The organism is Methylobacillus draconifructus, assembly GCF_045984355.1.
Taxonomy (GTDB): domain Bacteria; phylum Pseudomonadota; class Gammaproteobacteria; order Burkholderiales; family Methylophilaceae; genus Methylobacillus; species Methylobacillus flagellatus_A.
In genome coordinates this window covers 170,900-221,129 of the sequence record NZ_JBJQII010000006.1, presented here as the reverse complement: position 1 = coordinate 221,129, position 50,230 = coordinate 170,900, and the positions used below count along the sequence as shown (strand labels likewise).

47 protein-coding genes and 2 pseudogenes (1 of these 49 only partly in view) are annotated in these 50,230 nt (G+C 56.7%); 30 read left to right on the top strand and 19 right to left on the bottom strand.

The window, feature by feature from the left end:
* Positions 1–223 precede the first annotated feature (223 nt).
* Positions 224–886, top strand: a complete 663-nt coding sequence (locus ACJSDX_RS13780; protein ID WP_407995178.1) for a hypothetical protein — start codon at positions 224–226, stop codon at positions 884–886.
* Between the two features lie 39 nt (positions 887–925).
* Positions 926–1,507: a hypothetical protein gene (locus tag ACJSDX_RS13775; protein ID WP_407995177.1), complete on the top strand. Its 582-nt coding sequence runs from the start codon at positions 926–928 to the stop codon at positions 1,505–1,507.
* 194 nt (positions 1,508–1,701) lie between these two features.
* Here the strand turns inward: ACJSDX_RS13775 and ACJSDX_RS13770 are convergent, their stop codons facing one another.
* The 6 genes from ACJSDX_RS13770 to ACJSDX_RS13745 form a co-directional block, all read right to left on the bottom strand.
* Positions 1,702–4,701: a type III restriction-modification system endonuclease gene (locus ACJSDX_RS13770; protein WP_407995176.1), complete on the bottom strand. Its 3,000-nt coding sequence runs from the start codon at positions 4,699–4,701 to the stop codon at positions 1,702–1,704.
* A gap of 187 nt (positions 4,702–4,888) precedes the next feature.
* Entirely contained in the window at positions 4,889–6,007 is a 1,119-nt protein-coding gene (locus ACJSDX_RS13765) for a Fic family protein (protein WP_407995175.1), read from the bottom strand.
* Between the two features lie 5 nt (positions 6,008–6,012).
* Positions 6,013–7,968 (bottom strand): site-specific DNA-methyltransferase, encoded by a 1,956-nt coding sequence (locus tag ACJSDX_RS13760; protein ID WP_407995174.1) that lies wholly within the window; start codon positions 7,966–7,968, stop codon positions 6,013–6,015.
* A gap of 41 nt (positions 7,969–8,009) precedes the next feature.
* Entirely contained in the window at positions 8,010–8,804 is a 795-nt protein-coding gene (locus ACJSDX_RS13755) for a DUF4391 domain-containing protein (RefSeq protein WP_407995173.1), read from the bottom strand.
* Positions 8,801–10,588: a GmrSD restriction endonuclease domain-containing protein gene (locus ACJSDX_RS13750; RefSeq protein WP_407995172.1), complete on the bottom strand. Its 1,788-nt coding sequence runs from the start codon at positions 10,586–10,588 to the stop codon at positions 8,801–8,803. The genes ACJSDX_RS13755 and ACJSDX_RS13750 overlap by 4 nt, the downstream gene beginning before the upstream one ends.
* 14 nt (positions 10,589–10,602) lie before the next feature.
* Complete coding sequence (locus tag ACJSDX_RS13745; protein WP_407995171.1) at positions 10,603–13,836, bottom strand: DEAD/DEAH box helicase; 3,234 nt, start codon at positions 13,834–13,836, stop codon at positions 10,603–10,605.
* Between the two features lie 907 nt (positions 13,837–14,743).
* Between ACJSDX_RS13745 and ACJSDX_RS13740 the strand changes: the two genes are divergently transcribed.
* The 10 genes and pseudogenes from ACJSDX_RS13740 (at position 14,744) to ACJSDX_RS13695 (ending at position 23,084) form a co-directional block, all read left to right on the top strand.
* On the top strand, positions 14,744–14,935 hold the full coding sequence (locus ACJSDX_RS13740; protein ID WP_407995181.1) for an Arm DNA-binding domain-containing protein: 192 nt from the start codon (positions 14,744–14,746) through the stop codon (positions 14,933–14,935).
* Between the two features lie 158 nt (positions 14,936–15,093).
* Positions 15,094–15,400 (top strand): annotated as a pseudogene (locus ACJSDX_RS13735) (IS3 family transposase); the annotation flags it as partial.
* Positions 15,397–15,598, top strand: a pseudogene (locus tag ACJSDX_RS13730) (IS3 family transposase); the annotation flags it as partial. The pseudogenes ACJSDX_RS13735 and ACJSDX_RS13730, both read left to right, overlap by 4 nt.
* Positions 15,599–15,975: 377 nt before the next feature.
* A complete protein-coding gene (locus ACJSDX_RS13725) occupies positions 15,976–16,857 on the top strand; it encodes a manganese catalase family protein (RefSeq protein WP_309564559.1) in 882 nt (293 codons plus the stop codon).
* A 94-nt stretch (positions 16,858–16,951) separates the two neighbouring features.
* Positions 16,952–17,212, top strand: a complete 261-nt coding sequence (locus ACJSDX_RS13720; RefSeq protein WP_407995170.1) for a hypothetical protein — start codon at positions 16,952–16,954, stop codon at positions 17,210–17,212.
* 106 nt (positions 17,213–17,318) lie between these two features.
* Positions 17,319–18,062 (top strand): GAF domain-containing protein, encoded by a 744-nt coding sequence (locus ACJSDX_RS13715; protein WP_407995169.1) that lies wholly within the window; start codon positions 17,319–17,321, stop codon positions 18,060–18,062.
* 43 nt (positions 18,063–18,105) lie between these two features.
* The gene (locus ACJSDX_RS13710; RefSeq protein ID WP_407995168.1) at positions 18,106–19,359 is read left to right on the top strand and encodes a hybrid sensor histidine kinase/response regulator; all 1,254 of its coding nucleotides are present in this window, start codon (positions 18,106–18,108) and stop codon (positions 19,357–19,359) included.
* A gap of 147 nt (positions 19,360–19,506) precedes the next feature.
* The gene (locus ACJSDX_RS13705; protein WP_309564556.1) at positions 19,507–19,761 is read left to right on the top strand and encodes a BssS family protein; all 255 of its coding nucleotides are present in this window, start codon (positions 19,507–19,509) and stop codon (positions 19,759–19,761) included.
* Between the two features lie 276 nt (positions 19,762–20,037).
* Positions 20,038–22,221 carry a putative bifunctional diguanylate cyclase/phosphodiesterase gene (locus tag ACJSDX_RS13700; protein ID WP_407995167.1) on the top strand — a complete coding sequence of 728 codons (2,184 nt, stop codon included), beginning with the start codon at positions 20,038–20,040 and terminating at the stop codon, positions 22,219–22,221.
* A gap of 626 nt (positions 22,222–22,847) precedes the next feature.
* A complete protein-coding gene (locus ACJSDX_RS13695) occupies positions 22,848–23,084 on the top strand; it encodes a hypothetical protein (RefSeq protein WP_309564554.1) in 237 nt (78 codons plus the stop codon).
* Between the two features lie 65 nt (positions 23,085–23,149).
* On the opposite strand, the gene ACJSDX_RS13690 is transcribed toward ACJSDX_RS13695, so the two are convergent.
* A complete protein-coding gene (locus ACJSDX_RS13690; protein WP_407995166.1) occupies positions 23,150–24,757 on the bottom strand; it encodes a phospholipase D family protein in 1,608 nt (535 codons plus the stop codon).
* Positions 24,758–24,965: 208 nt separating this feature from the next.
* Here ACJSDX_RS13690 and ACJSDX_RS13685 point away from each other — a divergent pair, with 208 nt between their 5' ends.
* Together ACJSDX_RS13685 and ACJSDX_RS13680 are read left to right on the top strand one after the other, a co-directional pair.
* Entirely contained in the window at positions 24,966–25,232 is a 267-nt protein-coding gene (locus tag ACJSDX_RS13685; protein WP_407995165.1) for a hypothetical protein, read from the top strand.
* Positions 25,233–25,624: 392 nt separating this feature from the next.
* Positions 25,625–25,846 (top strand): hypothetical protein, encoded by a 222-nt coding sequence (locus tag ACJSDX_RS13680; RefSeq protein WP_309564551.1) that lies wholly within the window; start codon positions 25,625–25,627, stop codon positions 25,844–25,846.
* 21 nt (positions 25,847–25,867) lie between these two features.
* On the opposite strand, the gene ACJSDX_RS13675 is transcribed toward ACJSDX_RS13680, so the two are convergent.
* From ACJSDX_RS13675 to ACJSDX_RS13665, 3 genes are read right to left on the bottom strand one after another with little or no spacing between them, the layout of a single operon-like run.
* Positions 25,868–26,116, bottom strand: a complete 249-nt coding sequence (locus tag ACJSDX_RS13675; RefSeq protein ID WP_407995164.1) for a hypothetical protein — start codon at positions 26,114–26,116, stop codon at positions 25,868–25,870.
* Positions 26,117–26,126: 10 nt separating this feature from the next.
* Entirely contained in the window at positions 26,127–26,321 is a 195-nt protein-coding gene (locus ACJSDX_RS13670; protein WP_407995163.1) for a hypothetical protein, read from the bottom strand.
* A gap of 17 nt (positions 26,322–26,338) precedes the next feature.
* Positions 26,339–26,815, bottom strand: a complete 477-nt coding sequence (locus ACJSDX_RS13665; RefSeq protein ID WP_407995162.1) for an SRPBCC family protein — start codon at positions 26,813–26,815, stop codon at positions 26,339–26,341.
* Between the two features lie 278 nt (positions 26,816–27,093).
* Here ACJSDX_RS13665 and ybaL point away from each other — a divergent pair, with 278 nt between their 5' ends.
* On the top strand, positions 27,094–28,761 hold the full coding sequence (gene ybaL / locus ACJSDX_RS13660) for a YbaL family putative K(+) efflux transporter (RefSeq protein WP_407995161.1): 1,668 nt from the start codon (positions 27,094–27,096) through the stop codon (positions 28,759–28,761).
* Between the two features lie 15 nt (positions 28,762–28,776).
* Here the strand turns inward: ybaL and ACJSDX_RS13655 are convergent, their stop codons facing one another.
* The 3 genes from ACJSDX_RS13655 to ACJSDX_RS13645 all read right to left on the bottom strand — a co-directional run bounded on the left by ACJSDX_RS13655 (position 28,777) and on the right by ACJSDX_RS13645 (position 31,276).
* Complete coding sequence (locus ACJSDX_RS13655; RefSeq protein WP_407995160.1) at positions 28,777–29,904, bottom strand: GNAT family N-acetyltransferase; 1,128 nt, start codon at positions 29,902–29,904, stop codon at positions 28,777–28,779.
* Between the two features lie 262 nt (positions 29,905–30,166).
* Positions 30,167–30,379 carry a YMGG-like glycine zipper-containing protein gene (locus tag ACJSDX_RS13650; protein WP_407995159.1) on the bottom strand — a complete coding sequence of 71 codons (213 nt, stop codon included), beginning with the start codon at positions 30,377–30,379 and terminating at the stop codon, positions 30,167–30,169.
* Between the two features lie 225 nt (positions 30,380–30,604).
* Complete coding sequence (locus ACJSDX_RS13645; RefSeq protein WP_407995158.1) at positions 30,605–31,276, bottom strand: EF-hand domain-containing protein; 672 nt, start codon at positions 31,274–31,276, stop codon at positions 30,605–30,607.
* A gap of 238 nt (positions 31,277–31,514) precedes the next feature.
* On the opposite strand from ACJSDX_RS13645, the gene ompR reads away from it, so the two are divergent.
* Positions 31,515–32,249 carry an osmolarity response regulator transcription factor OmpR gene (gene ompR, locus ACJSDX_RS13640; RefSeq protein ID WP_407995157.1) on the top strand — a complete coding sequence of 245 codons (735 nt, stop codon included), beginning with the start codon at positions 31,515–31,517 and terminating at the stop codon, positions 32,247–32,249.
* A 12-nt stretch (positions 32,250–32,261) separates the two neighbouring features.
* On the top strand, positions 32,262–33,626 hold the full coding sequence (locus ACJSDX_RS13635) for an ATP-binding protein (protein ID WP_407995156.1): 1,365 nt from the start codon (positions 32,262–32,264) through the stop codon (positions 33,624–33,626).
* On the opposite strand, the gene cysG is transcribed toward ACJSDX_RS13635, so the two are convergent.
* Positions 33,547–34,950, bottom strand: coding sequence for a siroheme synthase CysG (gene cysG, locus ACJSDX_RS13630; RefSeq protein ID WP_407995155.1), 1,404 nt, complete (start codon positions 34,948–34,950; stop codon positions 33,547–33,549). The genes ACJSDX_RS13635 and cysG overlap by 80 nt on opposite strands.
* Before the next feature lie 248 nt (positions 34,951–35,198).
* Between cysG and miaB the strand changes: the two genes are divergently transcribed.
* The 5 genes from miaB (at position 35,199) to ACJSDX_RS13605 (ending at position 39,349) form a co-directional block, all read left to right on the top strand.
* Positions 35,199–36,527 (top strand): tRNA (N6-isopentenyl adenosine(37)-C2)-methylthiotransferase MiaB, encoded by a 1,329-nt coding sequence (gene miaB / locus ACJSDX_RS13625; RefSeq protein ID WP_407995154.1) that lies wholly within the window; start codon positions 35,199–35,201, stop codon positions 36,525–36,527.
* A gap of 4 nt (positions 36,528–36,531) precedes the next feature.
* On the top strand, positions 36,532–37,536 hold the full coding sequence (locus ACJSDX_RS13620; protein ID WP_309564539.1) for a PhoH family protein: 1,005 nt from the start codon (positions 36,532–36,534) through the stop codon (positions 37,534–37,536).
* A gap of 5 nt (positions 37,537–37,541) precedes the next feature.
* Positions 37,542–37,991, top strand: a complete 450-nt coding sequence (ybeY, locus tag ACJSDX_RS13615; RefSeq protein WP_407995153.1) for an rRNA maturation RNase YbeY — start codon at positions 37,542–37,544, stop codon at positions 37,989–37,991.
* A gap of 9 nt (positions 37,992–38,000) precedes the next feature.
* Complete coding sequence (locus tag ACJSDX_RS13610; RefSeq protein ID WP_407995152.1) at positions 38,001–38,861, top strand: CorC family transporter; 861 nt, start codon at positions 38,001–38,003, stop codon at positions 38,859–38,861.
* 107 nt (positions 38,862–38,968) lie between these two features.
* Positions 38,969–39,349: a hypothetical protein gene (locus ACJSDX_RS13605; RefSeq protein ID WP_407995151.1), complete on the top strand. Its 381-nt coding sequence runs from the start codon at positions 38,969–38,971 to the stop codon at positions 39,347–39,349.
* Between the two features lie 103 nt (positions 39,350–39,452).
* Here ACJSDX_RS13605 and mscL read toward each other — a convergent pair whose 3' ends face one another.
* Positions 39,453–39,872, bottom strand: a complete 420-nt coding sequence (gene mscL, locus ACJSDX_RS13600; protein WP_268866864.1) for a large conductance mechanosensitive channel protein MscL — start codon at positions 39,870–39,872, stop codon at positions 39,453–39,455.
* Positions 39,873–39,997: 125 nt separating this feature from the next.
* On the opposite strand from mscL, the gene lnt reads away from it, so the two are divergent.
* From lnt to hmpA, 8 genes are all read left to right on the top strand, one after another.
* Complete coding sequence (gene lnt, locus ACJSDX_RS13595; protein ID WP_407995150.1) at positions 39,998–41,491, top strand: apolipoprotein N-acyltransferase; 1,494 nt, start codon at positions 39,998–40,000, stop codon at positions 41,489–41,491.
* A 114-nt stretch (positions 41,492–41,605) separates the two neighbouring features.
* On the top strand, positions 41,606–42,544 hold the full coding sequence (gene glyQ, locus ACJSDX_RS13590) for a glycine--tRNA ligase subunit alpha (RefSeq protein ID WP_309564533.1): 939 nt from the start codon (positions 41,606–41,608) through the stop codon (positions 42,542–42,544).
* On the top strand, positions 42,541–44,655 hold the full coding sequence (gene glyS / locus ACJSDX_RS13585) for a glycine--tRNA ligase subunit beta (protein WP_407995149.1): 2,115 nt from the start codon (positions 42,541–42,543) through the stop codon (positions 44,653–44,655). The genes glyQ and glyS overlap by 4 nt, the downstream gene beginning before the upstream one ends.
* A 29-nt stretch (positions 44,656–44,684) precedes the next feature.
* On the top strand, positions 44,685–45,227 hold the full coding sequence (gmhB, locus tag ACJSDX_RS13580) for a D-glycero-beta-D-manno-heptose 1,7-bisphosphate 7-phosphatase (protein ID WP_407995148.1): 543 nt from the start codon (positions 44,685–44,687) through the stop codon (positions 45,225–45,227).
* 30 nt (positions 45,228–45,257) lie between these two features.
* Complete coding sequence (locus ACJSDX_RS13575; RefSeq protein ID WP_407995147.1) at positions 45,258–45,968, top strand: lysophospholipid acyltransferase family protein; 711 nt, start codon at positions 45,258–45,260, stop codon at positions 45,966–45,968.
* The gene (locus tag ACJSDX_RS13570; RefSeq protein WP_407995146.1) at positions 45,968–46,678 is read left to right on the top strand and encodes a M48 family metallopeptidase; all 711 of its coding nucleotides are present in this window, start codon (positions 45,968–45,970) and stop codon (positions 46,676–46,678) included. The genes ACJSDX_RS13575 and ACJSDX_RS13570 overlap by 1 nt, the downstream gene beginning before the upstream one ends.
* Positions 46,679–46,748: 70 nt before the next feature.
* The gene (locus ACJSDX_RS13565; protein WP_407995145.1) at positions 46,749–47,198 is read left to right on the top strand and encodes an RrF2 family transcriptional regulator; all 450 of its coding nucleotides are present in this window, start codon (positions 46,749–46,751) and stop codon (positions 47,196–47,198) included.
* Positions 47,199–47,272: 74 nt separating this feature from the next.
* The gene (gene hmpA, locus ACJSDX_RS13560) at positions 47,273–48,481 is read left to right on the top strand and encodes an NO-inducible flavohemoprotein (RefSeq protein WP_407995144.1); all 1,209 of its coding nucleotides are present in this window, start codon (positions 47,273–47,275) and stop codon (positions 48,479–48,481) included.
* Between the two features lie 65 nt (positions 48,482–48,546).
* Here the strand turns inward: hmpA and ACJSDX_RS13555 are convergent, their stop codons facing one another.
* The 4 genes from ACJSDX_RS13555 to ACJSDX_RS13540 form a co-directional block, all read right to left on the bottom strand.
* The gene (locus ACJSDX_RS13555; protein ID WP_407995143.1) at positions 48,547–48,744 is read right to left on the bottom strand and encodes a (2Fe-2S)-binding protein; all 198 of its coding nucleotides are present in this window, start codon (positions 48,742–48,744) and stop codon (positions 48,547–48,549) included.
* 155 nt (positions 48,745–48,899) lie between these two features.
* On the bottom strand, positions 48,900–49,379 hold the full coding sequence (gene bfr, locus ACJSDX_RS13550) for a bacterioferritin (protein WP_309565114.1): 480 nt from the start codon (positions 49,377–49,379) through the stop codon (positions 48,900–48,902).
* A gap of 13 nt (positions 49,380–49,392) precedes the next feature.
* Positions 49,393–49,878, bottom strand: a complete 486-nt coding sequence (gene bfr, locus ACJSDX_RS13545; RefSeq protein ID WP_407995142.1) for a bacterioferritin — start codon at positions 49,876–49,878, stop codon at positions 49,393–49,395.
* 200 nt (positions 49,879–50,078) lie between these two features.
* On the bottom strand, positions 50,079–50,230 hold the 3' end of the coding sequence (locus ACJSDX_RS13540) for a heavy metal translocating P-type ATPase (RefSeq protein ID WP_407995141.1). 2,269 nt of this gene lie beyond the right edge of the window; the window shows 152 of its 2,421 coding nt (coding positions 2,270–2,421); its start codon lies beyond the right edge, outside the window — the gene reads right to left on this strand; it ends in the stop codon at positions 50,079–50,081.

Sequence of the window (50,230 nt, the reverse complement as noted above, 5' to 3'; positions counted from 1 at the left end):
CAGTGACTTGCTTGACGGCGGCCTGTTTGAATTCTTCGGTGTAACGTTGTTGCTTGCTCATGATGTCTCCTCAACTTCCATAGTTTGAGGCTCTTGAGCTGTCTAGGAAAGTGGGGGCGATTCAAACGGAAAACTTGCTATTTATCCAGCAAGCAACAAACCTGTTCCCACATCTTGGTTAGCAAAACATAAAGACGCTATTATCCGATCAATCTTAGATGTCATGGATATTGAGGCATATTCATACCAAAGCTTCACTACGGGGAGGTATGGCAATCAAAAGTTCGCAGGCCTCACACTTCAATTTGACGCAATAAAAAGTCAAGGTTCTCCATACACGATTTTTAATGTAATTCTTACTCGTGCTAGAAACTCAAAGTCTCACAAAGCTGGCACACCACTACCTCACAATCAATTTCGAGTAACAAAGAGATGCTCCTTCTATAAATTCTGGGGCAGTGCAGGATTGAAAGCTCCTAGCCGCCTTGGATCATTTCATGACTATATGGGCAATCTTAAGGGAAGACTCTTTATTGCAAAGCTCAATAATGAGCGCATCAAGTCTGATTCTTTAAAACCATTATGTATATCAGCATCTAGTATTCGTGAGGCAGTGGGTTTAGCGAACAAAACGCAAACATCCCCCAAACAAATGCCAGACAATTGCCACACAACAATGCCAAACAAGGATTTACCTGAAAGCCAGCATTCGCGGGCAATTCAGCAGCATTCAGCTACGGGAGAAAATAACTACGGTAATACAGTAATCAGGAAGCGCGGGGCTAAGGGTAGATTACATTCTTATTACACTAAGCCCGAAGAACAACCTAATGCCGAATGGCTAAAGGATTACAACTTCTATGATCAACAACCCAATCTACATTGATGAGTTAATAAGGGCTGAAAAATGACACGAGAGCATGGAATGCAGCAAAAGCAGCCAACAGCGAGCAACAACTCAAGCATACAAGTTTCTACATCACCAGAGTGCCTTAGTGCAGTAGTACTAACAATTTGTAATAAAACTGAAGCATCACAGATTAACGAAATGATTGATGAGCTGTTGCGTCAATCATCTGCTGTCCACAATGGAGATATGACACGCGCAGAAAGCATGTTGGTGGCTCAAGCGCATACGCTGGATGGTATTTTCGCAAAACTAGCCAGTCTAGCTTTATCAACTAAGGATTTAGACAGATTGGATCAATATATGAAGCTTGCATTCCGTGCTCAAAATCAATCACGTGCAACCTTGGAAACGCTCTCAGCGATTAAAACTCCCAAACAAGTCGCATTTGTTCGCCAAGCCAACATCGGTAATCAGGTTCAAGTGAATAATCAATCACCTAAATCTTCCTCACGCACACAAGAAAAAAATAAATCGCCAAACGAACTATTGGAGAATGATCATGGCAAACGGATGGACACCAGAACGTCGAGCAAAGCAAGCAGAACGGATTCGGCAATGGCAACCTTGGAAAAAAAGCACCGGTCCAAAAACACCTAAAGGTAAGGCAGCTTCAGCAAAAAACTCCAACAAAGGAAGACTAAGACCATTAATACGTGAACTGTCTAGGGCACTTAGATGCAAACCAAGCATTGGTTAAACATTCTAAGGCTAGAGACTCTACGACAACCCAAGATTACCAGAAAGATTTGTCGTAGGTCATTAAAGCATTACGCACAAGCTTGCATCTACTTCTACTGAATCTCGGTCAAAAGATCACTAACCGAGCGCGCCACCACATATCGGGCTGGGTTCTCACCAACCCCCAGCGCAGTAAAATGCACCTTGCCGCATTCTATCTTGGCGCTTTCCTTGTCGCGCAGGTCGTCGGTAAACAGGCTGCTTTTGGTTTCCACCACAAAGTACAGGTGCTGGCTGCCGTCCTCTTCCACCAACACGGCCCAGTCGGGGTTGTAGGTGCCCAGCGGCGTGGGCACTTTGAACCAGCCTGGCAGCTTGGCGTAGAGCTTGATGGCGTCGTTCTTCTCCAGCCCATGGGCGAAGTCCCGCTCGGTGGTCGAGTCGTACACCACGTGCTCGTAGATCGACTTCTGGGTATCCAGCAGCATGTTCTTGAGATAGCCGGTGAGCTCTTCCTGCTCGAACAATTCCTGCGCATAGACATGCTGGTCGCCGAGCTTCTGGTACTTGATGCCATCGACCAGGGCCAGGCGCTTGCAGCGGTTGATGGTCTCGGCAGCCAATTCAATGAACTGCTGGGGATTGCGTTTGAAGTCGTCTAGGCGACCGCTTCCCGTCAGGATACTGACGATGGTGCGCCGGGTGAGCTGGGTGCGGTCCTGCAGATCGGTCAGCAAATCCGGCAGCTCGATATCCGCCTCGTCCAGCACCACGGTCGCCGCGCCCGCTTTCTCTGTCGCGGCGACACCTGCCTTGCCGATAGAGATGTCGGCCTTGCGCCATTGCAGCCGTGCCTTGGCAATCACCGGGGCCTTTTGCAACGCTGCGATGCAATCCGTCACCAGCTTGGCGTTATCGAACTGCACGCGGTACGTTGTCTGGTGCTTGATGCGGTCCCACAGCGCCTTGAATTCGTCGCTCAGATAAACTGCCTTGCCATCTTTGCCCTTGCGCAGCGGCACTTGCCTGCGCTCATCGGCATTCTTGATGTCGAGCCGGCCCGATACCTTGCGCAGCACTTCGGCAATCTGGGCTTTCTGTGCATCAAACTCGGCTGGCAGCTCCAAGGTGCCGTTCTTCAGCGCCGTTTTCAGTGAATCCTGCACCTTGCCCTTGGCATCGATATGGCCTGCAGCTTTCAAGTGCTCCCACAGTGCCTTTGATTGCTCCATGCCCAGCGGTGCGGCATGCCCATCAGCGCCGGTCACGCCAATGGCGGCAAATTGGTGCTGCTCCACGATGCCAAAGCGGATGCCTGTGTCTTTCTCGATTTCCTTCTGCAGGTTCTCGGCAAACTGTTCATAGTTTTCCGTGGCCACCACAGTCAGGGTGTTGACCTCGAAGCCGCGTACCCGCTCGCCATCCTGGTTGACGCACAAGCGCAGGCCGCGGCCAATGGTCTGGCGACGCTCGCGCTCGGTCTGAATGTCGCGCAAGGTGCAAATCTGGAACACGTTGGGGTTGTCCCAGCCTTCCTTGAGCGCGGAGTGGGAGAAGATGAACTTCAGCGGCGTGCTGAAGGACAGCAGCTTCTCCTTCTCCTTCATGATCAGGTTGTAGGCCCGCTCGGCGTTCTCCCGGTTACCCGCATTGTTCTCGGCGGTGTCGGTCCAGCCGCCCTTCTTGTCGATGGAGAAATAGCCGTTGTGCACCTCCTCAGCGGCAGACGCCAGGTCGATCTCGGCAAACAAGCTCTGGTAGGCCGGCAACTTGGCGGCACGGCGATATTCCTCTTCGAACATCTGCGCATACACGCCCTTGACCGGCTGGCCGTCCGCATCGTACTGACGGTATTTGTCCACCGTGTCGATGAAGAACAGGCTCAACACCTTGATCCCCAATGGACGCAGGTGCTTTTCCTTGTCCAGGTGTTCCTTGATCGTGCGGCGGATCATCTCGCGTTGCACGGCCAGCGCATCCACATCACCGTGAGCTTGGCCAGGCTGCAAGAACACTTCGCCGCCGGGGTAGCGCAGTTCCATGAACTCTTCGCCCTTGGCCGTATTGATCTCGCCCACCCGAAAATCGGCGTAGATCGCGCGGCCATCGGCGCTCTGCTGAAGGTCGTCGCCATCGCTGACCGTCACCTCCACCCGCTGCACGCCAGTGGCGGCTTGTTTATCCAGCTCGACCTTGGCGCTGATGCGGCCGCGCTTGTTTTCCACCTTCACCAGGCGCACGAAAGGCTTGTTGTGCGCATCCTCTACCGTGGCCGATGCCACTTCGATCTGTTTGACCAGCTTGCGCTCATAGGCATCCACGGCATCCAGGCGGAACACCATGTGGTGCTTGTCCACATGGGTAGCGGAGTAGCGCAGCGTGCAGAGCGGGTTCATGGCGTCAAGTGCTTCCTTGCCACGGCCTTCCAGGCCGCCGTCCACGCTTTGCGGCTCATCCACGATGATGATCGGCCGGGTTGCCTTGATCAGGTCGATGGGCTTCTCGCCGCCGGTCTTCTCGCTCTCTTTGTAGAGGTTGTTCACATCCTTCTTGTTGATGGCACCCACTGTCACCACCATGATCTGGATGTTGGCGCTGGTGGCGAAGTTGCGCACCGGCCCAGGCTTGGCCGAGTCGTAAAGGAAGTAATCGAAAGGCACGCCCGCGTAGAGCCCCTTGAAGTGCTCCTCGGTGATCTGCAGGGTTTTGTAAACGCCTTCCTTGATCGCTACCGACGGCACCACGATCACGAACTTGGTAAAGCCATAGCGCTTGTTCAGCTCGAAAATCGAGCGCAGGTACACATAGGTCTTGCCGGTGCCGGTCTCCATTTCCACGGTGAAGTCGCCCGAAGTCAGCGAGCCGGAAGGCGGTAGGCCACCGCGCAACTGGATGTCTGACAGGTTCTTGAGCAGCTCGTCGTCGAGCAACGTCAAGCGGTTGCCAACGCCAAGGTCGGACTGCGCCACGCCCAGTGACATCTGCACTTCATCAGGCAGTTTCATGGTCACCGTGAACTCGGTGCGGCATACCTCCTGACCACGGAACAGATCGCACACGGCCTCTATGGCCTGCATCTGGTAGTCGAGGTTGGGCTCGAAGTGGAGTTTCATACGCTTCCCCCATTTTTGTGGAGTCTGCAACCGACGCTAGCAGTCTTGCGGAGTCCAATATTAAAAATAGACTCCACAAAGAGGCTTGTGGAGTCTGCAACTGACACAAACAGGATTGCGGAGTCCAAAACTAAATCCAGACTCCACAAGGAGGTTTGTGACGTCGAGCCGCTACGCAAAATCTCCGTCATAGGACCTCCTTGCCTTCGGCGAGGTTGATGAGGCGCGGGAAGCACAGCGTGGCGGCGCGGCGGCCGCTGCCGGCCTGCAGCTCTCGCAAAATGCCCGCATCGCGCAATTGCCGTAGCAACGCAGGAGCGGTTTTTTCGTGAATCCCAAAGTCCGCCGTCAGTTGCCCAGCCAAATCAGAAAGGCGGAAAATCGGTTTGCTAAAAATGGCATCCAGCAAGTGCACCGAATACTGGGAGCGCGTAGCTTCCTGAATAGCCACCTTCATCTCGTCGTACAAGGTTTTAATGGTTTCGACGCGCCGAATATTCTGTGCCGCCTGTTCAATCGTAGCCCGTAAAAAGAAGGCGATCCAGCCATTCCAATCCTTGTCTGCCGAAATCCCCTTGAGCCGCTGGTAATACTCTTCGCGGTGATTCTCCAGATACTCGGACAAGTAAAACATCGGCTGCGACAGTGCCCGCTTCTGGTACAAGAACAGCGGAATCAAGATGCGGCCAATACGCCCATTGCCGTCCTTGAAGGGATGCAACAATTCAAAATGCGCATGCACCACGGCAGTTTGGAGCAGAAAATCCACATCGTCGCTATCCAGATACTGTTCCCACGCCTGCAAATAATCGGGCAACTGCAAGGGGTTCGGCGGTACGAACGTTGCCTGCTCAATCGTGCAACCCTGTCGCCCGATCCAGTTCTGGTCGCGGCGAAACTCCCCCGGCGTCTTATCCTGTCCGCGTACGCTATCCATAAGAATGCGGTGCAACTCGCGCACAAACCCCAGACGGATCGGGTAAGCCTCCAAATACTGGCGAGCTGCAAACAAAGCTTTCCGGTAGTTGGAAATCTCTTGAATGTCTTTGTATTTTTCGCCCTCTTTGAGCAAACCCGCTTCTTGCTCCAGCACTTCGTCCACCGTGGCCTGCGTCCCTTCAATCTTGGAAGACAGCACCGCTTCTTGCGTGGTCAGCGGCGAAAGCATCACCGCCGGATTGGGAATGCCGGCCAGCAAGCCGTCATAGCGTGCCAGCGCCGCATTGGCCTGCCCCACCAATGGCAAGAGCAGGCGGTAGTCCAACTCGGTGAGTGGTAACGTATCAGGGATATACGGCTGCATCATTCACCTCACAAACTGCGCACGTTCTGGATACCATGCTGTTCCAGAATGGCGGCAAGGTTGGTTTTGGCCACGTCATCGGCTTCACCTGTGGCGGTTTGGAATGCACTATCGCGGAACACGCAGGTGCTTTCTCTTCCAGCCGGGCCAGCGGGTGCCAGTACCTTGTGCCAGGCGATGATGCCCTGGGCGAGTGGCTCTACCTGCTCACGGGTGATCTTTTCGGCCAGGCAAGCCAGCAGCACGCCGCCGCCCACGGCATGCACATCCAGCCCTTCGATGCGGCGCTTTTCGATGGGTACGCACAGGTCAAGGCCGAGTTTGAGCAGCAGTTCATAGAGCACATCAGCCTCGCTGCGGCCTTCAAGTAGGTGATCCTGATGGTCGAATAGTGTGGCTTCCAGATCGTGTGATTTGGGATTCCAGGCGCGGATATTAGAGGTGTCGAGCTTGAAGACGCGGAAACCGGTGTCGCCGACGAAAAGTGCGTTGTCGGCTTTGACTTTGACCCCAGCACGACGCAGGCGTTCTTTGGTGAGCTCAGCGATGTTGCGAGGCTTGCCGAGCTGATCGCAAAACAAAGCGGCGCTCTTCTGATCGTTGTTATCTGCTGATAGTGGCTCTGGCAACTGAACGACTATGTACCTACGACTGCCCTGGTCCTCCGCATTTGCCTTCAGCGTTGCATGAGCGGTAGCCCCCGATCCCGCAAAGAAATCCAGAACAATCGCATCTTTTGGGGCTGCAATCGTCAGCATTCTCTGCACCAAGCGCAGCGGCTTTGGAGTAGAGAAAACCTTTTGGCCGAGCAATGCCGATGTCTCCTTTTGCGCCTCATCGTTGTGCCCGCAATCCTCAAAGGTCCACCATGTTGGAGGGACGATTCCCTGCTGCACTTCCTTGAGATATCGCTTGAGGCGGGGCTTTCGGTAAGACTGGTTTGGTCCCCAGTAAAGTCGGCCCTCACGCTCGATTTCCAAATGTTTCTCCTGCGAGTATCGCCATACCGCGTGCTCCTCAGGCCACACGTCCTCGCCAGTGAGTGGGTGCCGGATTGCGTACCACAGCGTTGGCCTTTCGTCTTTTGACTTATTGCTAACGTAATTGTCGGATGCCCATTCGCCACGCGGGTCATTATCTGGATTCGAATAACGGGCATTCTGCTCGTCTGTGCGTGGGAGTAGGCCTCGAACAAACGCGTCTGATTTACGATAGACGAGCACATGGTCATGCATTACTCCGATTCCCGGATCATCGTTTGCAACCGCATACTTCTTCTGCCAGACAACATTAGCTAAGAAGTTTTCCTCTCCGAATACCTCATCACCGATGCGGCGCATATTCGCCACTTCAGTATCATCTAAGGTTAGAAACAGCGCGCCATCCTCTCGTAACAGATTTCTTGCCAGCTTGAGCCTCGGATACATCATATTCAGCCAGTCCGTATGAAAGCGCCCGCTGGACTCCGTATTGCTGCTGATCTTCTGCCCGCCTTCCACTTGCCCGGTCAATTCCAGATAGTTCTTGATGTTGTCCTGGAAATTATCCGGGTACACAAAATCCTTGCCAGTGTTGTACGGTGGATCGATGTAAATCAGCTTGACCTTCCCGGCATAGCTCTTTTGCAGCAGCTTCAGCACTTCGAGGTTGTCGCCCTCGATCATCAGGTTCCGGGTGGTATCCCAGTCCACACTGTCTTCCGGGCATGGGCGCAGGGTGCCGGTGCTGGGCGTCAGCGCCAGTTGGCGGGCGCGACGCTTGCCATGCCAGTTCAGGCCGTACTTCTCGTCGGCATCCGTCACGCTGGCATCACCCACCAGCGCCTTGAGCACGTCCACATTCACCGCCACGCCGTCCGCGCCTTCGGTAATCAATTCCGGGAACAGGGCCTTGAGCTGTTCGATATTTGCCGCCACCAAGTCGGCGGACTGGGCTTCGGGGCTGGCTGCCGTGAGTTTTTCCATGGTTTTCTCCGTCATTCGTTCAATCTTCAAAGCTGGCTATTTCAGAGTTTCAGGCGCGCAGCGGCCAGTTCGGCCTGGATGCGCTTGAGCGTCAGGTTCAGTTCCACCTGGCGCGCCAGTTGTTTTTCCTTGGCGGCTTGCGCTCGCAGGCGGCCGATCTCGTTCTCCAGCCGCTCACAATCAGCCAGCGCCTGCCAGCGGGCAGCCGCTTGTTCCGGGGTTGTGTCAGCCTGGTAGGTTCCCGTCAGCCGTGCCGCCTGCCAGGCCCACACGCGCTCCATCCAACCCTGATAAAGGGCATGCAGCGTGGTCTGGGGTTGGCGTGCAATCGACAGGGACTGCACGAAGGCGCGCTCGATTTCGGGGGCTATTGCGTCTTCCACTGCGGCGGCATCTTCGGTTGCGTGGGGCAGCGAGGCCAACACTGGGTCGCCGTCGAGCACGACCTTACCTGCCTCGTTCTGCGCCCAGCGTTTGTGCGCCAGCGAGAGGGTCAGTGCCTGGCCTTGCACAAGCAGCAACACGGGATACGGCACGGCCCGATGCACCAATTCGGCAAGGCGAGCGAGACTGGCGGGCTTGACGGTGCCACGCAGGGTCAAGCCAAGCACGGCGACTTCCAGGTATTCACGCTGCGCGTCCCGGTAGCTGGGTACGCCAATGGTGTTGGGCTTGAGTGCGGCAAGCCACTGGATTTCTTCAATGGCGTCCGTGATTAGGCGCTTGTCGGATGCCGTGGGCGCACCGTTCTCCAGCAACAGCTTCTTGGGGACGCGCTGATCCACCCGTGCGCTGTCGGGAAGACACAGTGCGGGAACGACATCCGTCCGGTTCATGACGACAGTTCCGCGCCAAAGGCCTTGATGGTTTCTTCGCTGTCGCGTCCGGCAATGGCTTTGCCCATGGCCTGTTCGATGAGCTTCAACAGCGCAGCAGCGCGTTGGCGGATGAAAGTATCAAAGTCGTCCGAGCGAAGTGCCTGTACCGGAATCACATGCGAAGTCAGGAACTCATCGAGACTGTCGGGGGCAACCTGCTTGGCCTTCTGGATACGGGCGAGGTAGACGCTGGGGGCATCTCCACTGATGAAGCGGTTGGTGCCTGCCGCCAGCGGAGCCTTGTTGACCACGCTGTTCCACTTTTCCTTGGGCAGCTTCTGCTTTTCGCACCAGGCGCGGGGAAAGACGTGGTGGATGTCGATGGCGTTGTTGAAGTAGGTATTGAGATCAATGGGCGTGCCGCTGGCGAAATCACGGCCGCCGTGCTTCATGAGCAAGGCGGCCAGCCCTTTGTAGGCCGCAGCGAGGCGGCTTTGCAGGGAGAGCAGCCTTGTCGGTGCGAAGTTGGCATCGCGGACCGTGCGCGGTTCGCCGCCGCCTTCGACCCATGCAACCACATCCTGAATGTCCATGCCGAAGCGAGTTTCATTGGCACCGCCATACAGTTCGCCGAGCACACCACTCCAGTACCAGCGCAGCAGCTTTTGCTTGACGCCATGTTGCGTCGTGCGGTCTGCCAGGTGCGCGCAGATGGCAGACAACGGGACAAGCTGCGTGGCATACGGCAGGCTTCGATCATCGAAGATTTTTTCCTCTGCCAGCAACTCGGCAGCCCGCTTGAAGCCTTTCTCCAAATCGGATTCCAGCGCCTTGAAGTCCGCCAGCGGCAACTTCAGCACGTCGGCACGCTTGCAACTGACGGATGTGCCAAGCGCTTTGTGCCGCCGATAGCTGGCCAGCAGCGTGACTGCGGTGAGAAAGCTGGTGCCATCCACCGCCGTGAGCACATCGTGCTTGGCGGTCAGTCGCTCCTGCCGCGCATCCCAGTCATCGCGCAGGTTGAATTCATCCGCTGCGAAGGTGGCGGTCATCAACTCAAACACCGTCAGCGTGACGCCGCCGGTATTGACCTTCTCGAAGACTTGGCACACGGCTTCGCGTGGCGTGTCCTGGGTCAGTTCGATGGCGGGCACCTTGAACTGTTGGAATCGCAGCCAGATGGCTTGATCAAAGCGCATCAAGAACATGGCCGCCTCAGGGTTCTGTGCGTGGTGCTGCGCGAATCCCATCTTCCAGGTCATGTAGCCTTCGGCATCAAACAGAAGGGCAACTGGAAACAAGCGCTGGGCAAACTGCAATTCAGGCGTACTGACGTCCAGCTCGACCTTGCGGCCAAAGTCAGAGGTGACCTGCAGCGTCTCCGGCACCGAGAGAACAGCTTCTTCGCGGTCTGCCGATTCGTCCAAGCATTGGGCCATGTCAAGGAAATACAGGCGGCGAATGCTCGCGCCTTTCTCCGTGCGCGTCGGCACGGGCTGGCCGCTGCGCAGCGCCAAGTACATGGAGGTCAGGCGTTGCTGGCCATCAAGTACGAGGGTCTTTGGAGCAGGCGCAGGCTGCAGGTTGACGCCGGCAAACAGTCGGGGCTTGAACGGTACCCCACCTGCTTCCAGAAACATGACCGCGCCGATCGGGTAGGACAGCGAGAGGCTCGCGATCAACGACCGAATATGGTTGTCATCCCACACCCAGCCGCGTTGGAAGTCAGGAAGCTGGATCTGCCCCGATGCGATTCCATCGAGGACATCTTTCAATGCGGGTTCGGCGGTGCGAAAGCTCATGCAAGTCCTTGTAATCAAATACTTGGCTGATCGGGCAACACAACGAGGAATGCCACCACCTCAAAGTCGCCGCTGCCGGCGAACTCGCCTTTCATGGCGTGCGTGCCACCGGGCGTGAAAAGGCTGGCCACGGCCCGTTCCTCTTGCTTCCCGGCGACGGATGCCACGGCCGCCGCGAGCAGCTTCTGGGCGTGGCGCATGTCCTCGCCGCCTTTGGTTGCCTTATCGAAGCGCGCGCAGGCACTGTCATCCGGCCGTTCGCGCCCGAGCGCCAGGCGCTTGAGGCGATCCAGGATGCGCTTGGCCTGCGGGTACGGCAGCAACACGGTGCTGTCATCGCCGACATGCACCAGGTAGTGCGGCGCCAGCGGGTAGTCGGACGTTGTTGCGGGCTTTACAGCCGGGTCGCAGGCTTGCAGGCAGAAGATCACGCCGGGCGGAATGTCGGCATCCAGCGTGGTGGTGACCGCATAAGCACCCAGCGGCTGGGTGTCCAGCTTGCCGGGGTGCGCTTTTAGGAACTGCGCCAGGTCGATGCGGAAGTCGGTCAGGGTAAGGTCGGTGATCGCCACGCCAGTCGACAGGTCTTCCATGTCGATCACCGTGTCCTGCAGCTTGAGCAGTTGCTTGCGCCGGTACTCCAGATCATTCATGGCGTTGCCGGACTGCTGCTCGATCAGGTTTTCTTCGCCAGTGGCCGAGACATCGAGCAGCACCATGCGGCCGCTGACACGCTGCTCCAGGTTGATGTATTCCTCCAGTTCCATGTTGGGCCAGAAGTTCACGAGCTGGATGCGTTGGTTGGGCGAGCCGATGCGGTCGATGCGCCCGAAGCGCTGGATGATGCGCACCGGGTTCCAGTGAATGTCGTAGTTAATCAGCCAGTCGCAGTCCTGCAGGTTCTGCCCTTCAGAGATGCAATCGGTGGCGATCAGCAGGTCGATTTCGCCTTCATCCGCCAGGTCTTGCGGGCGCTCCTTGGCGCGCGGCGCGAAGGCTGAGAGCACGTCTCCCATGTTCTTGCGCAGACCTGGCAAGGTGGACTGGATGCCGGCGCTGCCGGTGACGACCGCTGCGTGCATGCCCTGCGTATTCCTGGCCCAGGGGGCAAGTTGGGCGTAGAGATAGTGCGCTGTGTCCGAGAAGGCGGTGAACACAATGATCTTGCGGTTGGCTTTGCCATCGTGGATGTTGATGGGTTCGGCGCATTTGCGGGCAATCATGTCGCGCAAGGCCGCCAGCTTGGCATCACGGGCGGCATCCACTTGGCGCGCTGCAGCCAGCAAAGTCGCCAGGCGGTTGCGGTCTTCCAGTAGGTCCTGCTTCCAGCGGATCAGATCCACATCGCCCAGCAGCACCTTGACTTTGCGACCGACCAGCAAGGTCTCAAACGCCGGATCGTCGATATCGACGTCGGCAATGTCGATTTCCTCCAGCGCTTCGGCATGGGATTCGATGTGTGCCAGTGTGTTCTCTACATCCTTGAGTTGGCGCTGCACGGTCAGGGTGAAGGCCGATACACAGCTTTCCATGCGTTTGAGCACGTTCACGCGCAGCAGGTGGATCAGGCTTTCCTCACGATCGGCTTGCCGGAAAAAACCTTCGCCACCACGCACCTGGGTGCTGTATTTGGCGTCGTAGGCGGCCTGCTTGTGAGGCAGCACATAGCGCAGCGGCGCGTAGCTGGCGAGCGTGAGCCGACGGATTTCCTGGTTGATATCGCGGATGGCACGAAATTCGCCCGCAAGGTCCACGTCGGCCTTGATGTTGATGGGCGGCAGTCGGTCGGGAAAGCGGCCGGTCTCGCTGGTGCCGTAATACTTCTCCACATGCCGCCTGGAGCGGGCAATGGTGAGATGGTCCAACAGGGTGAAGTAGTCGAACCCTAGCATTTCTACCAACTGACCGGGAGTCTTTTCAGCTTCGTCCAGCGCCAGCCAGCGATTGAATTGCGCCTGTGCCTTGCGGGTCGTGGCCTCAATGCTGGCGATGCCATGCTCCATCAGGGCCGCGTCATCGCCTTCAGTGGCAAAGGCAATCTGGTTGCGCAGGTCGGCCAGGCGATTGTTCACCGGCGTGGCCGAGAGCATCAGCACGCGGGTCTTGACGCCTTCACGGATGATGCGCCGCATCAGGCGGTCGTAGCGCGATTCCTTGCCCTTGTGCGTGGCCTTGTTGCGGAAGTTATGCGACTCGTCGATCACCACCAGGTCGTAATTGCCCCAGTTCACATGAGACAGGTCGATGTCACCCGACAGGCCGCCATCGCGCGACAGGTCGGTGTGGTTGAGCACGTCGTAGTTGAACCGATCAGCCGCAAGGATGTTGCGCTTGTCGTTGGCCTTGTAAAGCGTCCAGTTGTCGCGCAGGCGTTTGGGAGCCAGCACCAACACGCGGTCGTTGCGCAATTCGTGGTATTTGATGATGGCCAGGGCTTCGAAGGTTTTGCCCAGCCCCACACTGTCAGCAATGATGCAGCCGCCAAAGCGGTTCAGCTTGTCGATGGCACCCACCACACCATCGCGCTGAAATTTGAAAAGCTTTTTCCACACTACGGCATTGCGGATGCCAGTGGCGGACTTGACGATGCGCTCCTCGTCCATCTCTTCACCGCTGCCCTGAAACAGGCGGTGCAGCATCAAGGTGTAGATGGTGAACGGGTCACGGTGTTCGCCAAGGGTTCGCAACGCCTCAAGAACGGATTTATGCTCTTCTCCCTTACCCTCGGAGTCGGTTAAAGCAGCAGTTGGCAAAGCTGCCCACTGCTGATCGAACCATTGGGCGAGATTCGCGGCTTCCTCGGCGGTCTCTGACGCCTGAATCAGGTTCAATGGGTTGCCTGGCGTCAGTCCAAGGCCAGACGTGTTGAAGGCAAACGAGCCCAGCACCACTTGTGCGGGTACCCCGTCCTGGCCGCGCATGACAGCAGCCCCCTGTGGCACCGACCTCAATGCTCGCCGCAGCGCTACTTTTTCACTGATCCATTTCGCGCACTGATTGGCCAACCAACGTGCCTGCAGACGATTGCGCGCTGCACGGTCGCCTTCCGTGCCCAGGAGATCGAGCGCCTCTTTATCTGGAGGCACGATCAATTGGACTCGATCCAGAGCGGACAACGCCTCCCGGATTTCCGCGAAGGCGTAGAGAGAGAACGAAGGCGTTACACAGTCTAGTCGGTTGCCGTGCTTGAGGTAGGGCCTCATCAAGTCGATGACGCGCTGTGTTCCGGTGTTTTGGATTAGCTTCATGTTCGTTTCCGCTCAGTCAACCATCGGAGTTTCTTTATTTGGCGATGTATCATCTCGAATGAAGAGCAAAATACTCTAAGAGCATAAACCGGTAGCTCTGTGGTTTAATTGAATATAGCAAGCTGTTTGTTCAACACTCTGCTAGAAAACCACGACCCGCTTCATAATCTTGTCTATTCTTCTATTTTTAGCTTTGTCATGATAATAACAAACAGCGCAATGACTAAGAACATGCACCATACAAATTTCGCAGGACGAATTAATTACCCTTATGCTTTGATCATGCACTTGGGACTTTAAAATATTCCTCATTGATGCAACCTGCACTCATCATGCGCAAGTAGGTGAGGATGCTTTTGAAAAAATACCTGGCAAGAAACCGCAGCAAACAACATAAGTACATTTAAAAACAAACACTTAGATATATACAGATAAATAGAGACCGTAAACTCCTCATCTTTCAAAGGAAAGAATATGTCAAATATATAAAGTCACCGGTGGTTTCTATACCCATATCAACTTACAAACAATCTGCCGGGTAGATAACATTACAATTAATTAGACTAGTCAGTTTATGTAAACAGAAAAATTACATCACCAGAATCATCTGGGGGCATAATTGGGGGCACATATAAAATATTAATTTAAAAACCCGTTGCAGCCCAGGGCATTCCTCGATTTGTTCCAGGGACCCCATCCCACCAAATACCCATCCAATGAGATTCGCCAAAATCCCGAAAACCCGTGTCTCTGCGGGTTTTTTGCTGCCTTTTGATCCGGGAATGTCTAAGCTGATCCAATGAAATCCGTTGGTAATTGTTGGTAACTACCTTCTACCAACAATTTTGTTATCACCAGCCGCATAAGGCAGATTAGACATGGCTCTCACTGATATCACTATCGCACTATTAAACCCACAGACAAGGATCGAAAGTTCTCTAACGGAGGTGGTTTGTTCTTGCTAGTCACGAAACAGGGCAAGAAATGGTGGCGGTATTCCTGCCGTATCCCTGGCAAGCAAAAAACCTTGTCTCTTGGGGTCTATCCAGAGGTTAGCCTGAAAGAAGTGCGTGAGCTACAGCTGCTGCAAGGAAATTAGTACAACAAGCATAGACCCTAGCGAAGCCAGAAAGACGCAAAAGGCTGTTTGAATTGCCCCGGGTTTTGAGGAGGCTCCAATCTTTGAGAAAATGGAGTCATCATCCGCAATCAAACGGAGTTTGAGTTTCCCCAGAAGTCCGTGAACGCGCCGCTCGTCTGGTGCAGAAGCATCGCGGCGAGTATCCGTCACTGTGGGAGCCGTCCAATCCATTGTGCCGAAGATCGGTTGCGTGCCGGCCACGCTACCGGACTGGGTCAAGCGTAGCAGCGAGATCGACAAGAGCCAGCGCGATGGCATAACGAGCAGCGAACGAGAATACATGAAGGCACTGGAACGCGAGGTCAAGGAACTGCGGCGTGCCAACGAGATTCTGAAGCCAGCCAGCGCTTTTTTCGCCCAGGCGGCGCTCGACCGCGAACTGAAGAGGTAAACGTCTATAGCGACCGGCACCGGGACGTCTACCCGAAGCCATCAATGGACTGTACAAGGCAGAATTAATCCATCGGCGAGCGCCCTGGAAAACCAGGGCCGCTGTCGAGTTGGCAACGCTGGAATGGATCGCTTGGTACAACCATCAGCGCCTGCTCCGCTCTACCGGTATATCAGCCTGCGCAGGCTGAAGACATCTATCTGCAAAAGCACCAGACGCAGCAACAATGAACGCTTTGCTATAACCAAACTGCCTCCTCGGTTGCCAGGGCAATTCAATACCCAGCATGGCTCTGCTTCGACAAACGCTTAGATCAGATCAAACAATTAAGATCAGCGCATCAAGATGCCCTTCTGAGTAAACGCCTGCTAATGCCCACTGCTTTCGCACTGGCGATCCTAACATCATCATTGCCATTACCTTGCTAAGCCTCAGGAGTGCGGCCCAAGGCCTTCTTGCAAGACAACGCCTAGCTCACTTCCTTTTCTCCGTTAATGTCTTCTCACAGCCTTGCCAGATATCGTCTCATGTTTGTCCTTTCTCCGATTAGGTACATTGAACCGGCTTGGCTTGAATTCAATGTCATACATTACCAAAGGAGAAAGTCATGTTTTCACATAATAAGCGTTTGCAATACACCGTCCATGTCTCGGAGTCCAATCCCGGGTTGGCAAATTTGATGCTTGAACAGTTTGGAGGCCCTCAAGGCGAGCTTGCCGCCGCCTGTCGGTACTTCACGCAAGCGATTGCCGAGGATGATCCTGGGCGCAAGGATATGCTGTTCGATATCGCCACGGAAGAGTTAAGCCACCTCGAGATCATCGGCACGATGGTTTGCATGCTGAACAAGGGCGCCAAAGGAAAACTGGCGGAAGGGATCGACAGCGAAGCTGAAATTTATCGTTCATTGTCGGGCGGGGGCAACGATAGCCACATCACGCAACTGCTCTATGGCGCAGGAGCACCTTTGACCAATTCTGCAGGCGTGCCCTGGTCGGCGGCCTACATTGATACCATAGGCGAGCCGACTGCCGACCTGCGCTCGAATATCGCTGCAGAGGCTCGCGCCAAGATCGTGTATGAACGCTTGATCAACTTGACCACAGACTCGGGAGTCAAAGATGCGCTCACCTTTTTGATGACCCGGGAGATTGCTCACCAGAAATCCTTCGAAAAAGCCTTGTATGCTATCCAGCATAATTTCCCTCCAGGCAAGACGCCCGGAGACCCCCGCTTCACCAATCTCTACCTGAACATGTCCAAGGGAGATGAAATGCGGGGGCCATGGAACCAAGGAGAGCAATGGGAATATGTTCAGGATCCAGGCTCGCTTGGCCAAGGCGGCGGATTGGCTAGCGTTGAACTGAGCACGGATGAAGAAGCACTGAACCTGCAGATGGCGCTGCGCACCCAGTCCAACCCAGAGGGAAACCCCTTGACCGGGGCGGAGTTAGGGATGGGGTCAGGCAAATCCGACGCCTTGCATTGATTCTTTTATTTCCGGCAAGCCCCGCAAGGGGCTTGGCCTTTTCAGGAAACTTTCGCTTGATCGACAAGTCTCCCTCCCAGGAGGCGCTATCCATATGAGATCGTTACTTGCATTTGCTCTGCTGGCGGTGGCAATGCTTGCTCATGCCGACACAATAGATAAATCCAAAGAGGAAGCGCGACAGCGACAGCAGGTTGAGGCTATCAGACAATACGAGCGCAGCGGGCACCGCGAGCCTTTTGGTGGGGAGCACGAGCGCCTCGGCAATCCACCTCAGCCCATTCCCAACGACGCATACGAAGATGGAAGCCAACTCCAGCCCCAACGCAAGCAATATGACTGGCAGAAACGGTGACTCTCTTTTTTAAGAGTCATGGCATAATGCAGAGGCAGGTTATCGATTAGCATTAATTAAACCCTACGGCCCGCATCACCCCGACAATGCAGAGAGGAAGACTTCCTTGAAAGCACCGATCATGCGTGACCACGCTCCAGATGCTATGGGAGAAGCAGAGTACCAGTTCCTGCTCAAGCTCAGCAATTCCATTCGTCCCCTCGTCAATACCGAAGAAATCAAGCAATGCGTCTGTAAGATGCTGTGCGAGGCGATGCCGGCCGAACGTGCCAGCTATGCCGAGATCAGTGCCGTCGGTGATGCCATGATCAACATCTCCTATCAGCGTCCGGGCATTGCGGAAATCCACGGCAGCTTCGAGCTCGACAAGTTCGGCAAAAGCCTGATGGATCGGCTGCGCATGGGAGAGACGCTCGTCATGCGGGACATCAAGCATGAGGATTCGTTAAGCGAACAAGAGCGCCATGCCTATGCTTCCGTCGGGGTGCAAAGCTATATTGCCGTCCCTTTGATCAAGCAATCCACGCTCATGGCAATGCTCTCGATCAATGCCAGCGCTCCCCGGCAGTGGTCTGCGCACGATGTGCTTCTGCTGCAGAAAGCGGCGGAACGTACCTGGGAAACGGTGGAGCGCGCACGCGCGGAGCGTGCCCTCAGCCTCACCGAGATGCGCTCTCAGCAGATTTTTGATTCCATAGATCAAGGCATGTGCATTATCAAGATGGTCTATGATGGCGCAAGCAATCCGATTGACTATCTCTTCCTGCATACCAATGCCGCTTTCGCCAACCAGACCGGCCTTGTCAACGTCATCGGGAAAGGCATGCGCGAGTTGGCCCCCCCAACATGAGCAAATCTGGTTTGACACCTATGCGCGCATCGACAGAACCGGCGTGCCGGAACGTTTTGAGCACCGGGCGGAAGCGTTAAAGCGCTTTTACGAGGTTTACGGATTCCGCATCGACGAACCGGAACAGCACACGCTCGGCGTCTTGTTCAAGGATATTTCCTCGCGCATCACTACCGAGCAGGCGCTCATCAAGGCCAACAAGGCAAAGGATGATTTTCTTGCCGTGGTGTCTCATGAATTGCGCAATCCGCTGAACCTGATCCTGCTAAATGCGGAACTGCTGGGACGCCTGCCCGAGGCCAGTTCTCAGCCCATCATCCAACGCGTTGCGGATACGCTGAGCCGTACTGTCAAGAACCTCGCCACCGTGGTGGATGACCTGCTGGACTTGTCGCGCATCAATACCGGCAAGCTGGCGCTGCAACGCAGCCATTACCACCTTGAGAACCTGGTGGAGAGGCTGGCCACCTCCTTTCAGGATGAAGCCAGCCAGAACGCCGTCCCGCTAAGCCTCGAGTTGCAACCCGAGATTGTGATCTACGCCGACTCGACACGGATCGAGCAAGTGATATGGAACCTGCTTTCCAACGCATTGAAATTCACGCCATCAGGCGGCGCCATTCATATTTCCCTGTCGGCACGCGACGAATGGGCGGTGCTGGAGGTGACCGACACCGGCCAAGGCATCCCTGCCGATGTGTTGCCGCATGTCTTCGACATGTTCGTGCAGGAAGACTCTTCTTCCTCGCGGATCAACAACGGCCTTGGCATCGGTCTAGCCCTGGTCAAACAGATTGTGGAGTTGCATCAAGGGAGAGTGGAGGCCTTCTCCCAGGGCAAGGGCATGGGCGCAAGCTTTCGCATCTTCTTGCCGCTGAGTCACTCAGCCACCCAGGAAACCAGCCAAGCGAAACCCGGACCGGAACGACCCATTCGCCTCCTGCTGGTGGAAGACAACGGGAATTCCGCCGAGTTGCTAGCGCAATTGCTCACCCTGGAGGGTTACGCAGTGGATGTTGCATTCGACGGCCAGAGCGGGCTGAAGCAGGCGATCAATGCCAAGCACGGCTATGACCTTATTCTCTCCGATATCGATATGCCCGGCATGGATGGTTTTCAGTTGGCCAGATTGCTGCGCGCGCACGAGAAGACTGCGGCGACACCGCTCATTGCAGTGACCGGCATCGCCCTCCAAGGCAGCCGCGACAAACTATACTCGGCGGGCTTCAATGATGTCGTATCCAAACCCATCACCATCGCTGCAATACACACGGCAGTAAAAAACCTGCTGCGTTAACGCAGCCGCTTGCGGAAACCTCGAAGGCAATGCGGACATCACCCTTCCTCGTCGCTGCCACTTAAGCAATATTGAGGCTTCGCTGGCACTTGAACCTCTCCTCCATTCCGGGTTCGAACTATTTCCAACGGAATCCAGAAAGGAAAAATGATGGGGCAAGAAAACCAAGCGCCTTTATTCCCGGTCATTACGTTCACCACCACGCCCATCCCTGAAAATGGGCTCATCGTGTTTTCCCCGGCTTACCTGAGCGAATTAGGACAACAGCCGGAAGATGCCATCACGGGGCCGAACTACGCATTCACTGCCGATCAAGCCGTGGCATTGATTCTTGAGCTTCATCGCGCCATTGACCAGATGGAGAACTCGAGTTACCTGAAACGGTCGCTGCAAGACATCTAGCATGTCCTCTATCGCCTTACACAACACCTTTCTCCATCATGCCTGAAAGTGTCTTTTTAATGATAAATGACATAGCGCCTGTCTCTCATGCCGCCGTACCATTCATCAAAAAATCACAGATATTAACCAACGTTATGGACCGCAATCATGGCATTGCATAACTCCTGCAATGCATAATACGATCTATATAAAATATTCGTATATGTGATGTTGTTCGACAATTAAAATTATCGTTACCTGCTCTAGCTTTTTCATACTGCTTAATAGGAATTTCTAATGAAATGTCCCATGATTCCGCCAGATGAAATCGAACGCTTGCAAGCATTAGCAGCCTATGGATTAGGTTCGGACCGGCCGCTTCCGGCACTTGAACCGGTGGTACAAATCGCTGCCCGCATGTTCAACATGCCAGTGGCAGCCATCAACATGATCGGCAGCGACCATGTGTTTTTCGCGGCCAGTACCGGGGTCGGGAATGTGGACATGAGAAGGGACGTTTCCTTCTGTGCCCATGCCATTAACCAGACCAATGTGATGGTCGTGCCCGATTCCCATCTCGATGAGCGGTTTCACGATAATCCCTTAGTCCTCGGGCCTGCCAATTTGCGTTTCTATGCAGGCGTCCCGTTGATTTCACCTGACGGTCATGCGCTAGGAGCCTTATGTGTGATCGACGGCCAGCCCAGGGAGTTTTCCGGGGAAGATTGCGAGCGCCTGCGCGAACTTGCCAAGATGGCAGTGGATCGCCTCGAGCTGCGCCGCCTGGAAATCTCGACAGAGCAATCTCGTCAGCCGTTCGAGGAGTTCGCGCGCAACTCGCCCACAGCAGTTGTCTGGTTTGATGCCCATCGCAACATTGTGACCTGGAACCAGGCCGCCGCAGCGCTGCATGGTTATCGCCTGGATGAAGGCGAAGGCTTGCTCGTCGATCAATTGATTCCGGAACGGGAACACCCCATTTTCCATCAATTGGTCGCACAAGCGGTAACCACCGGCACCTTCGACGGCATATCCATGCCGGAAGCCACTCACGGCCTGCGCAAGGATGGAAGCGAATTCGAGCTGGGGCTTTCCCTCTTCTGCTGGCAAGAGCATGGCCAGCTTATTTTCAATGCGCACCTGCAGGACATCACGGCAAAAAAGCGCGAGGAGGCGGAGCTGCACCGCTTGGCCACTACCGACCTGCTGACCGGCCTGGCGAACCGCGGCCGCTTTTATCGCGAAGTGGAACAAGCCTTGGTCGCTGCAAAACCGATCGCCGTCTTGATGCTCGACCTCGATGGATTCAAGGATGTGAATGATACGCTGGGGCACGCGGTAGGAGACAGCATCCTCCGCGAAATCGCCCATCGGCTGGAGCATGCGCTGGCAGGCTCCGGCTTGGCAGCCCGCATCGGCGGCGACGAATTCGCGCTGCTATTGCACGAATTAAAGGACCCTGCGGAAGCACAGGCTGTTGCACAGGCCTTGATCGAGGCGCTGGTCGATGCGATTGTGATCGACCATCATGAAATTCGCATCACGGCCAGCTGCGGCGTAGCGATAGCGCCACAACACGCGCAAGAGGCGCTGGAGTTAATTGGCAACGCAGACTTGGCCTTGTTCCATGCCAAGCGCCTCGGCGGGGCGCAATCCTATATATTCGTCCAAGCCCTCAGGATGGAGGCGGTGGCGCGCCATCTTTATGGCCTGGAATTGCACCGGGCGGTGCACGATGGCGAATTCGTCCTCTTCTACCAACCGCAGGTCCGCTTGTCCGACGGATTGTTGGCTGGGGCCGAAGCGCTGATCCGCTGGCGGCACCCCGAGCGCGGCTTGCTGTCACCGGCGGCTTTCCTGCCTGCGTTGGAAAACGGACCGCTGGCGGCAACGGTAGGCAACTGGGTGCTGGATGAAGCCTGCGCCCAAGTGGCGCAATGGCGGCGACAAGGCTTGGCGGACTTCCGCATGGGAGTCAACCTGTTCGGCGCACAGTTCCGGGTGGACGACCTTGCGAAGACGGTCATCTCTATGCTTGAGCGCCACGGATTGCCGCCCTCGGCGTTGGAATTGGAAATCACGGAAAATATCGTGCTCGAGCATGACGAGTTGGCACTCGAATCCATACGCCGTTTGCGGGAGGCCGGCGTCGGCATCGCCTTTGACGATTTCGGCACAGGATACGCGTCGCTCAGCCTGCTCAAACATTACCCCTTAAGCCGTATCAAGATAGACCGCTCTTTTGTCCAGGGAATGCTGGAGTCGCAACAGGACAAGGCCGTCGTCAATGCCGTGATTGATATGGCGAACGCATTTTCGCTGGATACGATTGCGGAAGGCATTGAAACTACGGAACAACAAAAGGCCTTGCTTGAAATTGGCTGCTCCGAAGGCCAGGGATATCTTTTCTCCCGCCCTTTGTCTGCCATCCAGTTCGCTGACATGTTCGGCTTGGATCACTACCTATCCAGACGGGCTTGAATCGTCTATCAAGATAGCAGATCGGACAACGCCGCTCAGCAAGCGTCGGCTGCAAATTCTTGGGATGCTCAGTCATCTTCTCTGACAAAACCCCAGCTCTTGCACAGCCATTATTTGATCTTATCCCGGCCGTTTCCAATGCAAAAGCGAGGGGTAATTTTCCCAATTAGCGGAAGAATTTTGATCGCCTATTTAATAGACCACATTCAAAATTAAGGCGTGAGCAGCTACTGCCATGCATGCTGCAAGCGGCGGCTTTCACAAAAATTAAACTTCCTGGTTACAGTAAGCTCCAAGCAATAACCAATATTATCCTGACATATTGACGATTACCATTTTTTCTATTTTTGACCTCGACCATGTTGTTTCTGAATAAGTGGCGATGTTGTGATCGCCTTGATTTACATATGAATTGATATGATCGTCAACCTGGCTTCCAGAAGCGGGAGTTTTATCATTTTTCTTTCATTGTATTGATATATTCATTGTTTTATTTTTAAGGTTAATTTGAATATAATGCCGGATCGAAGTGAATTAATTCAGATGATTTCAAAGAATGATTGCTGCATTTCTTCACTGGCGGTATCTTGAATTTATTTCCACATGACCACAAACAGGACTGACTCATGGCAACTATTGATACAAAAAGAGAAAAGCTGAAGCAAAAGATTTCCGCTCTGACAGAGCAATTGGAAGCGCTGGAAAAAAAACCAGTGGAATTGAACCGTCAAAGCGAAGGCATGCCAGAACTGATCGCCGCATTTGACGCAGTAGTCAAATCGCACAAGGTTGCCGCGGTCGACGTATTCGAAGTATTGCTCAAGGCAAAAAGAACCGGGCTGACGCTGGTGAAAAAGGCTTAATCCAGGTCAGTTTTATCCAGGGGCGGACAGGGTTCCGCCTTTTTTATTGCCCTTGATAACAGTTTTTACAACAGCCAGTCGATGGGCATTATCGACAATATCCTCACAAAAAAACGCTGCATCAGGGTGGTGCCCGGGTCAACGCTGTACCGCTGCTCCACCCCGTCCTGGTATGACAGCCAATACAAGCGGTTATTTTCATCCAGCCGGACTTCATAAGCGCTCTCCGGCACATCCGCCTTGAATGCCTGTTCCATCTGCTGGGCCAGTCCCGGGCTTTCGATCATGAAGCCAAGTTCTGTATTGAGCTGCGCTGAACGCGGGTCGAAATTGAACGAGCCGATAAATACGCGCGAACGGTCAATGGTAAAAGTCTTGGCATGCAAACTGGAACCTGAACTGCCCAATGCCCCCAGATACTTGGCCATGCCGCTTCCAGCCACCTGGCTGCGCATTTCGTACAGCCGTATGCCGGCCTGCAACAACGGCTTACGCCACTTTGCATAGCCCGCATGCACCGCCGCCACGTCGGTAGATTCGAGCGCATTGGTCAGGATGCGGATATTGATACCCTTCCTGGCGAGCGCGGAAAACCCATCGACCCCGGCCTGGGTCGGCACGAAATAAGGAGAGACAAGGTCGACGCTCTCTTTCGGGTTGCGCAGGATGCGGGCCAGGTTGAACACCATCAGCTCATCCTTTTTTGCCTCTCCGGTAATCTTGTCCGGACTATCGCTGATCAGCTCCACCTTGGACCAATCGAATGCATGCTGACCCTTGATGAAATCGTGGATGAACTGGCTTTCTTTCAATGCCTTGAGGTAGCCTTGCCCAGTGACGGTTTTTTCCGCCTTGTCTGCCGCAGCGCTCAATGCTTGCAATTCCTCATCGCTCGGGGCGGGAATCAGCACGCTCAAGGGGTAGGCTGATGCGCTGGCCCAGTAGCGGTCGAAATCCTGAGAGGTGTCGTCCACTACAGCGCCGATCGCCATAACGTCGAGGTCTGCAAACAATATGCCGTCCGTCGCGCCGAAATACTCATCGCCAACATTGCGTCCGCCGATAATGGTCACCATGTTGTCGGCAGTGAACGACTTGTTGTGCATGCGGCGGTTGAGGCGCGAGAAATCCGTGAGAAAGCCCAGAGGCTTGAATGTACGGAAAGGGAAAGGATTGAACAGGCGGACTTCGATATTGGGGTGCTTGTTGAGCGCAGCCAGCCTGGCATCCATTTCACGACCGCTAATGCCGTTATCGTCCAGCAACAGCCTTACCCGGACGCCACGCTCCGCCGCTTTGCGCAATGCTTCGAGGAACAGTATGCCCGTATTGTCGTTGCGCCAGATGTAATATTGGACATCCAGGGTCTTTTGCGCGGAATGGGTCAACAGCATGCGCGCTGCAAAAGCGCTGTAGGCATCCAGCAAAGGCATGATGCCGGATTCGCCCGGATGGGCGGCCTTGAGCGGCCGCATGGTCTGGCCCAACTGCGTGTCCGCCACCTCCTCCACCCGAAGCGCCATGGAGAGAGGCTTGTCGCTCTCACGCACCTGAGGCAAGCCGCATGCGAACAATGGCACGACCAACATCAGCATGATGCCTCGCTGGCACCAGGCCATGCCAGCATGCAGCCAATCCAGCTTGTTCAACCGTCTGGCCGGGGAGGCCCTCATGCTGCCATCTTCTTCATATTATGGTTCTCTGTAAGAATAAGCCGGATGAGCTTCGCTGTGTGACACATGAATTGCCTCTCGGGTTCTTTGCGCATCATGAGAAAAATTAAGCCTTGCAGGGAAGATTGGAACAATCCTGGCAGACTATAATCAATGCATAATACAAACACCAGCAATTCACTATTCGATGGAAAAGGAGAACCGCATTATGACCAGCCACACTCGGCAATGGGGGTCGCAATCCTGGCTTTGGCTGTTTATTGTTGTCTTTATCAGCGCGGCGCTGCTTTACTACATTTTCGGCGGGCCGGCAGTCCCTGATAGTGCGGAGCAACGCAATGATCGTGCGGCGATACAGGATTGCTGGAAGCGCCATGCCAATTCCGCGCTTTCGCCCACGGAACTGAAATATGTCGCTGAAGCCTGCGAATTCATGGAAAACGAATTTGTCCTGAAATACCGGCAAAACCCCTGATCAGGGGCCTGATTCAGAATCACAGCCGCCACCCCACATGGCATATATCGGGGCACTCAAAAACGACTGAATACTAAAGGAAAAAATAACAACGCACGGTGCATCTGCCCGCCCCCCTTCATTATCTACTGCGTAAAGCTTCCCGGCTGGCAAATGCCGGATGCAGCGCGCTGATGAACAAACATTTGTGAAACGCACCTTGTGAATTTACTGCACACTAGGTGTGCGGGCGGCCAGTTGGCAGATACCATCTATTTTGTGACAATAATGAACAAAAGCGAAGCATAACGCCGCACTATCAGTAAGCAACAGAATTGATCTGTATCGGGGAATTTATTTGGGAAAGAACGCACATGGAAAGAATTCCATTATTGCAAGCACAGGTTGAAGCAATGGCAAGACAGTTGAACCAACGCACGTTGGAAAGCCTGGAATACCGCATTCTCATGAAGGCTGTCGTCGCGGCCCACCCCGACAAGGATACGTTATCGTCCTGCATTCAAGAACAACGGGACCGGCTTGTCGAGCAAGGCATCATTGGCAATATTGTCGAGGGGGACCGCGAATATCTCAATGAATATATAGAAAAATGGCTGGATCTCTGCCAGCAATGAGCCAGCCTAAAAGGGCTCGACCTAGGGGCATTTAACCTTATTAAAAAACACCTTACCGTAACCGCCACGTGCGCTGTCCGGATTATCCGCAGGGTAAGCCACCACTTTATAATCATCGCCTGCATAGCGGATCGCCTCTTCCGCTATTGGCTGGAAATCCTCAAGCGCACTCACGCTCTCATCTAGTGGCCGTATGGTGAAACCGTCTATTTCCATTTCCACCTCATGATGGGGCGAGGGCGTCTTGAGCTTGGCAATCAAGCCTTCCATTTCATTTGCCTCACTTCTCCACGTACCCTGATGCAGCCTCTATAGAGACAGATACATTCGCAAGGTCTGGACGCTCCGCCTCGAACTGGGCTTTGCCGATGCGGTACGCCTCCTCCACATCGGCCGCATCGACGTCATTGCTCCATAACGGCGGCTCGACAGCCGAGTGTCCTTTATAGCGCACATTGACCGTAAATAATGCCATCACGGATCGCCCTTTTCTCAATGCCGCAACGCGTTGTCCGCATCGGAGGGAATATGGCCGCGCCAGCCGCCCGCAGGCGCCTTGCGTGACTCCAGCAACTGGCGGTAACGCTCAAGGTCTTCCGAAATCTTGAGCTCCAGCACACCCATCATGCTGGCGGCCGTTTCAGCCACGGTGTCGGTTTCATATTCAATTTCTAGACGCACGCGGGTGGAATGGACATCTACATGCTGGAAGGATACGACTCCAGTATTGCGTATGCCGGAAACGCTGCGCCACGCGATATGGTCGTCCGGCACCTGCTCGGTAATCTCGGCTTCCCATTCGACGGCCTTCCCGCCGATCTGCGCAAGCCACCAGACATGCCTGTCGTCCAGCTGTTTTACATTGACTACACTATCCATGAAGTTGGGAAAGGTCTCGAACTGGGTCCACTGGTTATAGGCAATATTCACAGGAACCTTGACGTCTATGGTTTTTTCAATGGTCGGCATATCAGACTCCATGCACACTTTACAAGAATGAAAACCAGTGTAATCGCCGTGCTATTCATGCAAGAGCTGGCTTACTCCTAAAAGCATGTCAGAAAAACCAACTATTTTTTGCAGATTCGCGTCAAGACCGTATCCCCGCATGAGAATTTCATATAAAAAGTTGCGCGCTGACACAATCTTGAGTTAATTTTTCGAATACCCATACTGTCCATGCCGGAATGCTAGGCAGCATGGCTCGCAATTTGATCTCTCGCCAAGTTTGAAAGGTTTCCCCCCGGATGGAGCACACGCCACTCATTGCCACCATAGTTGGAGGCCTGGTACTGGCTTTTATTTTCGGCATGCTGGCCAACCGCCTGAAGATGCCGCCGCTTGTTGGCTACCTGATTGCAGGGGTCGTCGTGGGCCCGCATACCCCGGGGTTTGTCGCTGACGCCAACCTTGCCCATGAACTATCGGAAATCGGCGTCATCCTGCTCATGTTCGGCGTAGGCCTGCATTTTTCGCTGCGCGACCTGCTTTCGGTCAAATCGATTGCCATTCCCGGCGCTATCGTGCAGATCGCCATTGCCACGCTGCTCGGCCTTTCAATGGCATTGGCGATCGGCTGGCCGCTGGGAGAAGGCCTGATCTTCGGCCTGGCGCTGTCCACAGCCAGCACCGTCGTATTGCTCACCGCCTTGCAGGAACGGCGCATCCTGGAAACCAAGCGCGGGCAGATCGCGATTGGCTGGCTCATCGTGGAAGACATTGCCATGGTGCTCACCCTGGTGCTGGTGCCTGCGTTGAGCGGCATGCTGGGCGGCGAGAGCAACAACCTGGACGGCAGCGCCCTCCTCAACACCATGGCGTTGACCATAGGCAAGGTGATCGCCTTTGTCGCCGTGATGCTGCTGGTCGGACGCCGCATCATCCCTTGGCTGCTGGCACGCACTGCCGCCACCGGGTCGCGCGAGCTGTTCCGGCTCGCCGTGCTCGCGATTGCCCTCGGATTCGCGCTGGGTGCCACCTATATTTTCGGCGTATCGTTCGCGCTGGGCGCGTTCTTTGCGGGCATGATCCTGAGCGAATCAGAGCTCAGCCACCGCGCCGCGGAAGAATCCCTGCCGTTGCGCGATGCGTTTGCCGTATTGTTTTTTGTCTCGGTCGGCATGCTGTTCGACCCCTCCATCCTCTTTCGCGAGCCCTGGCTCATTCTCGCTACCCTCTTCATCATCGTCATCGGGAAATCATTGGCCGCCTTCGGGATCGTGCTGGCCTTCCGCCATCCATTGGGCACTGCGTTGACGATTTCTGCCAGCCTGGCGCAGATTGGCGAGTTCTCATTCATCCTGGCCTCCCTTGGAGGCTCGCTGGGCCTGCTGTCAGACACCGGACGCGACTTGATCCTAAGCGGCGCGATCCTCTCCATCCTGATCAATCCGTTGCTGTTCGCCTGGCTTGATCGCCTGAAGCCGTGGCTGCTCAACCGCGAAGAGAAGCGTCCCCTCAAGGGCGAAAGCGGCGCACGCACCATATCGTATCCCCACCTGCATGCCCATGCCGTCCTGGTGGGCTATGGACGCGTCGGCAAGCTGGTAGGCGCGTCGCTACGACAGCAAGACCAGCCGTTCATCGTGCTGGAAGACCAGCCTGAAACAGTCCAGGCCCTGCGCGAGCAGGGTACCCCGGCCTTGTGCGGCAATGCCGCGGCGCCCGGCATGATGGAAGCTGCCAATCTCAAGTCCGCGCGCTGGCTGCTGGTCGCCATCCCTGACGCGCTGGAAGCAGGACAAATCATCGAGCACGCCCGCAAGATCAACCCGCAGATCGAAGTCGTGGCGCGCGCGCATTCCGACGCCCAGATCGAGCACCTGGAAAAACATGGCGCGTCCTACACCATCATGGGAGAAAGGGAAATCGCCAAGGGCATGGCGAACTGGGTGCGCGCCGGCGTGGAATGGTAGTCCTGCGACTTGGCGCTAGCCGGGCTTCCGGTACGGCGCACGCTCGTCCAGCTCTTGCTGGTAGTGGCTGACGCCAACGCCTTCCCGTGAGACAAAGCGCCTGACCGCAGCCTCGAAATCGGCATGGGTGATATGATGGAATGAACAGGTTTCCCGCGCCACGAATCCGCGTGCCAGCTTATGCTCCCCCTGGGCGCCGCCCTCGAAGAAGCGGATACCCTGCTCGATGCAGAACTCCTGCGCCTGGTAATAGCACAGCTCGAAATGCAGGTTGGGGACATAAGCCAATGCGCCCCAATAGCGTCCATACAGGCAATCCGCATCGTACAGGTTGAGCGCTGCACCGATACGCCGGCCGTCACGCTCCGCCAACACCAGCATCACGTTGTCCGGCAGGCGCTCGCCCAGCTCGTGGAAAAATGCCTGGGTCAGATAAGGGCTGGAACGGTGCTCGAGATAGGTATTGAGATAGCACTTGTAGAAAAAATCCCACTCGCGCTCGCTGATATCGCACCCGCGCAGGCGCCGGCAGCTCACCCCGGCCGCACCGACCTTCCTGCGCTCCTGGCGGATTTTCTTGCGCTTGTCATGCGTAAGGGTCATGAGGAACTCGTCAAAGCCGGCAAACCCCTGATTCTGCCAGCGGAACTGCACTCCCTGGCGCCTGAGCCAGCCTTGGCCTGACAACATATCTGCATTTTTCGCGTCGGGAAACAGGACATGGACAGACGACAGCTGCAAGCGGTGCGCCGTATCGCGCAGGATATCCGCCATCCGCGCTTGCAGCACGGCATCATGCGACAATAGCCGCGCACCCGTAATCGGCGTGAAAGGCACTGCCGCCACCAGCTTGGGGTAATACTCCAGCCCATGCTGGGCATAAGCGTCCGCCCAAGACCAGTCAAATACATATTCTCCGTAGGAATGATGCTTGAGGTAGAGGGGCACGGCCCCTGCCAATTTGCCGTCGCGCCTGAATACCAACGGCATGGGTTGCCAGCCGGTGCCCTCGCCAACCGAACCGCTATGCTCCAACGCACTGAGGAAAGCGTGGCTGAGCAAGGGAGACCCATCCGTCAGCGCATTCCATTGTGCACTATCCAGCTCGCTCACGCCTGCGGCGATTTCAAGCTCGATGTTCATGGCGTCTCAACCGGTGAGAACCGCCATGGCCGAGTTGCGGCAATTCCATATGCGCTGACTTTGCACCGAATGAGAAAAGACACCTTACTCTCCAATACTGGCGACACTCTAGAGTATCAGGATAATACGGCGGAAGCAGGCGAAAAAACACCACTACCCGCCGGTTGACGCGATAGTGGTGAAGCGGAGGAGAGGTTGAAATATTGGCAGCCATGGGCGTCGCAAAATCGCGACACCCGTGGTTAACACTTGTGGCTTAATACTACTTGCGCTTGCCCGCTGAATCGACGCCATGACCGATGACGCCGCCAATCGCTGCCCCGCCCACAGTACCGAACGAACTCCCGCCCGTCAGCACCGCTCCCGCTACGCCGCCAATGGCGGCACCCGTAGCCGCATTCTTTTGGCGCGTGGACAATCCGGAACAACCGCTCAACATGGCGAGCAACAATAACCCTGCAATCGTTTTCTTCATTTCATTTTCCTTTCAAATTCCAGGTATTCACCCGTTACTGTTCAGATTGCAAAAACTAGGCCATTAATGATTTTTAAATTAAAATCAATTAGTTGATTATAAAATTCACAACCAAGGGAGAGGAAAAATTGAAAAATTGTCGCCAATAAAAGACAAAAGAAAAGCACTGTCCCGGCAAGGCAGTGCTCAAAGGTTTCACAAGGAAGATTTATTATTGGAATTCAGTCATAGCGCCCGCTTGGGAACGGCAACGCTCACATCCTTTACATCGTGCAGCGGCGCTGGTTCAGCCACATCCTGCAATTCTTTGTCCTTCTTCTCGAGCGCCTTGTGCTGACGCTCGGCAATCTGAGCCTGCATGACCTCAAGCTCGTTCATCGTAATCACGCCGTCGCCATTGAGGTCGAACTGTATGAAATGACGAGCCACCTGGGGAAGCATTTCCACCGCTTCCTCACGTGAAATCACCCCGTTACCGTCTTTGTCAGCTTCTTGAAAACGCTCCAGAATGCGCTGGCGCATCACGCGCCTACGTTCTTCAATCTGAGCATGGGCAGCATCGACGCTGCGGGAGTATTCGTAAAGATCGCGCCGCAAGCGCTGGCGATCCTCACCAGAAATTTTTGCATCCAGGGTTTGATGGATATGTGCCGTCGGCACTTCCTGCGCATCGGCCGCCATATCGTCATTTGCATAACGTACGTTCGCAGCATGGACGACGCCGGCAACGCCCAGCAATACTGCCGTCATTACCAGCTTATGATGCCAAACCAGATCAGTTACCATCAACATAAAGCTAAACCGTACACTTGCAAGATCATATGATTCGCTCGCCTCTGTTTTAAGCTTACTTGCGCCCTCGCCGGCGGCTAACAATATGCCTGGCTCAGGAACCATTCAACCTCGCCATTGATGCAAAAATGTACTGGCAAGCAGTTGAATGAGGCGACATCATCCCTCATTGATGTAAACTGAGTGTTTCATATCGGCTTCTCATTGTAAAAAATTGTAACAATTATTGTGTGGGATTTTCCACCTTATGCAAACCCATAAGCTGGCAATAAAGAGAATCAGCACAAAGACGATGGAACCTTGTAAATAATACTTTTCATCCACCCTCATTTCCGCAGAAAATATGGCTATGCAGACACCTTCGAAAAAAATATTAATGGTGGACGACGACTTGCGCATGCGCGAGTTGTTGCAACGTTATCTGGGCGAACAGGGCTTTTCGGTAAAAGCCGTCTCCGATGCCGGAGAAATGGACCAAGTGCTTGCCCATGAGCATGTGGATTTGCTGGTACTCGACCTCATGCTCCCGGGAGAGGACGGTCTTGCCATTTGCCGCCGCCTTCGCGCCAACGGCAGCACCATCCCAGTCGTCATGCTCACCGCACGCGGAGACGAGATAGACCGCATCATCGGTTTGGAGATGGGAGCGGACGACTACCTGCCCAAGCCGTTCAACCCGCGCGAGCTGCTCGCCCGCATCAATGCGGTCCTACGCCGCCACAGCCGGCTCCCGCCCGGCACGCCGGTGGCAGAGGCGGAACACATCAGCTTCGGCGAGTTCATCTTCGACCCCTCGACACGCACGCTGACCAAGAACGGCGAACCCGTCACCATTACCAGCGGCGAATTCGCCCTGCTCAAGGTATTCGTCGACCATCCGCGCCAGCCATTGTCGCGCGACCGCCTCATGCAATTGGCCCGCGGACGCGAACTGGATGTATTTGACCGCAGTATCGACGTGCAGGTATCCCGCCTGCGCCGCCTGATCGAGCCGGACCCATCCCATCCGCGCTACCTGCAGACCATGTGGGGGTTCGGCTATGTCTTCGTTCCCGATGGCGAAACTCAGAAAAGCTAGTGTCGCGCCTCCGTGAGCCTGTTGCCCCGCACCCTTCTCGCACGCGTCATGCTGCTGATCGCCCTGTTGCTCGCAGCAGGGCAGTTCGCGGCGCTAAAGCTGTTCGACTACTTCGAAAGCGAGCCACGCGCCATGGCGGCGGCGCTACAGGCGATCACTGTCGTCAACTATACCCGCGCCTCCCTGCTCGCCGCGCATGAAAATCGCAGGCTGGCCTTGCTTTCGGAGCTATCCGGACGCGAAGGCGTGCGGATTTACGCCGCGGACATGCTCGAGGAAATCGAGCCGCTTCCCAACGACCACCTGATCCGCCTGATCGCGGAAAAAATCCGCGAGCGCCTGGGCAAGGACACGCTCGTCGTATTGAACCACTTCGGCATACCCGGCCTGTGGGTCAGTTTCAGCCTGGGACAAGACGATTATTGGGTAGTGATTCCGCGCATCCAGGTAGACCGCCCGTTCCCTTGGCAATGGCTGGGCTGGGGCGCCCTCGTCATCATGCTGTCATTGCTCGGCGCCTACCTGATCGCATCAAACATCCACCATCCCTTGCGCCTGCTGGTCAAGGCAGCAGGCCGCTTGAGTAGCGGCGAATATCCCCCGCCATTGCCGGAAGAAGGCGCCCATGAGCTGCGCGAAGTCAGCCGCACCTTCAACGAAATGACCGAGGCACTGGTACGGCTGGACAACGAACGGACCTTGCTGCTGGCCGGCATCTCGCATGACCTGCGCACCCCGCTGGCGCGCCTGCGCCTCTCCGTGGAAATGCTGCCTGACGAGTACTGCGCCAGCCTCAAGGCCGGCATGATCCAGGACATCGGCGACATGGACAGCATCATTCACCAGTTCCTGGATTTTGTGCGCGGGATCGAAGGCGAGCCGACGCAGATGATGGACCTCAATGCATTGCTCACCTCGATTGCAGACCGCCATATCCGCGCAGGCCGCAAATTGACCATGTCCCTGGCGCCGACCCATCTGATTCCCGTGCGCCCGCTAGCCATGCAGCGGCTGCTCACCAACCTGATCGACAATGCCTTTGCCTATGGCGGCGGTGAAGTCACGGTCAGCACGCGCATCACGGCAGGCAACATCATTCTCAGCGTATTGGATAACGGCCCAGGCATCCCTGCCTCGCAGATGGAACGCCTGCTGCGGCCATTCGAGCGCCTGGACACTGCGCGCGGCAACAAAAGCGGCAGCGGCCTGGGATTAGCGATTTCCGACCGCATTGCCAAGCTGCACAAAGGACAGCTCACCCTGCTCAACCGCCCGCAGGGAGGCCTGGAAGCCAGGCTTACCCTGCCGATACAGCCTCAGGTGACGGCGCAAACCAAGCAAGCTTTTCGCGTAAACGCACAACCTCGCCGACAATAATCAGGCATGGCGCGCGCAACCCTGCGTGCTCCACCAGCCCGGGCAATGTCGCCAATGTGCCTTCCACGACCCGCTGCCGTTGCGTCGTGCCTTGCTGGATGATGGCGATGGGTAGATCTTCGGAAGCGCCGTGGGCCACCATTTGCCGGCATATCTCGGGCAAGCCGACCAATCCCATATAAATCACGACTGTCTGGTTCGGGCGCACAAGGGCATGCCAATCCAGGTTGACCGAACCGTCCTTGAGGTGCCCGGTCGTGAACAGGCACGACTGCGCATAGTCCCGGTGCGTCAGCGGAATGCCGGCATAGCTGGATACCCCGTTCGCTGCCGTGATGCCGGGCACCACCTGGAACGGGACGCCGTTCTCCATCAGCGTCTCTATCTCCTCGCCGCCGCGGCCGAAAATGAACGGGTCGCCGCCCTTCAGGCGCAATACACGCTTGCCTTCCTGGGCAAGGCGTACCAATAGCTGGTTGATGTCCTCTTGCGGCAAGGTATGCTGGTCGCGCGACTTGCCCACATAAATCAGCTCGGCGTCCCGCCGTACCAACTCCATGACTTCCTTGCTCACGAGTTTGTCGTAGACGCACACATCCGCTTGCTGCATCAGGCGCAGGGCGCGGAAAGTCAGCAGGTCTGGATCTCCCGGGCCGCCGCCGACAAGATAGACTTCGCCATGATTCAGCTCGCCACTCCCTGCCAGCAATTGCTCCATGGCATGCCGCGCCGCAGACTCCTGTCCGGACAATACCTGTTCGCCTATCGCTCCCTGGAACACATCTTCCCAGAAAATCCGCCGCTGCTGCCCGGTACTGAACCGCCGCTTCACTGCCTCGCGGAACTCGGCGGCAAATGCTGCCAAACGGCCGTAGGCGGCAGGAATCATGGTTTCAATCCGGGTGCGCAGCAGGCGTGCGAGCACTGGCGCAGCCCCGCCGCTGGACACCGCCACCAGCAGTGGAGAGCGGTCCACGATCGAAGGCACGATGAATGTACAAAGTTCAGGCGCATCCACCACATTCACAGGAATATTGCGTGCCTGCGCCGCCTGGGAAACGGCGCGGTTTACCTCGGCATCGTCCGTCGCGGCAATCACAACCGCAGCGCCATCCATCTGCGATGGCTCGAATACCAAGGCAAAATGACGTATCCGCCCTTCTGCCAGCCATTGCATCAACGTAGGGTGCAACTCAGGCGCCACCACCGTGATATCAGCCCCGGCTTTTTCCAACAGGCTGACCTTGCGGCTTGCAACATCGCCTCCTCCGACCACAAGGCAGGGTCGATTGCGCAGTTTCATGAAGATAGGCAGTGTTTCCATGCATGGCATTTTATTCCATTTCCAACTTAATACGAGACTAGGCGCGACGACACGGACAGTGCAATTACACGGCAAGGAGGAGCAACACCGTATCGGATTAATTGGAAATGGGATTACTCTGCGATTGGCTTTCCGCAGCAGCTAAGCTAAAATGAGGCCTTACCCTACTGTTTTTCTTACGCTATTTTGCAGCCTGCGACGTCCACCTTCTACTCCTCCCGCGCCTCGAGCGCAGCCTGACCTGCTGTATGAATCCGCCGAAAAGAATTTTCATCAAAACCTTTGGCTGCCAGATGAACGAGTACGACTCGTCGCGCATGCTCGACATGCTGCATGCCGCAGAAGGCATGCAGACCACCGAAAACCCGGAAGAGGCCGACGTCATCCTGCTCAATACCTGCTCGGTGCGCGAAAAGGCCCAGGAGAAGGTGTTCAGCCATTTGGGGCGCTTTGCGCCGCTCAAGGAAAAGAACCCCAACCTGGTGATCGGCGTAGGCGGCTGCGTTGCAAGCCAGGAGGGCGAAAGCATCGTGGCGCGCGCGCCTTATGTCGATGTCGTCTTCGGCCCGCAGACCTTGCACCGCCTGCCGGACATGATCCAGTCCAAGCGCAAGACCGGCATTTCGCAGGTCGACATCAGCTTCCCGGAAGTGGAGAAGTTCGACCACCTGCCGCCGCCGCGGGTGGAAGGCGCCGCGGCGTTCCTCTCCATCATGGAGGGCTGCAGCAAATATTGTACGTTCTGCGTCGTTCCCTACACGCGCGGCGACGAAGTCTCGCGCCCGTTCGATGACATCCTCACCGAGGCGATCCAGCTTGCCGAGCAGGGCGTCAAGGAAATCACCCTGCTCGGGCAGAACGTCAATGGCTACCGCAGCGAAACTGCGGAAGGCGAAACCGCAGACCTGGCGCTGCTGATCGAGTACCTGGCCGAGATCCCGGAAATCGAGCGCATCCGCTACACCACCTCGCATCCGAATGAAATGACCCCTGCGCTGATTGATTGCTACGCCCGCATTCCCAAGCTGGTGTCGCACCTGCACCTGCCGGTTCAGGCTGGCTCCGACCGCGTGCTCATGAACATGAAGCGCAATTACACTACATTGCAGTACAAGTCCGTCATCCGCAAGCTGCGTGCGGCGCGGCCGGACATTTGCATCACCTCGGACTTCATCATCGGCTTCCCGGGCGAAACCGAGCAGGATTTCGAAGCCACCATGAAGCTGATGCGCGATGTCGGCTTTGATTTCAGCTTCAGCTTCGTTTACAGTCCGCGTCCCGGCACGCCTGCCTCCTACCTGCCCGACGATTGCAGTGCAGAGGAAAAGCAGTCACGCCTGTCACGCCTGCAGGCGCTCAATGAAGCGCAGGGCAAGGCCGTTAGCGCCTCCATGGTAGGCAGCATACAACGCGTGCTGATCGAGAGCGTTTCCGCCAAGAGCGACAGCGAACTCGCCGGGCGCACCGACAACAACCGCATCGTCAATTTCCCTGGCGATGCCGCCTTGATCAACCAGTTCGTCAACGTAAGAATTACCGAAGCCCTTTCACATACCCTGCGAGGAGAGTTGCTCTAACAATATGCCGGTAGACATTACCCTACAACCTGAAGACAACATGCGCCTCGCCAACCTGTGCGGCGCGCTGGACGAGAACCTCAAGCAGATCGAAGATGCGCTGGATGTCGGCATCTCGCGGCGCGGCGCGCATTTCCGCTTTTCCGGGGAGCAAGGCAATACTCGCCTCGCCGCGCAATTGGTCGAGAACTATTACGAGCGTGCGGGCAAGCCCATCAGCCTGGAGGAAATCCAGCTGGGGCTGGTCGAACTTGACCGCCTGTCGCCCGACGAGGTCGCTACGCCTATGACTACCCTGATGACCCGGCGGCAGGACCTGCACGGGCGCACGCCGCGCCAGGTCAGCTACCTGCAGCAGATCCAGGATTTCGACATCACCTTCGGCATCGGCCCCGCCGGCACCGGCAAGACCTATCTCGCGGTTGCCAGCGCCATCGACGCCATGACGCGCGACCGAGTCAAGCGCATCGTGCTGGTGCGCCCGGCAGTGGAAGCCGGCGAGCGGCTGGGCTTCCTGCCCGGCGACCTCTCGCAGAAAGTGGACCCTTACTTGCGCCCGCTCTATGACGCTTTGTATGACCTGGCAGGCTACGACAGCGTCAACAAGATGTTCGAACGCGGCGCGATCGAAGTCGCCCCGCTCGCCTATATGCGCGGCCGCACCCTCAACCAGAGCTTCATCATCCTAGACGAGGCGCAGAACACCACGCCGGAACAGATGAAGATGTTCCTCACCCGCATCGGCTTCGGCACCAAGGCCGTCATCACCGGCGACGTTACCCAGATCGACCTCGCGCGCGGGCAGAAAAGCGGGCTGGTGGAAGCACAGAAGGTACTCAAGGATGTGCGCGGCATCGCCTTCACGCAATTCCTCTCCGAGGACGTGGTACGCCATCCGCTAGTGCAAAAAATCATCAACGCCTACGAACGCTACGACAGCGAACGGCATGCGCAGCCCAATGCGGGCAAATCTGGAGCCGACGGCAAGCCCGGCACGGACAAGGAATAACCGCCATGCCCAAGCTCGCCATGAGTGTTCAATACGCCAGCGAAAGCGACGGCCTCCCCAGCGAGAAGCAATTCCGCCGCTGGGCGCGCGCCGCCCTGCGCGTGGATACCGAAGCGACCTTGCGCATCGTCGATGAAGAGGAAGGCCGCATACTCAACCGCGACTACCGCGGCAAGGATTACGCCACCAACGTACTGACCTTCCCCCTGGTGGAAGAGCCATGGCTGGTCGGCGACATCATCCTCTGCGCCCCAGTGGTCGCCAGGGAAGCACATGAACAAAACATCACACTGGAAGCGCATTACGCACACCTCACCGTGCATGGCATACTGCACATGCACGGCTATGACCACGAAGAGGAACACCAGGCCGAATTGATGGAGTCGATAGAATCCTCCACCATGATCCGGCTTGGCTATGCAGACCCTTATTTATCAGAAAAACGGAAGCCTTAATCCATCATCATGGCAGAACCCGACAAACGTAGCGCGAACGACAAACCCCATTGGCTGGAACGCCTGACCCACTTCCTGCTGCGCGAGCCTGAAGACCGCGAGCAGCTCATCGAACAACTCCACACCGCCTATGCCAACAGCGTTCTCGATGCCGACGCGCTGGCCATGATAGAAGGCGTATTGCAGGTTTCCGAAATGCAAGTGCGCGACATCATGATCCCGCGCTCGCAAATGGACGTCATCGACATCACCGACCCGCCCGAGAAATTCATCCCGTTTGTCATCGAAGCCGCGCACTCCCGCTTTCCCGTCATTGACGAAAACAAGGACGACGTCATCGGCATCCTGCTTGCAAAGGACTTGTTGCAGTTCTACAGCGGCAAGGACTTCAACGTGCGCGAGATGCTGCGCCCCGCCGTGTTCATCCCCGAATCCAAGCGCCTCAATGTCCTGCTCAAGGAATTCCGCAGCAACCGCAACCATATCGCGATCGTCGTCGACGAATACGGCGGCGTGGCCGGCATGGTCACCATTGAGGACGTCCTGGAACAGATCGTCGGCGATATCGAGGACGAATTCGACGAGGACGAGAACGAAGACAACATCATCCAGGACGCGCATGGCCGCTATCGCGTCAAGGCGCTCACCGAAATTGCCGATTTCAACGAGGCCCTGGGCACCGAGCTCAGCGACGAGGAATTCTCCACCATAGGCGGCCTGGTGGTGAGCAAGTTCCAGCACATGCCCAAGCGCGGCGAAGAAGTCAGTTTCGACAACCTCAATGTTACGGTATTGCGCGCCGACAGCCGCCGCGTTTATTCCCTGCTGGTCGAAGTCGTTCCACCCGTACAGGATGAAAGCGGGCTGTAACAAGGGAGCTCTTCACTGAGAACGCCCAATAAGCCATTGTTGCAACAGGAACTTCAGCTCAAAATCGCTATCAAAACTGTCTGACACCTTGAATAGGGAGTTACGTGATGCGTATCGTGTGGTTTACCCTGTTATTGTCCTTGTCCTCCGGCCCGCTCATGGCGGAAGAAAGCCGGCAGCCGTTGGAGACCGCCATCCCCACGGCTGAAACCGAATTTGTCCAGAACATCCACCAATTCGACAAGGCCACGATCGTGGCCCAGTTCGGAGAGCCCGCCAGCAAGCAGGACTATCACCGGCCGGGCACGGACGAGCTCATGGCCTCGGTCTGGCAATACCACTACATCAATACCGATCTTGAGGGCAGTTATTACCAGACCACCGAGCTCGATTTCGTCGGCGACAACGTGGTCATGGTGGTGTTCATGAACCACGATGGCAAGGATGAGAGCGAGGCCTCCCCCAATCCGTTTACTCCCGACCTATGAGCCAACCACCAGCGCAATAAAAAAGCCGGATGCATTCCGGCTTTTTTATTGCGCCACCTAGACCATATGCCAATCCAATGATTGGCAACAATGCTGGTGGAAGTTACTTCTTGAGCGAGTCGCGGATTTCACGCAACAACAGCACATCTTCTGGCGTAGCGGCCGGCTCAGGCACTTCGGCAGTCTTGAGCTTGTTGATGGCTCGGATCAGCAGGAACACGGCAAACGCCACGATCAGGAAGCTCACCACCGCATTGATGAACAAGCCGTAGTTGAGGGTCACTGCGCCGGCAGCATGCGCGGCCGCAACGGAAGCGTAGGGCGGGGCCACTTCAGCACCGTCCTTGAGCACGATGAAGAGGTTGCTGAAATCCACGTTACCGAGCAACAAGCCAATCGGCGGCATGATAACGTCGTCAACTAGGGATTTCACGATGGAGCCGAACGCCGCACCGATGATGATACCCACCGCCATGTCGACTACGTTGCCGCGCATCGCAAACGCTTTGAATTCTTTAAACATATTATCTCCCGTCAAAAACAGTCAGTTTGAGTAGCGCATGCATGCCGCATGCCTGATATCAGCCCGAGCCGCTATAATGCAATAAACACGCGATATCCGTCCAGTTTAATACCCCTGAGGCCCACTTGAAACTTCCGCGCTTGGGTTTACCCCACCTTGCCGCCCTGCTTGCCGGGGCATTCTGCGTCATCGGCTTTGCGCCCTTTTATTGGTATACAGCCACGATAATAGGATTGGCCGGCCTGATCTACCTATGGCAGAAATCGGAAACCCCGGCCGAGGCCTGGTGGCTGGGCCTGGCCTTCGGGCTTGGCTTGTTCGGCGTCGGCATCTACTGGATATACATCAGCCTGCATGATTTTGGCGGCATGCCTGCCGTCATGGCCGTCTTCGCCACTTTCATGCTCAGCCTCTTCATGGCCCTGTTCCCGGCCGCCACCGGCTGGGGCGCGCGCAAGCTCGGCAATCCCTGGCTGGGCATCCCGGCACTATGGGTATTGAGCGAATGGGTGCGCGGCTGGATATTCACCGGCTTCCCCTGGCTTTTGGCAGGCTATTCGCAAATACCTGGCAGCCCGCTGGCCGGGTTTGCCCCGGTACTCGGCATCCACGGCGTCTCGCTCGCCACCATCCTCAGCGCCGGCCTGCTCGCCGCCATTGCCTTGCATTGGCGCCAGCGCATCATCTTGTTCCGCAGCGCGGCATTGTTGATCCTGCTATGGGTTGCCGGCGGCCTGTTGAAGCTGCCGCAATGGAGCACGCCGGCAGGTGCGCCAGTTTCCGTCGCCTTGCTGCAGGGCAATATCACGCAGGACCTGAAATGGGAAAACCAGACATTGCGCGAAACATTGCAACGCTACCTGGACATGACGCTGCAGACCAAGGCGCAACTCATCATCCTGCCCGAGACCGCGTTTCCGCTCATTTCCAGCCAGTTGCCGACGGATTACCTGCAACAGCTTGCCGATCACGCGCGGCAAAACGGCGGCGACATCCTGATCGGCACGGTCGAGCATGAAAACGACCGTTACTACAACAGCATGCTGAGCCTGGGCACCTCGCCGGAACAAGCCTACCGCAAGACGCACCTGGTGCCCTTCGGCGAATTCATTCCGCTCAAGCAGGTATTCGGCTGGGTCTATGAGAACTGGCTGGATATCCCGCTCACCGACATGTCGCGGGGCGGCTTCCAGCAGCGGCCGATGCAGATTGCCGGCCAGGCCGTCGCCATCAATATCTGCTACGAGGACGTGTTCGGCGAGGAAATCATCCTGCAATTGCCCGAAGCCAACATCCTGGTGAACACCAGCAACGATGCCTGGTACGGGGAGTCGTTTGCCGCCTACCAGCATTTGCAGATTGCACAGGCGCGATCGATGGAAACCGCGCGCATGATGCTGCGCTCTACCAATACCGGCGCCACTGCCATCATCCGGGCGGACGGCACGCTGGCAGCCCATGCGCCGCATTTCCAGACCACAATCCTTGAAGGCGAGGCCCAAGGCTATCAGGGCATGACCCCTTATGTGCGCTGGGGCAACTGGCCGGTCCTGATCCTGCTGTTCACCGCGCTTGGCCTTTTATGGCGCCGTCGCGCCCGGCCTTTTGCCGCGCGGTAAAAAGAAGTAAAATCAAGCCCTTTTGCACGTTGCCGCAATGCATGATGCGCCACTAGGCATCGCACAGCGCCAACGGGTGAGCAAACCCAATCCAGACAAATAGTTAATCACACCATGCTGACTTTTCAACAGATCATTCTGACCCTGCAGCAATATTGGGACAAACAAGGCTGCGCGCTGCTGCAACCTTACGACATGGAGGTCGGCGCAGGCACTTCGCATACCGCTACCTTCCTGCGCGCGCTTGGCCCCGAGCCCTGGAAGGCCGCCTACGTGCAGCCCAGCCGCCGTCCCAAGGATGGCCGCTACGGCGAAAACCCCAACCGCCTGCAGCATTACTACCAGTTCCAGGTCGTGCTCAAGCCAGCGCCCGACAATATCCTGGAGCTCTACCTGGGTTCGCTGGAAGCCCTGGGCTTCGATCTGAAGAAAAACGACATCCGCTTCGTCGAGGACGACTGGGAAAACCCGACGCTGGGCGCCTGGGGCCTGGGTTGGGAGGTCTGGCTCAACGGCATGGAAGTCACGCAATTCACCTATTTCCAGCAGGTAGGCGGCATCAACTGCCGCCCGATCACCGGCGAAATCACCTATGGCCTGGAACGTCTGGCGATGTACCTGCAAGGTGTGGAAAACGTCTACGATCTCGTCTACTCCAAGGGCGTCAACGGCGCGCCCGACCTCAAGTACGGCGACGTATTCCACCAGAACGAGGTCGAGCAGTCCGCCTATAACTTCGAGCACAGCGACGCCGACTTCCTTTTCACCGCCTTCAACGCCCATGAAAAGAAGGCGCAGGAACTCATGGAGCATAAACTCGCCCTGCCCGCCTACGAGCAAGTACTCAAGGCCGCGCATACCTTCAACCTGCTCGACGCGCGCGGCGCGATTTCCGTCACCGAGCGCGCCGCCTATATCGGCCGCATCCGCAACCTGGCGCGCGCCGTGGCCGCAAGCTACCTCGACAGCCGCGCCCGGCTCGGCTTCCCGATGGCGCCCAAGGCCTGGGCGGATGAAGTATTGGCAGAACTGGCAAAGAAAGCAGCAGCATGAGCAACCTACTCGTAGAACTATTCGTTGAAGAACTGCCGCCCAAGGCATTAAACAAACTCGGGCAGGCGTTTTCCCAAACCCTGCTCGACAGCTTGAAAGCGCAAGGCCTCACCGCCGCAGACTCCAGCGTCACTTCTTACGCCTCGCCGCGCCGCCTCGCCGCGCACATTACCAAGGTCGCGGCCAAGGCCGATGACAAGGCCGTCGCGCAGAAGCTCATGCCGGTCAGCGTAGGCCTGGATGCCGACGGCAACGCCACACCCGCCTTGCTGAAAAAACTGGCGGCGCTGGGCGTCGATGCCAGCGCCGATGCCAGTGTAGTCGGCCAGCTCAAGCGCGAACATGACGGCAAGGCGGAAGTGCTGTTCCTCGACCTCACCGTCGCAGGGGCGACATTGGCGGAAGGCTTGCAGAAAGCGCTGGATGAAGCCATCGCCAAGCTGCCCATCCCCAAGGTCATGACCTACCAGCTGCAGGACGGCTGGAGCAACGTCAACTTCGTGCGCCCGGCGCATGGCTTGGTCGCATTGCATGGCAGCGAGATCGTCCCTATCAATACATTGGGCCTGACCGCCTCCAACCAGACGCAAGGCCATCGTTTCGAAGCCACGCAGAATCCTATCGTGCTGCGTGACGCCGACAGCTATGCTGAGCAATTGCGGCAGGACGGCGCCGTGATTCCCGGCTTCAAGGAGCGCCGCGACGAGATTACGCGCCAACTGGAAGCTGCCGCAAGCAAGCTCAAGCTGCGCCCAATCGAGGACGAAGCCCTGCTGGACGAAGTCACTGCGCTGGTCGAGCGCCCCAACGTGCTGGTCGGGCAATTTGAGCAGGAGTTCCTTGCCGTGCCGCAGGAGTGCCTGATCCTGACCATGAAGGCCAACCAGAAATACTTCCCCTTGCTGGATGCGCAAGGCAAGCTCACCAACCAGTTCCTCATCGTCTCCAACATCAGCCCGGCAGACCCGAGCGCCGTGATAGGAGGCAACGAGCGCGTGGTGCGCCCGCGCCTGGCCGACGCCAAGTTCTTCTTCGAGCAGGACCGCAAGAAAACCTTGGAGTCGCGCATTCCCAGCCTAGCCAAGGTGGTATACCACAACAAGCTGGGCTCGCAAGGCGAGCGCATCGCCCGCGTCAGCGCGATCGCCAACCTGGTTGCCACGGCACTGGGCGACCAGACCCTGGCCGCACAAGCCTCACAGGCGGCGCAGTTAGCCAAGGCCGACCTCGTCACCGACATGGTCGGGGAGTTCCCTGAGCTGCAAGGCATCATGGGACGCTACTATGCGCAGCACGAGGGGCTGAGCGACGACATCGCCTATGCCATCGAGGACCACTACCGCCCGCGCTTCGCTGGCGACGAGCTGCCGCGCAACCGTATCGGCCTCGTGGTCGCGCTCGCCGATAAGCTGGAAACCCTGGCGGGCATGTTCAGCATCGGCGAAAAACCCACCGGCGAAAAAGACCCGTTCGCGCTGCGCCGCCATGCCATCGGCATCCTGCGCATCCTCACCGAGGGCGGCTTGTCCCTGCCGCTCGACACCCTGCTTGAACAGACATTATCGGTATTCCAGCATGAGTTCGACCGTGGTGCGGCATTACAGGCGCTGGAAGAGTTCATTTTCGACCGGCTGTCCGGCAGCCTGCGAGATCAGGGCTACAGCGTGCAGGAAGTTGACGCGGTGCTGGCACTGAAACCTCAGTTACTCGGCGATATCGCCAAGCGATTGGAAGCCGTGCGCGCTTTCGCCAGCCTGCCCGAAGCGGCCAGCCTGGCCGCCGCCAACAAGCGCGTCGGCAATATCCTCAAGAAGTCCGAAAGCGCGATCGAGGCCGGCATCGACCCGGCGCTGCTGCGGGAGGGTGCGGAAAAAGCCTTGGCGCAATCGCTGTCGCAAGTGCAGCCGCAGGCGCAACAGGCGTTTGCCGTCGGCGACTACACAGGCTCGCTCAAGGCATTGGCCGCGCTCAAAGAGCCGGTGGACGCCTTTTTCGACCACGTGATGGTCAATGCCGACGACCCGGCATTGAAGGCCAACCGCCTGGCATTGCTGGCGACCCTGCACCAGGCCATGAACCAGGTAGCCGATTTGTCCAGGCTCGCGGCATAATAGCCATAACAGCCTGACCGGGAACCGCCATGAAACTTGTCATACTCGACCGCGACGGGGTAATCAACCAAGACAGCGCCCAGTTCATCAAGAGTCCTGATGAATGGAAACCGATCGAGGGCAGCCTGGAAGCCATTGCCCTGCTCAACCAGAACGGTTACCGGGTGGCATTGGCGACCAACCAGTCGGGCATTGGCCGCGGGCTGTTCGACATGGCCACCCTGAACGCGATCCACGACAAGATGCACAAGGCGCTAGCGCAGTTTGGTGGCCGCATCGATGCCCTGTTCTATTGCCCGCATGCGGCGGATGCGAACTGCAATTGCCGCAAACCCAAGCCTGGCATGATAGAGGAAATCAGCAAGCGCTTCGGCATGGACCTCAAGGGCGTGCCCAGCGTGGGGGACTCGTTGCGCGACCTGCAGGCCAGCGCGGTATTCGGCGCGCAGCCCATCCTGGTGCTCACGGGCAAGGGCGAGAAAACCCTGGCTGCCGGCGGCCTGCCGGAAAACACCTGGGTATGCGATAACCTGGCCGAGGCAGCACGCCGCATCATCACCGAACCAGCTTAATCAACCTGCTTGATCGAACTTGCTTAATCTATGATCTATATCCGCTCTTCCCTCTACATGCTGGGCATGTGGATTTTCACCCCCATATTCACCACGCTCTCCCTCCTTACCTTCCCGTTGCCGCGCAGGACGCGCTACATCCTGATCTCCGGCTGGGCCAGGAGCATGCTCTGGTGGCTGAAGCTGACCTGCGGCTTGCGCTACCGCGTCATCGGCAGGGAGAACATTCCCGGCCATCCCAGCGTCATCCTCTGCAAACACCAGTCCGCATGGGAGACCCTGGCCTTGCAGCAGATTTTTCCGCCGCAAGTCTGGGTGCTGAAGCGCGAACTGTTGTGGGTTCCCTTTTTCGGCTGGGGATTGGCATTGACCTCGCCGATCGCCATCAACCGTGCCGCGGGACGCGAAGCCCTCAAGCAACTGGTCGCCAAGGGCAAGGAACGCCTCAAGCAGGGCTTCTTTGTCGTGATTTTCCCCGAAGGCACGCGCGTCGCTCCCGGCACCCGCGGCAAATACCATATTGGCGGGGCATGGCTGGCTGCGCACACCAAGTCCACCGTCGTGCCCGTGGCACACAATGCCGGCGAATACTGGGGCAAGAACTCCTTCCTCAAGCGTCCCGGCACGATCACGCTCAGCATAGGCAAGCCGATTGAAACCGCAGGCATCAAGGCCGATGAGCTCAACCAGCGGGTCGAGGACTGGATCGAGCAGGAAATGCTGCTGCTGGACCGCAAATAATGCAGTACGTCCTGGCCCTGCCCGACGGGGAGCAAATCCCTTACCGGCTTGAGCGGCGGGCCAGGCACACCATCGGCATGAAGATCACTGTGGATGGCCTGATCGTGCATGCGCCGCTGCGCATCCGCCATGCCGACCTCGAAGCCCTGTTGCGCAGCAAGGCACGCTGGATTACCTCCAAACTCAAGGCCAGGCAAGCGGCGGTCGTTCCCGAATTCGAGTGGCGCGATGGCGCCGAACTGCACCTGCTGGGCCAGCCGCTGACGTTGAGGATCGCGCCATCGTCGCGCAACAGCAGCCCCAAGCTCGAAGGCAATGCGTTAAAAATAGCCACCACTAATATTCACGACCATACCATGATCGCCCGCAAAGTGATCCAATGGCTGCAGAAGGAAGCCAGGCTGGACTTTGCGCGCCGCCTGCCGATATTCGCGGCAAGGCTGGGCGAACCCACCCCCGCCCTGTTGCTTTCCAATGCCAAGACACGCTGGGGCAGCTGCAACTCCAGGCGCGAAGTCCGCCTCAACTGGCGCCTGATCCAGGCGCCGCCTGCGCTGATCAATTACGTCATTGCCCACGAACTCGCGCACCTGCGCGAAATGAACCACTCAGCCAGGTTCTGGGCAGTAGTAGCCAAGCTGTACCCCGACTACCCGGCCGCCGAGCAAGCCCTCAAGGCCTGCTCGCAGCAGCTTTACCGTCTAGGCTGACGGAACCCGCATACGAATTTGCTGCCGACAATTGTTGCATACAAAAATAAACAATACTATACTGCCCGGCATGCAGCTCACCAAATTCACCGATCTTGGCTTACGCGTATTGATGTACGTTTCCCAGCATGAGCGCAACAAACCCATCACCATCAGTGAAATCGCCACGCAGTTCAATATCCCGCGCAACCACCTGATCAAGGTCGTCACCTTCTTGAACAAGACCGGCTGGATCCAGACCACGCGCGGCCCCAATGGCGGCCTGAGGCTGGGCACGGACCCCGCTTCGTTGCGCCTTGGCCACGTGATCCGCGTGCTGGAAGGCAGCGTATCGCTGGTGAACTGCCAAGAGCCGCCCTGTCCGCTGGGAGGGCAATGCGGCCTCAAGCATGCGCTAGACCAAGGCCTGAATGCGTTCTACGAATATATGGATACCTACACATTGCAGGATGTAATTCATAACAGCACAGCCCATGTCATCATCAAGCTGCAGCAGAGCCATCTGGCGGGAATGCACTGAAATGCCCGCACCACGTTGCAGCGCTTTTTTTTTGCAGCAATTGTTTCATTTTACATACAACATAAGGAGCCGATATGCTTTCTGCCGCAGCCCGTCCCTATATTGACGCCAGCGTTCCCGTCCTGAGGGAACATGGTCTGAAAATCACGCAAGCCTTCTATCAGAATATGCTGGGCACCCACCCCGAGCTCAAAAACCTGTTCAATATGGGCAACCAGGCCAGCGGCATCCAGCAGCAGTCCTTGGCTTCTGCCGTTTTTGCCTATGCCGCCAACATCGACAACCCTGCCGCCCTGGCGCCAGTGGTCAAGCGCATCGTGCACAAGCATGCCGCGGTCGGCATCAAGCCGGAGCACTACCCTATCGTCGGCACGCACCTGCTCGGCGCCATCAAGCAAGTATTGGGAGAGGCCGCCACCGATGAGCTGCTGGCAGCTTGGGGCGAGGCCTATTGGCTGCTGGCCGACCTCCTGATCGAGGAGGAAAAATCGCTGTATGCGAACACCGCCAGCACGGCAGGCGCCTTGATGACGCTCAAGGTCGCGCGCAAGGTATTCGAGTCCGAGCACATTGTCTCGTTTTACCTGCAGCACCCGGACGGGCGTAAACCAGGGGATTTCCTGCCCGGGCAATATATCAGCGTGGAAATGCAGTTCGAGCAAGGCAAGAGGCGCCAGCTCAGGCAGTACAGCCTGTCGGACTCGATCGCGGCTCCCTGGTGGCGCATCTCGGTGAAGCGCGAACAGGAGGCAGAAAAGCCGCAGGGCCTGGTTTCCAACTGGCTGCATGACGAAGTCAAGGTCGGCGACCTGATCCAGGCCACGCCTGCATTCGGCGATTTTGTGCTGGATACCGTCATCAGCGACCAGCCATTGCTGCTTCTTTCGGCCGGCGTCGGCATTACCCCCATGTTGTCCATGTTGAACTCAGTGCGCGACCTCGCACCGCAGCGCCCGGTATTCTTCGCGCATGCGGCGCGCAGCCCGGCATGGCAAAGCCATAGCCTGGACCTGCAAGAAGCCAGGTATCGCATGCCCAACCTGGCAACCGCATTGTTCTATGAAAGCCTGGAAGGCGCGCATGGCAGCATAGGCGGCGTATACCACGGAAGGATGGATGTCACCGGCTTATGGCCGGCAGCGCTGCAAAATGCGGATATTTACCTGTGCGGCCCGCTGGGCTTCATGCAAGCGCAGCGCGAGCAGCTATTGCAGGCAGGCGTCAACCCCAACCGCATCAAGCGCGAGGTATTTGGCCCAGACCTGCTGGATCATTTACTGTAAGCAAAGAAATAAACGGAAAATTCTGGCACCGGCGGGCAATATGCTCGCCGGCAATGGGAGTCTACTCAGACAAAGCCGACCGGCATGGCGATGTCGTTTTCCTGATGCGCCTCGCGCAAGCATTGCTTGGCGCAACTGGCACATTGGCCGCACTCGCTGGCCACGCCCAGATCGCGCCTCAAATCCTTGAGACTGCTGGCTCCTGCGCGCGCTGCCTGGAGAATTTGGCGATCAGTGATGGCCCGACAAACACAGACGTACATAGAACGATCGGTGGCTTTCTCTTGCTGAATCAAGATGCGTTAACAAACGATAACCATTATCGTTTTAACCCCCTGTCTTGTCAAGAGAAATTCCCGACCGACATGCAATAAAAAACCGCAGGCAAAGCTGCGGTTTTTTCTGGATGAAAGCCAGCTTAGTCTGCGGCTTCCATATGGGCTTGCAGATAGTTGGGCAATGTCACATCGGCAATCAGGCTGTGCTGGGTTTCCAGCCAATCGATCGCAGCCTCGCTTTTTTCCAGCAGTTCTTCCAGCAGGTCGCGGCTGACGTAATCCTGCAACTCCTCGCATAACGCGATCGCCTCCACCAGCAACGGGCGGTGGATTTCCCTTTCGTACTTGAGGTCGCCCTGCAGGCATTCCACCACATTTTCACCGATCAGCAACTTGCCCAGGTTCTGCAGGTTGGGCAGGCCGTCCAGGAACAGGATGCGCTCGATCAGCTCATCCGCCTCCTTCATCACGCGGATGGATTGCTTGTACTGATAGTCGTTGAGCTTTTCCAGCCCCCAGTTGCGGAACATGCGGGCATGCAGGAAGTACTGGTTGATCGAGGTGAGCTCGTTCTTCAATACCTTGTTGAGGATATCGATAATCTTTTTGTCGCCCTTCATCATATGCTCCTTATCAAACCGCAGGCTCAGACTTCATCTGGCTCTGCAGGTAGTTTTCCAGGCCGACCAAGCCGATTAGGCGCAGCTGTTGCTCGATCCAGTAGGCATGATCCATTTCGGTATCGTCGAGTTGCAGCAGCAACATGTCGCGCGTCACATAATCGCCGGCCTTTTCGCATTGCGCCATGGCCGCCTTGAGATCGGCTACGACCTTGTATTCCAGCGCCAGGTCCGACTTCAGCATCTCGGGCACGGTTTTACCCGTCGTCAGCGCATGGCGCTTTTCCAGGTTCGGCTTGCCTTCCAGGAACAGGATGCGCTGGATGATGGCGCGCGCGTGCTGGCGCTCATGGTCGGACTCATGCAGGGTTTTCTGCGCCAGTTGCCCCAGGCCGAAGTCGGCATACATTTCGCCGTGAAGCAGGTATTGATCAACAGCTGTCAGCTCGCCTGCCAGCAGCTCGTTCAGGGTTTCGATGATTTTCTTATCGCCTTTCATAGCGCCTCCACGGATGATTTGTCCAATTGCACGCATCATACCCAATATCATCTGAAATGGATAGAAAATATTTTTGTAAATTATTGATTTTTAATGATTTTATAAAGAAAAATACCAACAAGAATCATTCTTCGTACTACACGAGAACACGTCACTTTCGCGAGAAGATATCGAAAGGAAAAAGCTGGAATGCAGGCGCGCTATCGCAGGCGCAAGGCGTTGAGTATGACGATCAGGGAGCTCACGGACATGCCGATCGCCGCCATCCATGGCGCAATCAGCCCCGTGGCGGCAAACGGCAATGCCACGGCGTTATAGACCAGGGCCCAGGTGAAGTTCTGGCGCACGATGC

What these genes read in the sequence shown, in the direction of transcription:
- ACJSDX_RS13750 (WP_407995172.1), bottom strand. Translation starts at nt 10,588, where the DNA reads ATGAGCTTTCGCACCGCCGAACCCGCATTGAAAGATGTCCTCGATGGA.
- ACJSDX_RS13725 (WP_309564559.1), top strand. Translation starts at nt 15,976, where the DNA reads ATGTTTTCACATAATAAGCGTTTGCAATACACCGTCCATGTCTCGGAG.
- ACJSDX_RS13650 (WP_407995159.1), bottom strand. Translation starts at nt 30,379, where the DNA reads ATGAAGAAAACGATTGCAGGGTTATTGTTGCTCGCCATGTTGAGCGGT.
- ACJSDX_RS13620 (WP_309564539.1), top strand. Translation starts at nt 36,532, where the DNA reads ATGCCGGTAGACATTACCCTACAACCTGAAGACAACATGCGCCTCGCC.
- ACJSDX_RS13685 (WP_407995165.1), top strand. Translation starts at nt 24,966, where the DNA reads ATGACCAGCCACACTCGGCAATGGGGGTCGCAATCCTGGCTTTGGCTG.
- ACJSDX_RS13655 (WP_407995160.1), bottom strand. Translation starts at nt 29,904, where the DNA reads ATGAACATCGAGCTTGAAATCGCCGCAGGCGTGAGCGAGCTGGATAGT.
- ACJSDX_RS13665 (WP_407995162.1), bottom strand. Translation starts at nt 26,815, where the DNA reads ATGCCGACCATTGAAAAAACCATAGACGTCAAGGTTCCTGTGAATATT.
- hmpA (WP_407995144.1), top strand. Translation starts at nt 47,273, where the DNA reads ATGCTTTCTGCCGCAGCCCGTCCCTATATTGACGCCAGCGTTCCCGTC.
- ACJSDX_RS13775 (WP_407995177.1), top strand. Translation starts at nt 926, where the DNA reads ATGCAGCAAAAGCAGCCAACAGCGAGCAACAACTCAAGCATACAAGTT.
- ybaL (WP_407995161.1), top strand. Translation starts at nt 27,094, where the DNA reads ATGGAGCACACGCCACTCATTGCCACCATAGTTGGAGGCCTGGTACTG.
- ACJSDX_RS13555 (WP_407995143.1), bottom strand. Translation starts at nt 48,744, where the DNA reads ATGTACGTCTGTGTTTGTCGGGCCATCACTGATCGCCAAATTCTCCAG.
- mscL (WP_268866864.1), bottom strand. Translation starts at nt 39,872, where the DNA reads ATGTTTAAAGAATTCAAAGCGTTTGCGATGCGCGGCAACGTAGTCGAC.
- ACJSDX_RS13570 (WP_407995146.1), top strand. Translation starts at nt 45,968, where the DNA reads ATGCAGTACGTCCTGGCCCTGCCCGACGGGGAGCAAATCCCTTACCGG.
- cysG (WP_407995155.1), bottom strand. Translation starts at nt 34,950, where the DNA reads ATGGAAACACTGCCTATCTTCATGAAACTGCGCAATCGACCCTGCCTT.
- ACJSDX_RS13690 (WP_407995166.1), bottom strand. Translation starts at nt 24,757, where the DNA reads ATGAGGGCCTCCCCGGCCAGACGGTTGAACAAGCTGGATTGGCTGCAT.
- ACJSDX_RS13575 (WP_407995147.1), top strand. Translation starts at nt 45,258, where the DNA reads ATGATCTATATCCGCTCTTCCCTCTACATGCTGGGCATGTGGATTTTC.
- ACJSDX_RS13760 (WP_407995174.1), bottom strand. Translation starts at nt 7,968, where the DNA reads ATGGAAAAACTCACGGCAGCCAGCCCCGAAGCCCAGTCCGCCGACTTG.
- ACJSDX_RS13745 (WP_407995171.1), bottom strand. Translation starts at nt 13,836, where the DNA reads ATGAAGCTAATCCAAAACACCGGAACACAGCGCGTCATCGACTTGATG.
- ACJSDX_RS13755 (WP_407995173.1), bottom strand. Translation starts at nt 8,804, where the DNA reads ATGAACCGGACGGATGTCGTTCCCGCACTGTGTCTTCCCGACAGCGCA.
- ACJSDX_RS13705 (WP_309564556.1), top strand. Translation starts at nt 19,507, where the DNA reads ATGATGGGGCAAGAAAACCAAGCGCCTTTATTCCCGGTCATTACGTTC.
- ACJSDX_RS13700 (WP_407995167.1), top strand. Translation starts at nt 20,038, where the DNA reads ATGAAATGTCCCATGATTCCGCCAGATGAAATCGAACGCTTGCAAGCA.
- ACJSDX_RS13780 (WP_407995178.1), top strand. Translation starts at nt 224, where the DNA reads ATGGATATTGAGGCATATTCATACCAAAGCTTCACTACGGGGAGGTAT.
- ACJSDX_RS13645 (WP_407995158.1), bottom strand. Translation starts at nt 31,276, where the DNA reads ATGGTTCCTGAGCCAGGCATATTGTTAGCCGCCGGCGAGGGCGCAAGT.
- glyQ (WP_309564533.1), top strand. Translation starts at nt 41,606, where the DNA reads ATGCTGACTTTTCAACAGATCATTCTGACCCTGCAGCAATATTGGGAC.
- ACJSDX_RS13565 (WP_407995145.1), top strand. Translation starts at nt 46,749, where the DNA reads ATGCAGCTCACCAAATTCACCGATCTTGGCTTACGCGTATTGATGTAC.
- miaB (WP_407995154.1), top strand. Translation starts at nt 35,199, where the DNA reads ATGAATCCGCCGAAAAGAATTTTCATCAAAACCTTTGGCTGCCAGATG.
- ybeY (WP_407995153.1), top strand. Translation starts at nt 37,542, where the DNA reads ATGCCCAAGCTCGCCATGAGTGTTCAATACGCCAGCGAAAGCGACGGC.
- ACJSDX_RS13720 (WP_407995170.1), top strand. Translation starts at nt 16,952, where the DNA reads ATGAGATCGTTACTTGCATTTGCTCTGCTGGCGGTGGCAATGCTTGCT.
- ACJSDX_RS13605 (WP_407995151.1), top strand. Translation starts at nt 38,969, where the DNA reads ATGCGTATCGTGTGGTTTACCCTGTTATTGTCCTTGTCCTCCGGCCCG.
- ACJSDX_RS13765 (WP_407995175.1), bottom strand. Translation starts at nt 6,007, where the DNA reads ATGATGCAGCCGTATATCCCTGATACGTTACCACTCACCGAGTTGGAC.
- bfr (WP_309565114.1), bottom strand. Translation starts at nt 49,379, where the DNA reads ATGAAGGGCGACAAAAAGATTATCGATATCCTCAACAAGGTATTGAAG.
- gmhB (WP_407995148.1), top strand. Translation starts at nt 44,685, where the DNA reads ATGAAACTTGTCATACTCGACCGCGACGGGGTAATCAACCAAGACAGC.
- ACJSDX_RS13675 (WP_407995164.1), bottom strand. Translation starts at nt 26,116, where the DNA reads ATGGAAGGCTTGATTGCCAAGCTCAAGACGCCCTCGCCCCATCATGAG.
- ACJSDX_RS13610 (WP_407995152.1), top strand. Translation starts at nt 38,001, where the DNA reads ATGGCAGAACCCGACAAACGTAGCGCGAACGACAAACCCCATTGGCTG.
- bfr (WP_407995142.1), bottom strand. Translation starts at nt 49,878, where the DNA reads ATGAAAGGCGATAAGAAAATCATCGAAACCCTGAACGAGCTGCTGGCA.
- ACJSDX_RS13770 (WP_407995176.1), bottom strand. Translation starts at nt 4,701, where the DNA reads ATGAAACTCCACTTCGAGCCCAACCTCGACTACCAGATGCAGGCCATA.
- ompR (WP_407995157.1), top strand. Translation starts at nt 31,515, where the DNA reads ATGGCTATGCAGACACCTTCGAAAAAAATATTAATGGTGGACGACGAC.
- ACJSDX_RS13680 (WP_309564551.1), top strand. Translation starts at nt 25,625, where the DNA reads ATGGCAAGACAGTTGAACCAACGCACGTTGGAAAGCCTGGAATACCGC.
- glyS (WP_407995149.1), top strand. Translation starts at nt 42,541, where the DNA reads ATGAGCAACCTACTCGTAGAACTATTCGTTGAAGAACTGCCGCCCAAG.
- ACJSDX_RS13695 (WP_309564554.1), top strand. Translation starts at nt 22,848, where the DNA reads ATGGCAACTATTGATACAAAAAGAGAAAAGCTGAAGCAAAAGATTTCC.
- ACJSDX_RS13670 (WP_407995163.1), bottom strand. Translation starts at nt 26,321, where the DNA reads ATGGCATTATTTACGGTCAATGTGCGCTATAAAGGACACTCGGCTGTC.